The sequence below is a fragment of the Neoaquamicrobium microcysteis genome (genome assembly GCF_008180155.1).
In the GTDB taxonomy this organism is placed as follows: domain Bacteria; phylum Pseudomonadota; class Alphaproteobacteria; order Rhizobiales; family Rhizobiaceae; genus Aerobium; species Aerobium microcysteis.
The window spans coordinates 277,581-335,251 of record NZ_VSZS01000064.1; the positions used below are offsets into that span (position 1 = coordinate 277,581).

A 57,671-nucleotide genomic window follows, 5' to 3' on the forward strand; every position below is an offset into this window, starting at 1 on the left:
GTTCCTTCCAATCCGTGTCCGTTCCCCATGGCCCGCCCTCGCGGGGCGGTCGTGCGGCTTTGCCGTCACACCAGACGTGCGTATTGACATCTCAGTTGATGCTATTGGCACATCAGTAGGCGATCTTTGCACGCGTCCCGGCGACGCGCAACATCATTCCGTTCCAATTGCGTCAGGCGAAATAGAATGAGGTTTCGTGGGCAGGAAATTGCCGAACGTGGCTTGACGGACAAGGGATCACAGAGAACTATGGGCGAGATTCCGCAGTTTCGCGCGGATACGGAAAACGGTTTCGGTGCGGGCCGCGCAATGAGAATGATCGTTCTTCACGCCCGCCGGTACACAATGACAGATTGACGATCTGAGAGGTTAGAACGAATGCTCGATCAAGAGGTATACGCTTCCCCCATACCGCCGCAGGGCAAGGGCGAGGCTGCCGGGCGCGCATTGCGCAGCGCCATCGTGCATTGCGTTCTGGCACCCGGAGAGCGCCTGTCGGAGGCGGAGCTGGCGCGCGAGTTCGGGCTTGGCCGCGGCGCGGTGCGCGCGGCGCTGGCGCGGCTTCAGGCGGGCGGGTTCGTCACATCGACGGCACGCAGCGGCTGGGTGGTGACGCCCGTATCGGCCGGCGAAATCCGCGAGCTGAGCGCGGCGCGCCGGCATCTCGAGCCGCTGCTGTGCACTGTCAGCCTCGACGAGAACGACAGCGCGCATCTGCGCAATCTGGCCGAGATGCACGTTGCCCTGACGCACCGCCAGGAGCTGGGCGGCGACATGGTGCCGACCATCCGCCGCTGCGAGCGCGAGATACTGGAATGCCTGTCGGCGCGGCTCGGCATGCCGATCGTCGCCGGATGGCTGAGCGACCTGTGGGACCGCTCGATCAGGCTGGTCCACTTTTTCGAGGCGCACGCCCCGGTGAAGCTGACGCCGGCCAACCGCTCGCGCTTCGTCGAGGCGCTTGTCGATGGCCGCAAGGCAGATGCGCTGAGCCACCTCGCCGCCGCCAACACGGCGCTCGAAACCTACCTGCTCGACCGCTTCCTGGAATCGGAGGCGAAGGTGGGAACCCGCACCTCTCGCCGCGCAGCCGACAGGGAAAAGCCGCTGGAGCCGAAGTCGGGCAAGCCAATCTCGGGAACAAGGACAGCATGATGACGAAGACATTCTCTCGCACGCTTGCGTTGGCGCTGGGGCTGGCGCTGGCGCTGGGCAGTTCCGCCCTTGCCATGCAGGCCGCATCCGCCAAGGATCTGCTGGTCGTCGATCTGGTCAGCGAGCCGTCTTCGCTGGACCCGCACAAGCAGTGGAACCCGGACAGCTACTACGTCTACCGCAACATCTTCGACAACCTCGTCACGCGCGACGATGACGGGCAGATCGTGCCGCAGATCGCGACGGATTGGACCAACACGTCGGACACCGAGTTCGTGTTCACGATCCGCGACGACGTCACCTTCCACGATGGCGAGAGACTGACGGCGGAGGATGTCGCCTTCTCCATCACGCGCATCATCGATCCCGCGTTCGGCAGCCCGCAGCTGGGCCAGTTCAACAAGATCGTGTCGGCGGAGGCGACCGGCGAATACGAGGTGACGCTGAAGACCGACGGCGCGTACCCGGTGCTGCTGGCGCAGCTCGTCAAGCTGTCGATCGTGCCGAAGCATGTGGTGGAAGAAGTCGGCGACGACGCTTTCAACGCCAGCCCCGTCGGTTCGGGCCCCTACAAGTTCGCCAACTGGCAGCGCGGCGTTTCGGTGCGGCTCGACCGCAACGACGAATACTGGGGCGACAAGGGTCCGTTCGCCTCGGCCGAGTTCCGCGCCGTGCCCGATGCCGCGACCCGCGTCGCGAACCTCCAGGCCGGCGAAACCGACCTGGCGGTGACGATCGATTCCGATCTCGCAGCCCAGATCGAGGGTTCGGGCAGCGCCAAGGCGCTTTCCGTGCTGACGGAACGCATCGGCTATCTCAAGCTCAACCCGCAGCGCGGACCGCTGGACGACAAGCGCGTCCGCCAGGCCGTGGCGCAGGCGATCGACAAGGAAGGCATCGTCGAGGGCATTCTGGGCGGCTACGACGAGCCGCTCGCCCAGATGGCGACGCCCTCGCATTTCGGCTTTGTCGAGGGCATCGAGACCTATCCCTACGATCCCGAGGCGGCGAAGGCGCTCATCGAGGAGGCCGGCGTGGCCGGGCAGACGATATCGTTTGCGACCTCGCCCACCTTCGACCAGCGCATCGTGCAGGCCATCGCCCAGATGGTCAGCGATGCCGGGCTCGTCGCCGAGATCGAGCTCACCGACATGGCGACCTACCTCCAGCGCGTGCAGAGCGAGCCTGCCGAACAGCCCTACCTCGCCTTCGGCCGGTGGTCCTGCGCCTGTCAGGACGTCGACGGAGTTCTGCACTCGCTGCTGCATTCGTCCAGCTCGTGGTCATCGCTGACGGACGAGCGCATCGACGGCTTGCTGGACGAGGCCCGCAACACGCTGGACCAGGACGCGCGTCTCGACGCCTACAGGCAGGTGAGCGAGTTCGTCGCCGAGGAGGTGCCGCTGGTGCCGCTCTATCAGGCGGCCATCATCTACGGTGCGGCCAATGGCCTCGACTGGCAGCCGACCGCGAACGAGAGCATGTTCCTGAACCGGATGAGCTGGTCGGACTGACCGCAACCGACCGACTCCCGGCCCTGCTATTGGCGGGGCCGGGGCGCAACCCGAGAGGCAGCCCTTGTCGGCGTTCTTCCTGAAGAGAATCGTGCAGGCGCTGATCGCCGTGATCGGCGTGATGACGCTCATCTTCTTCCTCCAGCGGCTGACGGGCGACCCGGTGCTGCTGCTGGTGCCGCAGAACGCGACGCAGGCTGACATCGCGGCGATGCGCGAGACACTGGGCTTCAACCGCCCGCTGGCGGTGCAGTATCTCGATTACATGGGCGGCCTGCTGACATTCGATTTCGGTCGCTCCTACGTCCAGAACATTCCCGTCTGGGACCTGATCGCAAGCCGCCTGCCCTACACGCTGATGCTGGCGGGCGGCGCGCTGGTGGTGGCGTTTGGCATCGGCATTCCACTGGGCGTGCTGATGGCGGTGCGGCGCGGCAAGCCGGAAGCCAAGGTGATGATGGGCTTCGTGCTGGCCGGCCAGTCCATGCCGACCTTCTGGTCGGCGATCCTGATGATCATGGTGTTTGCGGTGTGGCTCGGCTGGCTGCCGCCGTCGGGCGCGCGCACCAATGCGAGCCTCATCATGCCGTCGATCGCGCTCGGGCTTCTGTCGATGGCGACGTTCGCGCGTGTCGCGCGCACCGCCGTGCTGGACGAGCTTGAAAAGGACTATGTGCGCACCGGCCACGCCAAGGGCCTGCCGATGCGCCGCATCGTCATGCGCCACCTGCTGCGCAACGCCGCGATCCCCGTCGTCACGGTAGCGGCTCTGGAGATCGCCAATCTTCTGGCGGGCGCGGTGATCGTGGAGACCGTGTTCGCCTGGCCGGGGCTGGGGCAGCTCACCGTGCAGGCGATCAACGCACGCGACTTCATGGTGGTGCAGGGCGTGGTGCTGCTCGGCGCGATCACTGCCATCACGCTCAACCTCATCGCCGATCTTCTTTACAGCCTCATCGACCCGCGCATCCGCATGGAGGCCGGCGCATGAGCGGCGGGGTTTCCACGCCTGCGCGCACGGCTACGCGCAAACCGATCCCATGGGCCGTCGTACCGTTCTGGCTCATTCTTCTCGGCCTCGTGCTGGTGGCGGTGTTCGCGCCGCTGATCGCGCCGATGGACCCCAACACCCAGAACCTGCTTGCACGCCTCAAGGAGCCGGGCTTCGAATCGCGCGGCGCGGTCTATCTGCTGGGCTCGGACGAGCTGGGCCGCGACGTTCTCTCCCGCGTGATCCACGGCGCGCGCATATCGCTGCTGGTGGCCTTCGCCTCGGTCATCCTGTCCGGCGTGTTCGGCTCCATCCTCGGCATGGTCGCCGCCTTCTATCGCGGCTGGGTCGAGACCATCATCATGCGGCTGGTGGACATCGTGCTGTCGGTGCCGGCGATCCTGCTGGCCATCATCACCGTCGCGGTGCTGGGGCCGAGCCTCTACAACGTCGTCATCGTGCTGGCGCTGACGCGCTGGCCGCGCTACGCCCGCGTCGCCTACGGCCAGACCCTGTCGGTCGCCAACATGCCCTATGTGCGCCTGTCGCGCTTCATGGGTGCGGGATGGTTCCGGCTTTTGTGGCGGCATGTGCTGCCCAACATCGCCGGAGCGCTCATCGTGGTGGCCACGCTGGAATTCGGTCTGATGGTGCTGTTCGAGGCGGGGCTTTCCTTCCTCGGGCTCGGCGTTCAGCCGCCCACGGCAAGCTGGGGCGCGATGCTTTCGACCGGCCGCAACTACGTCGCCACTGCGTGGTGGATCGCGACCTTTCCGGGTCTCGCGCTGTTCCTGCTGGTGCTTTCCATCAACCTCATCGGCGATCACGTGCGCGACCGCCTCGACCCCCGTTCACGTTAAGGAAATACCATGCAGTTCGCAGACGAGTTCAAGGGCAAGAAGGTCATCGTCACAGGGGCCTGCGGCATCATGGGTGGCTGGATCGCCGACGGTTTCCGCGAGGTGGGCGCGACGCTTTGCCTGACCGACCGCGAGCAGGGAAAGCTCGACGCGATGCTGGCGAAGCAAGGCTCAGATGGGCACATCGCCATCGCCGCGGATCTGCGCGACGCGGCCTCGATAAAGGCATTCGCCGACGACGTTGCCGATGCATGGGGCGCGCCGGACGTGGTGGTCAACAATGCCGGCATCTACCCGTCGGCCTTCCTGCTCGACATGGACATCGACGACTGGGACGCCGTGTTCGACGTCAATCTGCGCGCGCCATTCCTGCTGTCGCAGCTTTTCGCGAGGCAGATGATCGCTGCCGGGCAGGGCGGCTCCATCGTCAACATCTCGTCCGGCGCGTCGCGCAAGATGCGCACGACGGTCGTGCCCTACTGCACGTCGAAGACTGCGCTCGACAGGCTGACCAAGGGCTTCGCGCTGGAGCTTGCCGAATACGGCATCCGCGTCAACGCGGTGGAACCGGGCTTCATGGCGGGCAGCGATGTCAGCCCGCTGTCGGACGATCACGTCAGCGCCGCCATCGCCTCGATCCCGCTCGGCCGCCCGTCCTCGCCGAAGGATGTCGTCGGCGCCGTACTCTACCTCTCCTCGGAGGCCGGCGCCTATGTCACCGGCGCGACGCTGACGGTGGATGGCGGCAACTCGATCGGCACCAAGGCCGTCTATCAGGCCAAGAAGAAGGCGCTCTGAAAGGAAGACCATGACCGAACGCCTGAGCATCAAATCGCCATGGCCGGACTATGAGTGGCCGGAAGGCAAGCAGTCGGCAGCCCTCCTTTCGGTGGACGTGGACGCGGATTCTCCATTCCTTTGGTCTCTCGGCAAGGACGCGCCGCAGCGGCTTGCCACGCACGAGATTCGCCGCTTCGGGCCGCGTACCGGACTCTATCGCCTGCTCGACCTGTTCGCGCGCTACGGCTTCAAGGCCAGCTTCTACGTACCGGGATACGTCGCCGAGGCGAACCCGGAAATCCTTCCAGCCATCCTTGAAGGCGGGCACGAGATCGGCCTGCACGGCTATTTCCACGAGATCGTCTCGGAAGTCTCCGACGCCGAGTTCACCGGCGCGATCGAGGCGAGCTTCGAGCTGTTCGTGAAGCAGACCGGGCAGGAGCCGGTCGGCTTCCGCTCGCCCGCGTGGGAGTTGACGCCGCATATGCTGCGCGAGATCAGGCGGCTCGGTCTTGCCTACGATTCCTCGCTGTCGGGCTTGGACCATCCCTACGACATCGACGGCATTACCGAGCTGCCGGTGCAGTGGATGGTGGATGACGCCATCGTCTTCAAGTTCGAGGGCGGCGGTCGCGACAAGTGGCCCTATCAGTCCGGGCGCGGCGTGATCGACGACTGGATCAGGGAGTGGCGCGCGCTGCACCGCTATGGAGGGCTGTTCACGCTGACGGTGCACGACTGGATTTCCGGCCGCGCCCAGCGCATCGCACTGCTGGAAGAACTGCTCGATGCCATCAGCGCCGAGAAGGGCGTGTGGGTCGCAACCGCCCAGGAGATTGCGGCCTGGCATGCCGGCTCGGTCAACAAGGGGCGCTTCGCGGTCGAGGCTACGATCCCAGACGCGATCGCCGCGCGCCGGTTCGGACAGTCGAATGGGTGAGCACTGGATGGTGCGCAAGGGCGAGGTCCGCAGCGACGGAGGGCTGGTCGCCTGCCAGAACTGGCTTGCGGCCGAGGCGGGCGCTGGCGTGCTGTCGCGCGGCGGCAACGCCATGGATGCGGCCGTAACCACGGCGCTGACGCTGAGCGTGGTGGAGCCATGGCTGTCGGGCATCGGCGGTGGAGGGTTCTTGCTGCGCGCGGATGGCCAGACGGGCAGCGTCGATACGCTCGACTTCAACGTCAACGCCTCGCGCAACATCGACCCGGCCGATTATCCGCTGGTGGAAGGCCGCGACGGCGACTGGTTCAACTGGCCCGCCGTGAAGGACGACCGCAACCTGATCGGCTATCACTCGATATGCGTGCCGGGCGCGGTGGCTGGGCTGGCGCAGGCGCTGGAGCGTTTCGGCACGATCAGTTTCACTGAGGCTCTGCAGCCGGCTATCGAACATGCTACGCGCGGGCTGGTGGTGGACTGGTTCACCGTACTGTGCCTTGCCATCGACGCCGAGGGGCTTGGCCGCTTCCCGGCATCCGCCGAACTGTTCCTGCAGAACGGGCGCGCGCCGCGCGTGCCGGAAACAGGCAAGAGCCGCACCATTCCCATGCCGCGCAAGGCGGCGATGCTGGAGCGTCTGGCAAGCGCGGGCTGGCGGGACTTTTACGAAGGCGAGGTTGCCGCCGCCATCGTCGCCGACCTCAATGCGGGTGGTTCGCCGATCGATGCGGGCGAGATGCGCGACTATCGGCCCGTCTGGCGCGAAGCCATCGCCACGCCGTTCAGGGGCATGACCCTTCACGCCATGGGCGGGCTGTCGGGCGGGCCGACGCTCTCGGCGGCAATCGCCGAGCTGGCAACGGCGCTGCCGGAAGGCGAGCCCCTTTCCGGTCGCACGGCGCTTGCATTCGCCCGTGCGATCCGACGCGCCAGCGAACATCGCCTGCGCACGCTGGGCCATGCCAGTGGCGAAAGCTGCACGACGCATCTCAGCGTGGTCGACCGTGACGGCACGATGGTGTCGCTGACCAACACGCTCCTGTCGCGCTTCGGCTCCAAGGTGGTGCTGCCTTCGACCGACCTGCTGATGAACAACGGCATGATGTGGTTCGACCCGCGCCCCGGCCAGCCGAACTCGATCGCGCCCGGGGTTCGGCCGCTCGCCAATATGTGTCCGATGGTCGCGACGCAGGACGGCAGGCCGAGGCTGGCGCTGGGCGCGGCCGGCGGCCGCCAGATCATGCCGGCCGTCACGCAGATCCTTTCCTATGTCGCAGCCTATGGCATGCCGCTCGAAGAGGCGTTCCATGCGCCGAGGCTGGACGCAAGCGGCGTGCGCCTGCGCGTCAACCGCAAGGCGAAGCCGGATGTGGCCTCGCGGGTGGGCGACGAGTTTCCCGTCGATATCGTGGAGGATACGCTCTACCCGGTGAATTTCGCCATACCCTCGGCGGTGATGCGCGACGGCGGCGAGAATATCGGCATGGCCCACCCGCATCATCCATGGGCGGCCGTGGGGCTGGAGCGCGCGCCATGAGCCCGGTGCTGAAGGTCGACGACCTGAAGGTCACAATCGGCGGCAATGCCGTGGTGGACGGCGTGAGCTTCGAGGTCGACGCGGGCGAAATCCTGTCCGTCGTCGGCGAGTCGGGCTGCGGCAAGTCGATGACGGCCTTCGCAGTCATGGGGCTGCTGCCGAAGGCGGCGAGGCTTGCGGGCGGGCGCGTGCTGTTCGGCGACGCGGACCTCGCCACGGTTTCGGAAAAGCAGCGCCGCAGCCTGCGCGGCGACGACCTCGCCATGATATTCCAGGAGCCCGTGGCCTCGCTGAACCCGCTGATGCCGATCGGTAGGCAGATCGCCGAAAGTCTCGTTGTCCATGGCAAGGCGAAAGGCCGCGACCCGCTCAAGGCGGCAATCGGGATGCTGGAGGAAGTGGGCATTCCCGAGCCGGAAATCCGCAGCAGGCAGTATCCGTTCGAGCTTTCCGGCGGGATGTGCCAGCGCGCGATGATCGCGATGGCGCTGATCTGCCGGCCGAAGCTGCTGATCGCCGACGAGCCGACGACGGCGCTGGACGTGACCATCCAGGCGCAGATCCTCGAACTGATGAAGCGCCTGCGCGACGAGACCGGCACGGCGATCCTGCTGATAACGCACGACATGGGGGTGGTGGCCGACATGGCCGACCGGGTCGCGGTGATGTATGCCGGTCGCGTCATCGAGCAGGCCCCGGTGGACGCGATCTTCGCGCGGCAGGAGCACCCCTATACACGGCTGCTGCTTTCGACCATTCCGCGCCTCGACGGCCGGCCGAAGTCGCTGCTGCCTTCGATCGAAGGCGTGGTGCCCGACATCGGCAGCTGGCCGGTCGGCTGCCGCTTCAACCCGCGCTGCCCGCTGGCCGACCAGCCCTGCATCGAAAGACAGCCGCCGCTGGAGCCGCGCCGCGATACGGGGCTTGCCGCCTGCTGGCATAGCGACCGTGTGGAGGCGATGCTGTGAGCGAGCCGCTGCTTTCCGTCCGCGACCTGAAGGTCCACTTCCCGATCCGCGGTGGTCTGATGGGAAGGCCGGTCGGCTGGGTCAAGGCGGTGGACGGTGTGAGCCTCGACATCGCGCGCGGCGAGAGCGTCGCGCTGGTGGGCGAATCGGGCTGCGGCAAGTCCACGCTGGGGGCGGCTATTCTGGGCATGCAGAAGCCGACCAGCGGCACCATCCGCTTCGAGGATCGCGAGGTCGTGCACGGCGACGCCGCCATGCGGCATGCCCTGTCGCGCGAGCTGCAGATCGTGTTCCAGGACCCGGTTTCGGCGCTGAACCCGAAGCTCACCATCGGCGAGAGCATCGCCGAGCCGCTGGCGATCCACGGCGTGGGAACGCGCAGGGAGCGCCGCGAGCGCGTGGCCGAACTGCTGGGTCTGGTCGGGCTTCACCCCCAGCATGCCGAGCGCAAGCCGAACGCGTTTTCGGGCGGCCAGCGCCAGCGCATCGTGATCGCCCGCGCGCTGGCGTTGAACCCGCAGCTGCTGATCCTCGACGAGCCGGTCTCCGCGCTCGACGTTTCGATCCGGTCGCAAATCCTCAACCTGCTGCTCGACCTTCAGCAGCGGCTGGGTCTCTCCTACCTGTTCATCAGCCACGATCTGTCGGTGGTGCGCCATTTCGCCGACCGTGTAGCCGTGATGTATCTGGGCCATCTGGTGGAGACCGGGCCAACCGGCGACGTGTTTGCCAAGCCGGTGCATCCCTACACCGAGGCGTTGCTTTCGGCCGTGCCGCTGCCCGATCCCGTCGCCCAGCGCAACCGCAAGCGCATCGTGCTGACCGGCGATCTGCCGAGCCCGGCCAACCCCCCCAAGGGCTGCAAGTTCGTGACCCGCTGTCCGCTCGCGCAAGACATTTGCCGGCAGACGCACCCGCCGCTGGTGGAGGTTGGCGAAGGCTGGCGCGCCGCCTGCCACATCCGCGCGCCCGCAACAATCTCAGGAGGACCATGAGCACTTCCGTTTCCCGTCGTCTCGTCAACGCACCCGATGCACCGCAGACGCTGCATCGCCGCTACACCAACGCGCTGGAGGTGCGCGGGCAGGGACGCACGCTCTACATCAGCGGCCAGATCCCGGCCGATGACACCGGCAGCGCTCCGGACAATTTCGAGGCGCAGGCGCGGCTGGCATGGGGCAATGTCGAGCGCCAGCTCAAGGCGGCCGGCATGACGCTGGACGACCTCGTCAAGGTCACCGTGTTTCTTGCCAGCTACGAACTGCGCGATGTCAACGCGAGGGTGCGCTGGGACGTGATGGGCGACCGCATGGTGGCGCTGTCCACCGTGATTGCAGGCCCCTACGACCCGGCATGGAAGATCGAGATCGAAGCGATCGCGGTGGCCGACTGAAAAGGTTCAGATGATGGCGGCTTCGCTTAGCCGGCAAAGGTCGGCTTCGCTGTAGCCGATGCCTTTCAGCACCTCGCGCGTGTCGCTGCCGAGTTCCGGCGGTGCCTGCGTGGGCGCGACGACCTCGCGATTGACCTTGAAGCCCAGCGTGGGGAGGTGGATGTCTCGCGGCTGGCGATCCCAGCTCATCGCATGGGCGAAGCTGCGGGTGCGGGCCTGGCCCTCGGCGAGCACCTCGTCGAGCGAGCGCACCCTGGACGCCGGCACGCCCGCGCTGTCGAGCGCCTTTTCCCATTCGCTGGCCGTGCCCGACAGGAAAATCCCGACCAGCTCCGCGCGCAGTGCTGCGGCGTTGTCGCGTCGCGCCTCCGGTTCGCGCCAGCGCTCGTCCTCCAGAATGTCGGGCCTGCCCAAGCCGGCACACAGCGCGCGAAACTGTTTGTCGTTGTTGGCTGCCACCATGAGCAGCCCGTCGCTGGTTTCGAACGCGCCTGACGACGGGCTCTGGCTCCACGCCTCGTTGCCGGCCGGCCGGGGCATCCACCCGCTGGTGAGGTGGCTTGTCACGAGCGACGCCATCAGGAGCATGGACGTGTCGAGCATGGCCACGTCGAGATGCACCGCCTCTCCCGTCCTGCGCGTCTCGTGCAGCGCCGAGACGATGGCGAACGCGGCATTCATGCCGGTGGCGTAGTCGACATAAGGCGCGCCAACCTTCTGGGGCCCGGTGTCGACCGTTCCGGTCGTCTTCATGATGCCGCACATGCCCTGGATGACGTGGTCGTATGCGGGCCGGTGGCTGAACTCGCCGTCCTGGCCGTAGGCGGAGATCGAGCAATAGACGATGCGCGGATTGATCTCGCGAACCGTCTCGAACGGCAGGCCGAGCCTCGTGATCGCGCCCGGGCGGAAATTCTCGATGAAGACGTCGGCACTCTCGATCAGCCGCTTCATGACGGCAAGGCCCTCAGGCGTCTTCAGGTTGAGGGTCACCGACTTCTTGTTGGCATTCTGGGTGAGGTAGGCGATGCCCATGCCTTCGGCGTTGAGCTGGGCGATGTCGCCCTTGTCGCGAGACCAGTCGCCGCCGTCGGGCGTCTCGATCTTCAGCACCTCGGCACCCATCAGGCCAAGCTGGTAGGCCGCATAGGGGCCGGCAAGCACCTGCGTCAGATCGATGACACGAAGACCGGCGAGGGGCTGAAACATCAATGCGCTCCTGAGAAGAATGTGGGCATGGCGGCTACTTGCGTTTGAACAGGAGCCGGCAGTCGCCGACGCCGTCGTCTATCGCGCGCAGCCACTCGGCCGCCGGCGTGGATCGGCGAAGGTGGGCGTCGAGGAAGGCAAGCGCCATCTGCTTCACGGCCTGCTGCTGCGCCGGAACCGTGGCCTGCGTGTCGCGCTCGGTGAGACCGCCGAGGAAATGGTCGCCGTCATCGAGTACGGCGAGATATTTCGAGCCCGACGGGGCGAGTTCGTACGGCTCGGATTTCCAGCGCCAGTCGCCGCCCTTGGCGCCGCGATCCAGCGTGCCGGTGACGTTGAGCACGGGCCCGTCCATGGCGTCCCACGAGCCATCGCGCAGCCCCTGCTGGTCGCGCCCCTGCGCGCTGAGAAGCATGGCGGCCGAAAACCGCCGGTCGCGAAACTGCCGCGCCTCCCCGTCCGGCATGTCGATCTCCGCACCCGCCAGAAGCTGCGCCGTGTAGGCGCCGAAGGAGTGCCCGGCGATGGCTCCGCGCTCACCGTCGAGCCTGCCGCAGGTTGCGCCCACGATTGAAGGAAGCGCTGTCACGACCTCGTTGACCAGAGCTACACGCGCCAGCCAGCGGGCGGGGGAATGCAGGATTTCGTGCATCCGCGCCCTGATGTCCGGCATCGCCGTCCACCGCGAGAGGTCGCCCTGCGGGTCCAGCCCGAGCTGCGGCTCGCTGCGGGCCACCGCGTCTATGGCGTCGTCGAAGGTGGGATGGATGACCAGATAGCCGTGGCGCGCCCAGTATCGAGACAGCAGCGCATATTGCGACCCGCTGGAGCCGAGGCCGTGGCAGAACACGACGAAGCCCTGCGGTGCACCGCGCTCCGGCCAGCGGCAGGTCAGCGGGCGCTGGGCGGCGATCGTCCAATGGTCGGCCAGCACCTCATGCGCTTCGACCACGCCGTGACCGTCGAAATCCGAAGCGTAATACGAGCCTCCCATCATGCGGCCTTCCCCGTGCCGCTGGCGGGCAGGACCGCGGGGCGGTCCGCATGAAGAAAGCAGCTCGCCGTTCCGCCACCGTCCACCGCATAGGCCGGCGGCATCTCGGTCTGGCAGCGCGGCATGACATGCGGGCAGCGGTTCTGGTAGGGGCAGCCGGTCGTCGAGACGCGCGGCGCATCGATGGCCGGGGCGGCCTTTCGGGCGGCGCGGCGTGCGCGCTGCGCCTGCGGATCGAGGAGCGGTACGGCGTCGAGCAGCGCCTTGGTATAGGGATGCGCCGGCCGCCTGTAGACACGGTCGGAAGGGCCTTCCTCCACGATATGGCCGAGATACATCACCGCGATCCGGTCCGAGATGTGATGGACCAGCGCAAGGTCGTGGGCGATCAGCAGGTAGGCGATGCCGAGCGCGTCGCGGCGCTCGTAGAGCAGGTTGATGATCTGGTTCTGCGTCGACACGTCGAGTGCGCTGACCGGCTCGTCCAGCACGATAAGGCGGGGCTGCAGGGCAAGCGCCGAAGCGATGGCGATGCGCTGGCGCTGGCCGCCCGAAAACTGGTGCGGGTGCCTTTCCAGGTGCTCCCGCGAGAGCGACACGAGCTCCAGCAGTTCGACCGCGCGTTGGCGCCGTTCGCTGCGACCCATCGTGGTGTGTACCCGAAGCGGCTCGGTGACGATTTCTTCCACCGTCATGGACGGATTGAGCGAGGAATAGGGGTCCTGGAAGACGGCCTGTATCTGCTTGCGCACGTTGGACGGATAGCGCGTGCCCATCCCGGCGAGGTCTTCATCGCCGAAGCGCATCGAGCCGCCGGCGGCCGGCACCAGACCCAGAACCGTGTTGGCGATGGACGATTTGCCGGAACCCGATTCCCCCACGAGCCCGAGCGTTTCGCCGGGGCGTATGGAGAGGTTCGCACCCTTTACCGCATGAAACGGCCTGCCCGACAGGCCCAGGAGCGAGCGGCCCCAATAGGTGACCCACAAATCGTTGATCTCGAGGAGGGGTCTGTCCGTCACGATGCACGCTCCAGCTGGAGTTCATCGGCCCGAATGCATCGCACCAGCCTGTCGGTGCCGGTGAGAGGAACACGCGCCTCGCAGGCCGCGATCCGGAAATCACACCGGTTGGAGAAGCGGCAGCCTGTCGGCCACGATCCCGGCCGAGGCACGTTGCCGCGAATGGTGGGTAGGGGCGGGTTGCGGTCGGACGCGTGCGGCATCGCCGAAAGCAGGCCGCGCGTGTAGGGATGGCGGGGGCTGGCAAACAGCGCGCCGACCTCGGCAGTCTCTACCATCTCGCCGGCATACATGACGCTGATGCGGTCGCAGATGTCGGCGGCCACCGCGAGGTCGTGGGTGACGAACAGGATCGCCATGCCGAACTCGTCCTGAAGGTCGCGGAAGAGATCGAGGATCTCCTGCTGCACCGTCACGTCGAGCGCGGTGGTCGGCTCGTCTGCGATCAGCAGCGAGGGGTTGCAGCTGAGCGCGCGCGCGATTGCGATTCGCTGCGCCATGCCGCCCGAAAGCTCGTGCGGATAGGCGCGCGCCCGCTCCTCCGGGCGCGGGATGCCGACGCGGTCGATCAGTTCGACCACGCGCGCCCAGGCCTGTTTCTGAGACAGGCCCTGCCGGGTGCGAAGCACCTCGGCGATCTGGCTGCCGACCGTGAAGGCGGGATTGAGGCTGGTGGTGGGATCCTGAAACACCATCGCCACCTCGTTGCCGCGCACCTGCTCGATCTGCCTGCGCGAAAGCGTGCGCAGATCCTTGCCGTTGAGCACGATGGAGCCTTGCGTCGTGCGCAGCCCGGCGCTCATCAGGCCGAGTATGGCAAGGCCGGTCATCGTCTTGCCGCTGCCCGATTCGCCCACAAGCCCCATCGTCTCACCGCGCGAGATGCCGAACGACAGGTCGGTGATGACCGGCACGCCGGCTCCCTCGCCGACAACGACCCGCAGGCCTTCCACGCGCAACACCTCGTCCTCGCGCGGCGGGAGGGGGTTCGCGGCAGCGCCGGCGGCCGGCACGTCGGTATCGGTGGATGCGGTTGCCGTTTCCGATCTAGGGCCGACGGCGATGCCGCGCCCGATCGAATCACGAATGACGTCGCCGAGCAGATTGACGGACAGAACCGTGACGATGATCGCCAGGCCGGGAGGGATCGCTAGGAACCAGTTCAGATCCATATAGGCGGCAGCGGTGTTGAGCATCGTGCCCCAGCTGGCGTTCGGCGGCTGGACACCGAGCCCGATGAAGCTGAGTCCGGCTTCGGCGAGCAGCACCGCGCCAACCGTCAGCGTCACCTGCACGATCAGCGGAGGCGCGATGTTGGGGAGGATGTGGCGCAGCAGGATGCGGCTGTCGGGCGCGCCCACGACGCGGGCGGAGCGGACGTAGACCTCCTCGCGCTCGGCAAGCACGACGCCGCGCGCCAGCCGCAGGAAGGACGTGGAGAACAGAATGCCGAGCGCGATCATCGCACGGTGAAGGCCCGGACCGAGCAGCGCGATGATGACGATGGCGACCATGATGCCCGGGATCGAGACGATCGCCTCGACCATGCGCATCACCACCCAGTCCCACCAGCCGCCCTTGTAGCCGATGAAGAGGCCCAGCGGCACGCCGAGGATGATCGCGATGGCCGTGGCCTCGGCGGCTGCGATGATGGCGATGCGGCAGCCGTAGATGAGGCGGCTGAGCACGTCTCGGCCGAGATCGTCGGTGCCGAGCCAATGCTGGGCCGAAGGGCCTTGCAGGGCCTTGATGAGGTTCTGCTGCAGCGGGTTGTAGGGCGCCAGCCAGTCCGCGAAGATCGCGAGCAGCGCAAGCAGGACGAGCACCGACACTGTCGTGACGGTGATGACCGACGTCGCGTTGAGCCGCCAGCGAAAGCGGCGCGGCACGGGCCGGATATGTGATGCGGAGCTGGGGTTCACGAGGGACGCGCTTTGGGGTTGAGAAGTCCGTAGATCACGTCGGTGGCGAGCTGCACGACGACGACGAGAGCGACCATGACCAGCACGAGCCCCTGAAGCATGGGAATGTCCTGCTGGCGCACGGCGGTGATGGCGAGGGTGCCGAGCCCGTTGATCGCGAAGACCTGCTCGACGATCAGCGCGCCGCCGAGCAGCACGGTGATCTGGAAGGACAGCACGGCGACCACCGGTATCATCGCGTTGGTGAGCGCGTGTCGGAAGATAACGCGGCGCGTGGAGAGCCCCTGCGCGCGGGCGGCACGGATATAATCCTGCTGCAGCACGCCGACCATGGCAGAGCGGACCTGCCTTGCGATGGCAGCGCTGGAGGAAAGGCCGAGCGCGATCGACGGCAGGGTTACGCTGCGCAGCCACTCCCACGGCGAGGTCGAGATCGGGGTGAAGCCCGTGGCCGGAAACCAGCGCAGGCTGACGGCGAAGACGGCGACGAGGATGAGGCCGAACCAGAAATTGGGGATCGCCTGCCCGATCGTCGCGCCCAGCGTGGCGAAGCGGTCGACCCACGAACGCGGGCGTAGCGCAGCTGCGATGCCGGCCGCCACGCCCACGATGATCGCTATCAGTGCCGAGACGAACGTCAGCGACAGCGTGACGGGAAGCCGCTGCATCACGGCGCTCGTGACGCTGACGCTGTTGAAGAATGAGGTGCCGAGGTCGCCCTGCGCGGCTCGCCCGAGCCACTGGAAGTAGCGTACGACCACGGGTTCGTTCAGGCCCAGCCGCTCACGCAGCATTTCGTGCTGTTCCTGCGTGCCGGTGTCGCCGAGGATCAGATCGACCGGGTCGCTCGGGAGCAGCGACGTAAACGAGAACGTCAGCACCGAGACGATGAGCAGCAGGGGTACCAGCGCGAGAAGCCGGTGAGCGATGAGCCTGAACATGGGTATCCGCCGTCAGTCGTTCGCAACGAGCCCGCGAAGATTGATCGAGTCCTCACCGTAGCGATAGACGACGGAAGGATTGTTCGCGGTCTTCTCGCTGACGCCGAACAGGATCGGCGCATTGGTGACGAAGATCAGGAACGCCTCGTCGGCGAGCTGTGCGGCCATCTTCTTGTAGGCGGGTGCGCGCTCCTCGCTCTCGACGGAGTTGAGCCCCTCCTCGGCCAGCGCCAGAAGCTCGTCGCTCGGCTTCGCCTTGAACGGGTTGTAGGCCGCATCCTCGTAGATGTAGCGCAGCGCCACGAACTTCGGATCGGTGATGGTGTTCCAGACGAGGTTGGTGGCGGGGAAGTCGGTCGTGCGGCTGCGGCGCGCCAGCGTGCCCGGCTCCAGCGGCACGATGTTCATCGTGATGCCGATCTCCTGGAAGAACCCGGCCAGCGCCTCCAGACGCGACTGGTAGATGGGGATCGACGGCATGTCGAAGGTGAAGCCTTCCGGGAACCCGGACTGCGCCATCAGTTCGCGGGCCTTGTCGAGATCGTATTCGTACACGCCCTCGAGCGACGGATCGTAGGCCCAGTCGCCCTGGCCGTAGGGCTGGAACGACTTGACCGCAAGACCGAACTGGATCGCCTGGTTGAAGGCGTCGCGATCGATGGCGAGCGCCATCGCCTTGCGCACCAGCGGATCGGCGAAGGCGGGTACGACTGTGCCTTCGCGGTCGGAGATGATGACGTGATAGTTGAGGCCGCCATTGTGGCGGATGAGCTCGAGGTCTGGCGCGCGGTCGATGATCGCGGCCTGAGCGTTGGACAGCCAGTTGCCGGCGTCGATCTGCCCGGTGCGCAGCGAGTTCAGGCGGGCGGTGTCGTCGGGGATTTCCCAGACCTCGTAGCGGGCGAGACCGATCTTGTCCTTGTCCCAGTAGGTCGGGTTCGGCGTGTAGACGCGCACCTCGCCCTCGCGCGATTCCGACGCATTGTAGACATAGGGGCCGGTGCCGACCGGGTTGCGGTCCACTGCGGGATCGTCGAGCGCGGCCGGCGCGATCATCATGCCGCCGGTGTAGCACAGGCTGTTGATGATCGCCGGGTCGGGTTCCTTGAGCTTGATGCGCAGCGTGTACTCGTTGGCGGCCTCGGCGCTCTCCACCGTCCTCAGGCCCTCGATCACGTCGAGCTTGATGCCGCGGTTGATGTTCGCGGCCGCAGCCTCGGCGTTGAAGGCTTCGCCGTTGCTGAAGCTGACGCCCTCGCGAAGCGTGATTGTGACGTCGAGCCCGTCTACCTCGTAGCCGGTTGCGAGCAGGGGCACGTTCTCGCCGTCGGGACCTTTCTCGAACAGCGATTCATAGACCGGCCGCAAGAAAGGGACGCCACTGCCGCTCTGCTGCTGCGGGTCCATGGTGATGAGCTTTACCTGTTCGGCATACCTGAACGTGCCCGCCTCCTGCGCCCACGCCTGCCCTGCGGCAAGCGCCAGCGCGCACGACATCAATGATCCTGCAATCCACCGTCTCATATCGGCCCTCCCAGCCTGAGTGTGTGGCCGCGGCATCCTAGCCGGGGCCGGTTTCCTCCCACAACCGGAACAGGTTCGATTGTGATATAGTTCTAGCACTTTATCATTATCGTGCTATAGCCACAAACGGTTTTTTCATGCATGCGGGCAAATCGGCGAGGATTGCCTCGGGCGAGCGGCATGCAGTAACGAGAGTGCACGGGCCCGTGCTGAAAGGATGTCACGCTGTTGTCGAACGCTGCCGAACACAAGCAGATGCTGCGGGAGGACGGTACGCCCTATTACGTCCAGCTGGCCGCCATCATCCGCAGGCAGATCGCCGACGACACCTGGCTGGTAGGCGACAGGCTGCCCACACTCAAGCAGATGGTCGCAAGCTTCGGCGTCTCGCCGATGACCGTGCGCCACGCACTGGCCGGGCTGGAGAAGGAAGGCCTCATCAGCGCCGAGCGGGGACGGGGAACCTTCGTGACGGCTAAACCCGATATGCCGCCATCCGTGCCTTACGGCCTGACGCGATCGCCGTCGCATCCGGGCAGCGAGCTGAGCTTCCGCGTCATTGCCTCGCGGCCGGCCGAGGGCGAACTGAGGATCGCGCCAGAGGACGGCGAGCCGCTCGAACACTACCGCTACATGAAGCGCATCTTCGCGCGCCACGGTGCGCCCTTCATCGTCGGCGAATATCTCGTGGCCGACAGCGCCTACCGCGCTATCCCCGAGAACCTCTGGGCCACGCAACTCATCAGCACGCTGCTCTACGATACCAAGGCGGTGGGGCTGACCAAGGTGCGCCAGACGTTTCGCGTCGTATCGTCCATGCCGCAGGAAGCGGCCGAACTCGACATAAGGGTGCACGACCCCGTGGTGCGGGTGCGCCGCATCTTCCAGAACGCGCGCAAGGAGGTGATCTGCCTCGCGCAGCTCGTCTACCGCACCGACGGGGTCGTCTTCGACATCAACATCGACATCGACGACCGCAACCGCCTGCTGGAACTGGGCGGCTTCCCGGAGTCGTGAGGTTCAATCCTTGCGGTCGCCATAGACAGGCGGTCTCTTTTCCCGGAACGCTGTCAGGCCTTCCTCAAGGTCGGGGCCGTCGAGATGAAGCGCGAAGCGTTCGATCTCCGCATACATACGTCCCTGCCTCTCGACGTCTCGAGAGCCTGGCCGCGTGAGCCACCGCACATGAGCAAGCGCTTGCGGGCTGCAGCGGCAAATCTCCTGCGCGATCTCCACCGCCCTCGCCATGAGCCGGTCCTTCGGTACCGTCTCGTTGACGAGACCCCAGTCGCGCAGCGTTGCCGCATCGAGCAGGCTGGCCGTATTGAACAGCAGGGCCGCCCGCGACGTTCCGATCCGTTCCGGCAAGCGCACAGTCGCGCCGCCGGCCGGCACGATGCCGTATTTCGCATGGCCGTCGCCGAGCCTTGCCCCCTCGGCCGCGACGATGATGTCGCAGGCGAGCAGCAGTTCCAGCCCGCCGGCGACGGCGACGCCGTTGACAGCGGCGATGACGGGAACCGGAAAATCCTCGATCATCTGGATGACGCCGAGATTGTAGGCGAGCATGTCGATGAGGCGGCTTCCGCCTGCCTGCTGTGCCTGCTCGAACTCGACGAGGTCGCCGCCCGCGCAGAAGGCCTCGCCCGTGGCCGCAAGGATCAGCACCCGCAATGCCGGCAGGGCGGCTGCTTCCCTCAGCCGGCTTTCCAGCGCCTGCACCATGGCCTGCGAAAGCGCGTTGCGGCTTGCCGGCCGGTTCAGCGTGATCGTGGCAACGCCGCCTTCAACTGCCAGCAGAACACCTTCGTCGGCGTTTTCGCTGGCGGCCGCGCTCACGCGGTAGGTTTGCGGCAGCGGCTGCAAGGCTGCCTCCAGCGCCGCGATCTGTTGCGCGGTGGCGCCCGTTACCTCGACATCGACCAGCGTATGCTTCTGGGCGTCGAGCGAAACCGTCACCCGGGCCTTCGCAGCGCTGCCGGCAGCAATGCCAAGTTCGAGGCGAACCTTTTCCTCGATCGCCATGTCGCGAAGCGCCGGCTTGTAGATCTTGCCCACCGCCGTGACGGGCAGCGCGTCGATGACCAGGATGCTGCGAGGCCGGGCCGGCGGCTCGTGCACATGCGCCTCCAGATGCGCCTTCAGCGCCGCGAGGTCGATCTGCATCCCCGGCGCCGGCACGACGAACAGGGCGGGCACCTCGCCGGCATACTGGTCGGGCATGCCGACCGCCGCACTGATATGCACGCCGGCAAACTGGTTGGCCACGTCTTCGATTGCGGCCGGGTCGATATTGTGCCCGCTGCGCACGATCAGATCCTTTTCGCGCCCGGTCAGCACCAGCCGGCCGTCGCTGCGCAGGTAGCCCACGTCGCCCGTTGTAAGCCAGCCATCCGCATCAAGCGTGCCGATGTTGTGCGCCTGATCGACATAGCCCGGAAAGACCTGTGGTCCTTTCACCTGAACCAACCCGCTTTCGCCCGGCTCGCAAAGCGTGTCGTCGTCGGTATCGAGGCGCACGATACGCGTCTGCGAAAACGGCGCGCGGAAGCCGACGCTGCCGGCCAGCGGCTCGCCCCGGCCGGGGTTGAAGGCGATGGCGGCAGCCGTCTCCGTCATGCCGTAGGTCTCGTAAAGCCTGATGCCGGTCGTCGCCTCGAAACGGCTGCCGACGGCTTTCGGCAGCACCGCGCCCCCCGTCAGGGCCATGCGGACTGATGATGCGTCGATGCCTTGATGCCATGTGTTGGTAAGCGCGGCGATCGAGGTCGGCACGCCGTTGATGACCGTGACGCCGAAATCCTCCACAAGTCTCCAGTAGTTTTCCACCACTGCGGGCGGGCGAAGCGCGTAGGGCGACGGCACGATCATGTGAGCGCCGGCCGCCAGCACCGACAGCCCCACCGTCATCGTCCCCCCGACATGGAAGAACGGGAAGCCGTTGATGACGACATCGTTCTCGTCATAGCCGAAGACCTGGGCGAAGGAGAACGCGGCGTGGATCTGGTTTCCGGCGGTCAGCCGTACGAGCTTGGGCCGGCCAGTCGTTCCGCCGGTGTGAAACAGGGCACAGACCGCGTTCCGATCCTGCGACGGTTCGAAATCGAGCGCATCGGCAGGGGAGGGCGAAAGCGCATCGACCAGTCGCGTGAAACCGTCGGCATCTTCCATTGGATCGTCGCCGATCACCAGCACGCGTTGCAGGCTCGGCACATGGTCGAACACGCCCTGCGTCTTGTCCCAGCACATCTCGTCAAGCGACCGGGCCGGCACGATCAGGATCGTCGCCCCTTCGGCATCGAGCAGGTCGAAGATCGCCTCGCGGCTGAGCAGATAGTTGAGCGAGCTGGCGACGCCGGCAACCTGCGCGCCGAGCAGCAGAGCCGGCAGTTCCGGCAGCGTGGGCGACAGGAACGCCGCGACGCCCCTGCCCGGTGCGAGGCCAAGCCTGCGGAACATGTTGGCGGTGCGCGTGATCTCGCCCAGCAGTTCGCGATGGGTCAGTGAGATGCCGACATCTTCCGCGTCGGGTGAACGCAGGACGGTGAGCGCGGGGCGGTCGCCGCAGTGCTGCGCGGTGGCGGCAAACAGATCATGGAGGTTGCGCGCCGTGATCAGCTCGTCATAGGGCGTCGCCTCGATCGCGGCGATGTCATCGATGGTCTCGACGCGCCTGACCGGCTTCGTCGTCTTCAGGAGCCGCTTCATCAGTGGACAGCCGCATACATTATGGTTTCCTCGTCCGCGCGGTGGCCCTCGAACTCCTCCACGATGCGTCCCTGCCGGCAGACGAGGATGCGGTCCGAAAGCTGGAGGATTTCCGGCAGGTAGGACGAGATCACCATCACCGCGATGCCCTCGTCGGCGAGCCGGTTGATGAGGTGGTGGATTTCGGCGATGGCGCCGACATCGACCCCGCGCGTCGGTTCGTCGAATATGACCAGCTTCGGCTTCTGCACGAGCGCCTTGGCCACCACGACCTTCTGCTGGTTGCCGCCGGAAAGCTCGATCACCCGCGCATCCGCGTTGATCGCCTTGACGTTCAGGGCGTCGATCCATTCCTTCGCGATGGCGCGCATCTCCTTCATGGAAACCGTGGTCGATTTCGTCCGGCCCGCCGCCATCGCACCCAGATGAATGTTCTCGGCGATCGACATCGTTTCGAAGAAGCCCTCGATCTTGCGGTCCTCGGTGACGTAGATGATGCCATCGCGCACCGCGGGCCGCGGCACCCGGTAGCGCACCGGCCGCCCGTTGAGCCGCACCTGTCCGCCGTGGAAGAAGTCTCGCTTGAGAACGCCGGCCACCACCTTCGCCGCCTCCGTGCGGCCCGAGCCGATGAGGCCGAACACGCCGGTGATCTGGCCGGCGAAGACGGAGAACGATGTGTTGCGCACCATGTTGCCCATGGAAAGGTTCTGGACGCTGAGAACCTTCTCGCCGGCGCCGCGAACCTGCCGGTCCGTGTGGGAGCCGTAGAGTTCGCCGCTGAGCGTGCGGCCGACCATCGCGCGCACGATCTTCTCGCGGTCGAAGGCCGAGGTCGCGTCGGTGACGACGTGCTGGCCGTCGCGCATCACGGTGATGCGGTCGGCGATCTGCAATGCTTCCTCGAGCGCGTGGCTGATGAAGATGATCGACACGCCGCGCTGCTTCAGCCGGCTAACCAGCGAGAAGAACTGGTGCTTCTCCTCCGGCGTCAGCGTCGCGGTGGGCTCGTCGAAGATGATGACCTGCGCGTTGTGATGCACCGCGCGCGCGATCTCGACCATCTGCTTCTGGCCCGCACCGAGGGTCGCGACCATCGCCGTCGGGTCGACGTGGAAATTGAGGGACTGGAGGAACTGCTGGCCGGCGATGTAGATGCCGCGCAGGCGGTGAAAGAGCTTGTCGTCTGTGAGATAGATGTTCTGCGCGACGGTGAGCGAGGGGACAAGGCTCGTCTCCTGATAGACCATGGCGATGCCGCGCCCGAGCGCATCGGAGGGCGAGCCCAGTTCTACCTTCTGCCCGTCTACCCAGAGCTCGCCGGAGGTCGGATGGACGACGCCGGCGATCATCTTGGTCAGCGTGGACTTGCCTGCGCCGTTCTCGCCCAGAAGGGCGTGCACCTCGCCGCGATGCAGCGCGAAGCTGACATCCTGCACCGCTGGAACGCCGCGATATTCCTTGGTAGCGTTCCTGAGTTCGACGATGGCGTTCATGCGGCTTCTCCCATCGCGTGGAGGGCCACGACGACGCCGTCACCACGCGATGCCGCGAAAACATGCCCGTCGTGCTCGATGACGCTGGTGATGCCGTGCGTGGCTCCGTCGGCCCGGCTGTGGAGGCTCGATTGCGGGCGCAAGCCCTCGTCGAACCGCACGCACAGCCCGGCCGACATGGTCGGGGCCCAAGGTTTCAACAAGCCCAGATGCTTCACGCCGCCGCCTTGCAGCGGTTCGTAGAAGCTGCGGCCGGAACGCAGGGTAGGGGCGACCCAGAACGGCTGGGGAACCTCGGCCAGCATGCGCCGGCGATAGGCGGGCTCGCGCAGCACGAACTCGACAAGCTGGCTGCGCGGCGCAAAGCCCGCGAGCCAGTATCCGCCGGCTGTAGCCGATATCCTGCCGGGATAGGCCGGAAGGTCGGCGGCCAGCACTTCGGCCGGCCCGCCGTCGACCGGAAGTCCCAGCAGGCGATGCCGCCAGGCTTCCGACGCGATGAGACGGTCGCCCGCGAGCGCGAGGCCGGCCGGCCAGGCAAGCCCGTCGGCAAGCGTGCTGCCTTCCCCGCTCTCCAGATCGATGTGCCGGACGCTGCCGGATGCGTTGCGTTCCATCAGGTCGCGCTGCCAGTCATCGGCACCGTTGGTCGCCGACCCGCTGGCGACGTAGAGCCGCCCGCCGCCGGCAACCATCGCCGTGATGCAGGCCAAGCCCGGATCGTAGCGCCTTCCGTCGAACGCACCGCCGAATATGACGATCTCGCCGGTCGCGAGCGCGGCAGCGAGGCCGCCTTCAACGGCGGCCATGGCGGTGATGGGCGCGCCGCATCCATATGTCGCCTCCCATTGCTTAGCCGGCGAAAGGCGATGAATATGATCGCCCGCCGAAGCGTGAACCAGGCCGGCTGAAACGGCGATGCAGTCGACATTTTCGAGCGGCAGTTTCGTGCCGGCTTCGTCCAGCCTGCGGTTGGGCCGCATGGCACCGTCCAGCGCCGGCACGGTCACGGCCGCCTCGCCGCGCCCCAGCAGATTGTCCAGCGTACGCGCGAGCGCTGCGATCATGTCCGCCCCCAATAGGATGTCTGGCCGGTCCAGCTCTCGTCCATGCCGTCCAGCTTCAGTTTTCCGATGCGGTTGTTGAAGATGCCGCCGATGTAGAGGTGGCCCTTGTGCTCTCGCATCGAGGTTATCATCGGGTGGTTCTCGCCACCGAAATCCCACAGCGTCTCTATGATGCGGCCGTTCTCGTCGAAGCGGATGACGCAGCCGGTATTGATGTTGGGATAGAGCCATTCGTCGGGCGCGATGCGGCGCGCCATGCGCTTGCGGAAGCCCGGCATCTTCATCGCCAGATCGACCGAGGGCGTGCGCATGCCAACCAGTGCGACCCAGTACGTACCGTCGGATGCGCGGTTGATGTTGTCCGGGTAGCCGGGCAGATCGGAGATGACCGGCTCCACCGTTCCCTTCTTCGGCCCGTCGAACCAGTAGCGGCTGATGCGGCAGCCCCAAGTCTCGGCGAACAGGAACGACTGCCCGTCATGGGTCATGCAGATGCCATTCGGGAAGACGAGGTTCTTCAGCACCGTGCGGGTAGAACCCGTGTTCGGATCGAAGCACACGATACGTCCGTTGCCGCGCGATTCCAGGCAGTCCACCGGCCAATCGTGCATCTCGTAGCGGATCGTCGCTTCGCTGAAGAAGACGCGGCCGTCGAGCGCGATGTCGAGATCGTCCGCCAGCCGCAGGCGCGAATCGTCGATGATGGAGAGCCACGAGCGGTTGGTCTCGTCGGTCAGCCGCTCGATCCGGCGGTCCATCGTCACGCGATAGAGGCCCATGCCGCCGATGCACACCAGCAGCGAACCATCCTTGGCGAACGCCATGCCGAGCGGACGTCCGCCGGTATGGGCGAAAACTTCCTGCCTTTTGTAGTCGGGCGCGAAGAACCGGACGATGTCGCCGGTGCGGTCGCCGACATAGATATTGTCGTCGTCGTCGAGGATGACGTCCTCCGGGCCGTCGATCCGGCCAAGGCCGATCAGCTCGACCGGGCGCAGCCGGTCATTCAGGGCATAGGGCGAGGCGCCGCTCGTCGGCGGTGCCGGAGGCAGGTCGGCATAGGTGGGCGAGACGTATACCTTTGACAGGACCTTGTGGCGGTTCTTGAGCCACCGCACGTCGATGGCCACGGCCGCCAGAAGCACGATGCCGAGAAGCAGCGAGTTCGCACCGCTGGTGACCCCGAGCCGGACGAGGCTGTTGACGATAATCATCACCGTGATGGAGCCGATCACCGCCTTCGCCGCCGAGCCGCGTCCGCCACCGAGGCTGTTGCCGCCCAGCACGGCTGCCGTCAGCGCGGCGATCTCCAGACCGATGCCGGTATCGGCCCCGGCGCCGCCGAGGCGCGAGGCGAACAGGACGCCCGCGAGCGACGCGAGGATGCCGGACACGACATAGGTCGAGCAGATGACGCGGCGGACGGGGATGCCGACATTGTGCGCCGAGCGGCGCGAGCCGCCGACGGCCAGTATGTGCCAGCCCGCGCGGCTGCGGCTGAGGACCAGATGGATGATGACGGCGATCGTCACGATCACGACGACGCTGAACGGCGCGCCCAGCAGGAAGCCCTCGCCGAAGAAATACCAGAGATCGGAATCGGGAAAGGCGGCCGCAATGGAAACCGAATATTTCAGCAGCAGCATGTCGACGATGGCGCGCACGATGATGAGGGTGACGAGCGTCGTCAGGAAGGCGCGCAGCCGCAGATACCCCACGAGAAGGCCGTTGACGAGGCCTACGGCCGCGCCACACATGACGGTCGTGGCGACCACGGCCGGCACCGACCATTCCGCGACGCTGATGAGCGCCAACGCAACGATGTTGCCGAGCGCGAAGGTGGATCCGACGGACAGGTCGATGCCGCCCGCGACCATGACGATCATCAGCGCGATGACGATCAGCCCGAACTCGCCCCATTGCCGCGCCAGGTTGGTCACGCTGGCGGAACCGAAGAAGTCGGGTATCAGCGATCCGAAGACGGCCAGCACCGCCAGCAGGATGAGCATCGGGATGGCGTTGTCGACCCAGCGCTTGGTGAGGATTTCACCGACGAGGTGGTCGGGCACGGCGCGGTAGCGCCACCGTGTCATCGTGTCTGACAGGCTCATGAGGATTCGCTCTATTCAATGGAACGGGAGGCATGGGCGGACCGGCCGCCCATGCCCCGCACGACAGGTCAGTTGAGACCGGGCAAGGACCAGCACGAGGCTGGCGTCATGTTGTCCTTCGTCACGAAGTCGAGCGGCGTGAACAGCGTGGTCTTGGTCGTGCCGGCCGGCTGCCCCTGCTGGATGAGGTGCTTGATCATCGTCGCCATATCACGCGCCTGGCCCGGCACGTGGTAGACGACGACCTCCGAATAGGTGCCGTTGGCCAGCCCGTCACAGGCCATCTGGTTGCCGCCGCCCTGCGTGAGCAGGTAGACGTCCTTGCCCGATTCCTTGATGGCCGCGGCGGTGCCCACGTCCATCACGTCCCAGAAGCCGGTGATCGCGCACAGGTCCGGATGCTGCTGGATCACGGTCGCGGCGATGTTCTTCGCCTTGGTGCCGTCCCAGTCGGCGGCCTGGTTCGATACGATCTGGATGTCGTCGTGCTGCGACAGCACGTTCTGGATGCCCTGCATTTGGTAGACGCTGGCGGCGGCCGTCAGCACGCCCTGGGTGATGGCCACCTTGCCGCTGCCGCCATTGGCCGGCGAGCAGACCTCGACCAGCCGTTCGCCAATCCGCTGCCCCATGCCGACATAGTCGGCCCCGATGAAGGCGTCGGTCGAATAGCTCGACCGCATGTTCACCTGCACGACGTAGATGCCGGCTTCCTCGGCCCGGCGCAGGAGGCGGGCATAGGACTGGACGTCGGGATTATGGACGACGATGACGTCGGGCTTTTCCGAGATCAGCGAGGTGATCGCCTGAGCGCCCGCATCCGTGCTCCAGTTGGGATCGCGGATGTCGATCGTCATGCCCAGTGGTTCGAGCGCTTCCTTGAGGCCTGCGGCCCAGCCTTCGGTGAGGTCGAAGCCCATGGCCACGGGTATGTAGGCCACGCGCTTTCCCTCGAACGCGCTGTAGTAAGGTTCGCGCGTGGGGTCGTCGATGCCCTGAGCGAAGGCCGCTCCGGCGCAAAGGGTGACTGCCGTTGCCAGCAGGGTGGTCGTTATCAGTCGCATGTTGCTCCTCCCATTGAGAACAAGGCTAGATGTCCCCTTGCTGAGCGGTCTGCTCGTCACGGGGGTTGACGATCGTGTCGATCACGATTGCGGTGAGAAGGATGATGCCCTTGATGACGTTCTGGACGGTGTACTGGATGTCCATGATCGTCATGCCGTTCAGCAGCACGCCGATGAGCAGCGTACCGACGATGACGTTGCGTATGCCGCCCTTGCCGCCCGACAGGCCGATGCCGCCCAGCACCACGACGAGGATCACGTCGTAGACGTAGGTCGAGATCGCGACGCGCGTGTTCATGCTGGCGACCGAGGCGGCCGTGACCATGCCGGCCATGAAGCCGATGAGCGACGACAGAACGTACTGCATCACGATGACCGGACGCGCGGGTATGCCGGTGATGCGCGCGGCCAGAAGGTTGTCGCCCACCGCACGCAGATAGTGACCAGCCCTCGTGTAGCGGAGGAACAGGTAGCCCATCAGGCACACGCCGGCGAAGACGAAGATGGGCACCGGCACGCCGTAGATGGTGCCCTGTCCGAGCCACAGCAGGTGGCGGGCCGCCTCCGGCATGTAGACGACATCGAGCCGCAGCAGGAAGTAGCGCCCGAACCCGTAGATCAGCGTCCCCATCGCCAGCGTGGCGAAGATGGCGGGGATTTCGACATAAGCGACAAGGCAGCCGGTGATCGTGCCCGTCACGAGGCTGAAGGCGAGCCCCATAGCCACCGCCTGGTGCAGCGGCACGCCGTTGGCGACCAGTTGCAGGGTCCATGCGACCGAGACGGCCATCAGCGCCACCAGCGAGAGGTCGATGCCCCGGCCGATGACCACCAGCCCCATCGCTACGCCCAGCATGCCAAGGATCGATACGCTGCGAACGAGATTGAGCAAATTGTTGGTCGTCAGGAAGCCCGGCAGCGCTATCGCGAAACCGATGCACAAAAGGACGGCCAGACCGAAGACGATCTGCTCCTGACTGAGATGCCCAAGAGCCCGCATGCAATTCCTCCCTTGCGTCGGTCCAGATGGGTGGGCCGACGATCGGGCCGGAGGTTAGGAGCGCCGGCTATGCGATTCTTCTCCACGGGCGCATGATTTTTGCGTGAGAGCGCAGTGGCACGATTGTCCGCTGGACGCCTGCAACGATGCAGAATACGCTGCGTCAATGCCGTGTCCGGGCTGAGGAGGATCGCTTCGACGCGAAGCCGGCCAAGGGTTCTGTAGAGGGTGGAGGACCCCATGGACCTTGTATTTTCGACCGACAATTATGAGCCCGCGAAGCGGTATGCTGCGTGGCGCGACGCCATCTGCGACGTCTATGTGCATGTCGACGTAAAGGCCGCCGATCCCGAGCGTTATCGCGGCTTCATTCGCGAGGCGAAATTCGGCGGCGTGGTGCTGACGGACATCCTGCTTTCGGAACAGAACATCAGGCGCAACCGCCAGCACATCTCGCGGCTGGATAAGGAATGCTACTATCTCCAGCTCCTGCACAAGGGCAGCATCAGCGTCGTGCAGGGCGGCGAGGTGCACAAGTCCAACGCGGCGCGCGGCGCGATCTTCTGCGCGACCGAACAGTATGAGCTGCACGGCCATGGCGAGGTCCGCTCGTTCTACCTCGAAATACCGCGCGACGAGTTCGCGCTGCGCTTTCCGCGCGAGCGGATACCCGTGTCGGCCGCACTCAACACCACGCAGGGGCTGGGCCGCATCGCCACCGAGTTCTGTGCGACGCTGGCCACCGAGGGCTCGCGCCTGGAGGACGGGGTTCGAGCCGGACTGGGCAGCCAGCTCATGGATTTGCTGGCCTTCTCGCTCATGACCAGCGAGGGCGACATGCCGGCCGCCGAAGGGGCGGTGCAGAAGGCGAGGTTGCGCTCGGTCCAGCAGTGGATCGAGACGCACATCGCCGAGCCCGACCTTTCGCTGGAGCGGGTGGCGACCGCCAACGGCATGTCGCTGCGCTATCTGCACCTGCTGTTCAGGAACTGCGACATGTCCGCGTCGGAGTGGATCTGGAACCGCAGGCTGCAACTGGCCTACGACCGGATTTCGCGGGGCGACGGCGTGTCGATCACCGCGATCGCCTACGATCACGGCTTCAACAGCTCGTCGCACTTCTCCACGATGTTCCGCAGGAAATACGGCCTGTCGCCGCGCGACATTGCGCGCAGCAGACAGTAGTCAGTCGGCCCTAAACTTCCAGCCACTCGCGCCGGATCGCCTCGTTGGCCAGAAGCTCGGCCGGCGTGCCCTCGAACACGATCTGGCCGTGCCCCATGACGTAGACGCGGTGCGAGATGCGCATCGCGATGACAAGCCTCTGCTCGACCAGCAGGATGGAAATGCCCCGCTGCGCGATCTCTTGCAGGAGCTCGCCGATGCGTTCCACCATCTGCGGCGCGAGGCCCTCGGTCGGCTCGTCGATCATGATGAGATCGGGATTGCCCATGAGCGTGCGGCAGATGGTGAGCATCTGCTGCTCGCCGCCCGACAGCGCGCCACCCGGGGCGTTGGCGCGGTCCTTGAGCTGCGGGAAGAGCTTCCACGTTTCTTCGAGGCTCCAGCGCGGGTTTTCGACCCCGCGCTTGATGCCCAGAAGCAGGTTTTGCTCGACCGTCAGCGAGGGGAAGATGGCGCGTTCTTCCGGCACGAAGCCGATGCCCAGATGCGCGATCTCGTGCGGGCTGCGCCCGGCCACCGGCTTGCCGCGGAACGTGATCCGGCCCTGCGGTGCGGGGTCGCCCATGATCGCCTTGAGCGTGGTGGAACGGCCCACACCGTTGCGCCCGAGGATGCTGACGATCTCGTTGTCGCCCACTTCGAGGCTTACGCCCTGCAGGATGTGGCTCTTGCCGTAATAGGCGTGAAGGTCGCTTACCTGAAGCATCATGCGGCCTCCGTGCCGAGATAGGCCTGCTGGACCGCGGCATTGGCCTTGATCCGCTCAGGCGTGTCCGATGCGATCACCTGTCCGTAGACGAGCACCGAAATGCGGTCTGCCAGATCGAAGACGACATGCATGTCGTGCTCGATCATCAGTAGCGTGCGGTTCTCGCTGACCTTGCGGATCAGCGCGACGACGCGTTCCACCTCGGCATGGCTCATGCCGGCCGTGGGCTCGTCGAGCAGGATGACGTCGGCGCTGCCGGCGATGGTGAGGCCGATCTCGAGCGCGCGCTGCTCGCCATAGGTCAGCACGCCCGCAGGCACGTCCGCGCGGTCCATCAGGTCGATTTCGGTCAGGATTTCCTCGGTGCGGCGTCTCACCTCGTCCAGCCGCTCCACCCCTTTCCAGAACGCATATTTGTGGCCCATAGCCCACAGCGTCGCGCAGCGGACGTTTTCCCACACGCTCAGGCGCGGGAAGATGTTGGTGACCTGGAAGCTGCGCGACAGGCCGCGCCGGTTGATGAGCTGCGGCGGCATGCCGGCAATGTCTTCGCCGCGCAGCTCTATCGTCCCCCCGTCTGGGCGATAGTGCCCGCTGATGAGATGGAACAGCGTCGACTTGCCGGCGCCGTTCGGGCCGATGACGGCATGGCGCTCGCCCGGCGCCACGACGAGGTCGACGCCGCGGATGATCTCCATAGGGCCGAAGCTCTTGCGGACGCCGGCGAGCTCGATGGCCGGAACAGGGCGGGCTTCGTTCATCGGTTCCCCCTTTGCGGCAGGGCCGCGTCATAGGCGTTGCGGGCAAGGCGCGCGGCGCGCAGGAACAGCCAGAGCCCGACCGCGAACACGACGGCTCCGATCGCCCAAGGCGTCAGCGTCGTCACGTCGAACGGGATCGAGTAGAGCGTCATGCGCGGCCCATAGGCGGCCCTGATGCTGAACTGGTGGCTGGTCTCGATAAGCATGGCGAGCCCCGCCACCGCAACCGCACCCGGCACGAACATCAGGAAGTAGTAGGGCAGCACGCGATGCAGCGTGCGCGCGGCCAGCAGCGGCTGCTGCATGGAGAGCAGGCCCGCGATGCCGCCCGGCGCGAACATCACCACCCCGATGAACAGCAGGCCGACATAGAGCGGCCACACAGTCGTGGCGTCGCTGAGTATCAGCTGGAGCCAGGTGACGAGGATCGCGCCGATGATCGGGCCGGCAAAGTTTCCGACACCGCCGATATAGGTCATCAGCACGACCGAGCCGGATTCCACGGCGCCCATCTGCGCGGCGTTGACGATCTCGAAATTGATCGCTGACAGGCCGCCCGCGACACCGGCGAAGAGGCCCGACAGGCTGAAGGCGATGAAGCGCACCGTGCTGGGATCGTAGCCGATGAAGCTGACACGCTGGGGGTTGTCGCGAACGGCGTTGCAGATGCGCCCGAACGGGGTGCGCGTGATGGCGTACATCAGCACGATCGACAGGAAGCACCACGCCGCGATCAGGTAGTAGACCTGTATCTGCGGACCGAAAGAGTAGCCGAAGACGCGCAGCATGTCTGTTCTGTCGGTGGTGATGCCTTCCTCGCCGCCAAAGAAGCGGCGCAGGATGAGCGCGCTGGACGCGACGAGCTCGCCGATGCCCAGCGTAATCATGGCGAAGGCCGTTCCCGCGCGTTTCGTCGCCACCGCGCCGAAAAGCACGCCGAAAAACAGCCCGCCCAGCGCGCCGACGACAGGAAACAGAGGCAGCGGTATCGGATAGCTGTTGCCGCCGACCAGGTTGAGCATGTGAACCGTGGCGAAACCGCCCAGCCCGAAGAATACCGCATGGCCGAAGGACAGCAGTCCCGTCTGGCCCAGCAGCATGTTGTAGGACAGGGCGAAGACGATCATCGTCCCCATCAGACTCATGGTGGAAAGCGCAAGCCGCGAGCTGAAGACGTAGGGAAGCAGCAGCAGGGTGAGCGCCAGCGCGATCCAGATGCCGTACCGGACGAGAAGTCCGGCACGGGTCGAGGCGGGCGCGGCGGAAGAGATCGTGGCAGACTGGTTCATGTGTCACGGGTTCCCATGAGTCCGCGCGGCCGGAAGATCAGGACCAGCACCAGCAGGATGTACGGCATGATCGGCGCGATCTGCGCGATGGTGACGCGCCAGATGTCGGCCAGCCAGACTTCCAGAACGGCGGAGAGCTGCGAAGTGCCGAACAGGTCGGCAAGCGAGACGTTGAAGGCGACCGCGAAGGTCTGGACGAGACCGATCAGCAGGGACGCGACGAGCGCACCGCCGAGCGAGCCCAGCCCGCCGACGACCACGACGACGAACAGGATCGGCCCCAGCAGGGCTGCCATGTTGGACTGCGTGATCAGGATCGGCCCGGCGATCACGCCGGCGATTGCCGCCAGGCCCACGCCCACGCCGAAGACCAGCATGAAGATGCGGTCGACATTGTGGCCCAGCATGCCGACCATGCCCGGATGGGTGAGCGCCGCCTGCACGATAAGGCCGATGCGCGTGCGCTTGATCGTGAGAAGCAGGGCGATGAAGATCGCGACCGATATCAGCAGCACGAAGAGCCTGAACGCCGGATAGTTGACCGAGAACACCGTGAAGGCCGCGAAATCGAGAGATGGCGGCACGCGGTAATCGACCGGCAGCTTACCCCAGAACATCTCGACCATCTCGGTGATGACGAAGGTGAGGCCGAAGGTGAAGAGCAGCTCGGCGACGTGGCCGTGCTTGTGCACGCGGCGCAGCCCGTAGCGCTCTACGGCCATGCCGATCAGCCCGACGAGTACCGGGGCGATGATGAGCGCTGGCCAGAAACCCAGCCTGCGGCTGATCTCGAAGCCGAAGAACGCGCCGAGCATGTAGAAGCTCGCATGGGCAAGGTTGAGCACGCCCATCATGCTGAAAATGACGGTCAGCCCGCTGGCCATCAGGAACAGCAGCATGCCGTAAAGGACGCCGTTGAGCGTCGAAACAAGGATGATCTCAAGCACGGTTGAACCTTCCGCGGCCGTTGCCGGCGCTTTCAGGAGGATTTTGCGGATGGGCCGGGCGGCGCGCGGAGCGCCACCCGGCCGGTTCGTCCCTTACGGACGTTCCATCTCGCAGGTCGTGGGAAGCAGCGTGTCCTCGGTGGGCACGGTGGCGGCGAGCTTCCAGCCCCAGCCGGTGTGCTCCTCGTCGAACTTCTCGCCCTCGCCAAGCTCGCCCAGCGCCGCGATGTAGAGCGGCTGGAAGAACTGGTGGTCGTCCGCGCGCATGAAGCCCTCCTCGCCCTTGGCGAAGCTGTCGTGCTTCATCTCGACGAGCTTGGGTATGAAATCGCCCGGATCCTCCGACCCGGCCTCTTCCATGGCCTTGAACACCATGTCCATCATGTTGAACACGCGCGGGAAGTAGACCGGAGCGGACGAGAACCGCTCCATATAAGCGCCGGCGCGTTCTTCCGCCGGGCCGTAGCCGAGATTGTTGATGCCCTCGTTGATCTGGAAGACCTTGTTTTCGAGGTTCGCCTGCTTGATGGCGGTGGGTGCGCCGGCGCCGCCGGCATAGAACGTGTACCAGTCGACATCGAGGCCGGTTTCGCCGGCCGCCTTTATCAGCAGTGCCAGATCCTGGCCCCAGTTGCCGGTGATGACGGTGTCTGCGCCGGAAGCGCGGATCTTGGCGACATAGGGCGCGAAGTCGGTGATGCGCACCAGCGGATGATACTCGTCGCCGACGATCTCGATGTCAGGACGCTTTTCATTGAGCATGCGCTTGGCGGCACCCGCTACCGCATGGCCGAACGAATAGTCCTGCGAGATAAGGTAGACCTTCTTGATGTCTTCCTTGTCCTTCATGAAATTCGTCAGCGCTTCCATCTTAATGTCGGCGCTGGCATCCCAGGTGAAGTGCCAGTAGCTGCACTTCTCGTTGGTCAGCACCGGATCGATGGCGGCGTAGTTCAGGTGGACGATGTTCTCGCCCGGATTGCGCTCATTGTACTTGGTGATGAAGTCGGAAACCGCGACCGCGACAGACGAACCGTTGCCCTGCACGATGACCTGAATGCCCTCGTCGATGGCCTTCTGCACCTGCACGAGGCTGATCTGGGGGTTGGTCTGGTTGTCGTAGCCGACGATCTGAACCTGCTTGCCGTTGATGCCGCCGCGCGCGTTGACCTCGTCGGCGATGAAGTTGAGCTGGTTGAGCCCGATCTGGCCGATGCTGGCGCCGCCGCCCGAGAGCGGATCGACATAGCCGATCTTGATCGTTTCCTGGGCCATTGCCGACAGCGCGGTCGAGCCCAGCATGGCGAGCGCAAGCGCCGCCGATCCGATGAATGTTCTCATTGTTCTCCTCCACAAAACGGGAACGGACTATCCATCCCCCTCCATTTCCGGCAGCGTCGATGGCGTTGTCGTAGCGCCCCGCGGTTCCTTCCAGACCGCGGGACTTCCGCCCCTCGATGCTGCCCTGCAGCGCGCCGCGATCCTCAGATCCGTTCTGCGCGCTCCAATCCGTCGTTTCGTCGCGCTGTTCTCCCGTCAGCCGTTGGCTACCTTTGCCGGCTCATTGGCGGCGGCGCTTGCGACCTCACGCTCGCTCTGCACGAAGCCGTAGCCGGGCACGATGTCGCCGGTCCGGTCCGAGATGCGGTCCCAGTTGGTCCGCACCCGCTCGGCCGCCCCATTGTCCGCGCCGACGAAAGCGCCACTGGTGAGCGTGATGTTGGCTTGCGCGAAATGCCCGGCTCCGGCGCACAGGATCGCCCGTGTCGGCGCATCCTCGGCAACGAGCGCCAGAAGCCCGGGGCTTACGAGTTCGGGAGAAAGCCGGTCGAGCGTATCCTGCGACATGAGCCCGCCGGTCATGGCCGTGGCGGCCGTGGGCGCGAGGCAGTTGACGCGGATGTCGTATTTCTCGCCCTCGAGCGCGAGGGTCTGCATGAGACCGACGAGCGCCATCTTGGCTGCTCCGTAGTTCGACTGGCCGAAATTGCCGAAGAGACCCGACGAGGAGGTGGTCATCACCACGCGTCCGTATTTCTGCTCGCGCATGATCTCCCACACGGCCTTGGTGCAGACGACCGAGCCGATGAGGTGCACGTCGATGACTTCGCGGAACTCGGCCAGCGTCATCTTCGCGAACGTCCTGTCGCGCAGGATGCCGGCATTGTTGACGAGGATATCGACGCGGCCCCAGGCGGACATCGCCTGAGCGACCATTTCCCCAATGCGGGCTTCGTCCGTGACGGATGCCGCGAAGGCGAGCGCTTGCGCACCCTTCGCCCGAAGCCCGGCGGCGACGCGCTCGGCGGCCTCGTCGTTCATGTCGTTGACGAGGAGTTTGGCGCCAAGACCGGCAAGCAGTTCGGCATGGGCCTTGCCCAGCCCGCCGCCGGCACCCGTAACGATCGCCACCCGGTCCTGAAGCTGCATTTCCACTCCTCACCACATGGAACAACTAATTCACTCACTAGATAATTAATAATCTGCGCGCAAGGGCTTCTTTGTGCGGAGAGGTGCTTTTCGAAAGTCGTCATGGAGTTTGCGCGAACGCTATCGGCCACGCCGATGCAGGGGCACGAAGGTGGACGACGGGTGCTGGGGAACGGATTGGCGAGGCTAGTGAGCTGCCGGCATGCGCTGTTTGCAGATCGCCATGAAGCCCGCAGCCATGAAGCTCGACATGCGCTCCTTGACCGCGACGAAATCGTCGGATCGGCACAGGCCGCCCGAAAGCTCGTCGATGCGACCGGTGCGCGCCAGCGTCAGCACCAGCGCGCCTGTCACGAAATGATAGCCCCAGAAGATGTCCTCGGCCGCGGCATCGGGAAGCGCCTTTTTCAAGATGCCGACGAGCCGCAGCACCACGGGGTCGAAATGCTCGTCCATCATCTGCGCGCCCCAGCCGGGCGTGTTGGCCACCTGAGAGGCGAGTGCCGCATAATTGCGCCAGCCCTCGCCGCCCTCGATGTAGAGATCGAGGTCCGTGTCGAGAAACGCGCGCAGCGCGCCTTCCACCGTCGGCTTGCCCTTCGAGGCCTTCTCGTACTCCTCAAGCATTCTCATCCGCCGCTCGCTTGTCACGACGGCGCGGCGGGCGAACACCTGGTCGAAGAGCGCCTTCTTGTCATCGAAGTAGTAGTTGATGAGCGTGTGGTGAACGCCGACATGCTTGGCGACGTCCTTGAGGGTGACGCCGTAGAGACCATGTTGGGAGAAAAGCAGTTCCGCGGCGTCGAGGATCTGCTCGATCATCTCCTCGCGCTGTCTGGCCTTTATCGAACCTTTGCGGCGCGGTGTCTTTTGCTCAGTCAAGATTCCGGTCTCTCCGAACGGGGTAGCAAGGGCCCGGCGGCAAGGCCGGACCCCCAGTAACTACCCCGAAAGACGCCGTTGGCCTAGATCGCCGTGACAGCAGCGCAAACGCGTCAGGTGTTCACCTCGAACAGGCCGGCAGCACCCATGCCGCCGCCCACGCACATGGTGACGACGACGTATCGCGCGCCGCGCCGCTTGCCCTCGATCAGCGCGTGTCCGACCAGACGCGCGCCGGTCATGCCGTATGGATGACCGATGGAAATGCCGCCGCCATTGACGTTGTAAAGGGAGGGGTCGATGCCGAGATGATCGCGGCAATAGAGCGCCTGCACCGCGAAGGCCTCGTTCAGCTCCCATAGACCGATGTCGCTGACCTTGAGGCCATGGCGCTCCAGCAGCCGTGGCACCGCGTAGATGGGGCCGATGCCCATCTCCTCGGGCGCGCAGCCGGCCACCGCCATGCCGCGATAGGTGCCCAGCGGCGAGAGGCCGCGCTTTTCTGCGAGCTGCCGGTCCATCACGATGCAGGCCGACGCGCCGTCTGAAAGCTGGCTGGCATTCCCTGCGGTAATCACGCCGCCTTCGAGCACCGGCTTCAGGCCGTTGAGGCTTTCCAGCGTCGTCTCGGGCCGGTTGCCCTCGTCGCCCGACAGCGTGATGGCGCGCTGAGAAATCTCGCCGGTCGCCTTGTCCTTGACCAGCATCGTCGTGTCGAACGGCACGATCTCGTCGTCGAAGCGCCCCGCCTGCTGGGCCGCCGCGGTACGCTGCTGCGAAGACAGGGCATACTCGTCCTGCGCGTCGCGGCTGACGCCGTATTTCTTGGCGACGAACTCGGCCGTCTTGAGCATCGGCATGTAGGCGTGCTGGGCGTTGGCGACCACGGCGGGGTCCAGCTCCTCCTGCACCCACGCGAAATAGCGATCCTGGACGGCCGAGATGTTCTCATGGCCGCCGGCGGCAACCACGTCCATCCCGTCCACAATGACCTGCTTGGCCGCAGTCGCGATCGCCATCAGGCCCGACGCGCACTGGCGGTCCATCGTTTGTCCCGACACGGTGACGGGCAGGCCTGCTGCAAGGGCCGCGTTGCGTGCGAGGTTCATGCCGGCCGTCCCGGCGCCCAGGACGGTGCCGAGCACGACATCCTCGATCTCGCCGGGCTCGATGCCGGCGCGCTCGACGGCGTGGCTAAGCGCATGCGCCACCATCGTGGGCGATTTGGTCGCGTTGAGGCTGCCGCGATAGGCCTTGCCGATGCCCGTGCGGGCTGTGCTGACGATGACGGCTTCTCTCATTGCGACCTCCGGTTCATTGGTGGGGTGTACTGCTCATTGTCCGTATTGAGCCCTCAGGCGAAGCTTGTCCACCTTTCCGGTGGAAGCGGTCGGCAGTCTGGGGAGCCGGACGATTTCGTCCGGAATCCACCACGAGGCCACGCGCGCGCGCAACGGGTTCAGGAGTTCCTCGTCCGACAACTCCTCGTTCTGCCTGAGCTCGACAAGGAGGATCGGCCGCTCGCCCCATTTCGGGTCTGCGCGGCCCACGACAGCGGCAAGCGATACCTGCGGCAGGCCAGTCACGATGGCCTCGATCTCTGCCGGATTGATCCATTCGCCACCCGACTTGATGAGGTCCTTGGCGCGCCCGGTGATCATCAGGTTGCCGCGCGCGTCGATGCGCGCGAGGTCGCCCGTGTCGAACCAGCCGTCCGCATCGGTGGCGGGCTCGTCGTGGCCGAGATAGCGCTCGACCACGGCTGCGCCGCGTACCCGAAGATGTCCTTCAACGTCGCGCTGCTGTGGCAGGGCGCGGCCCTCCGCATCGGTCAAAAGCAGGTCCACCCCGACCGCAGGCCTGCCCGACAGGAAGGGCTGGCGATGCGGGTCGTCGGGCGGAGACATCGTGCCCAACGGCGACAGCTCGGTCATGCCCCAGCTCGTCTGAACGCTTGCACCCAGCCGTTCCTCGATCCGACGCATCAGCGCCTGCGGCATCGGTGCGCCGCCGACAAGAATTCGGTTGAGGCTCGGTACCTCGCCGCCATGCGCCTCCAGATGCTCGACCAGTCCGAGCCACACCGTCGGCACGCCGGCCGCCACCGTCACGCCCTCGTCCCTTATCAGTCGTGCAAGGCTCGCACCGTTGGCCGCCCGCCCCGGCAGGACGAGCTTCGCGCCCACTGCGGGCGCCGCGAACGGCAATCCCCATGCATTGGCGTGGAACATCGGCACGACCGCCAGCACGGCATCGGCGGCGGTGAGGCCGACGACGTCGGCCTGTAGCAGGCGCGTCGTATGGAGATAGGTGGAGCGATGGGTGTAGGTGACGCCCTTCGGCGCGCCCGTGGTGCCGGACGTAAAGCAGAGGCCGGACGCCGACATCTCGTCGAACCCGCCCCATGCCGCCTCCTGCTCGACGGCGCCGAGAAGCGTCTCCAGCGACCCGACAAGATCGGACGCGCCATCGGGGACCCCGTCGATCGTCAGGATATGCTCGACGGCCGTGCCGCCGGCGATCCCGAGCGCCATGGGCAGAAGGTCCGCCGCCACGATCAGCACGCGCGCGCCGGACTGCGCCAGCATCGCGCCTGACTGCTCGGCCGTGACGCGGGGGTTCAGCGTGTGGCACGCCGCACCCATGCCCATGATCGCGTACCACGCCTCGACATGGGCCTGCGTGTTCCAGGCAAGCGTAGCGACGCGGTCGCCGGCTGATATGCCCAGCCCGGCCAGAACGGAGGATATCCGTCGAGCGCGGCTTCTCAATCCGGCATAGCCGATGCGTGCATTCGCGCCGTCGCCACCGGCGGTCACCACCTGCGCGTCGGGATGCCACTTGGCGGCGTGATCGAGAAACTTGTCGAGCGTCAGCGAATAAGGCTGCATGGCACCGTCGTTCATTCTGCTATCGAACCTTCGCGGGCAGGGGCGGCGCGGCGATCCCCACATTCCAGTTCCATGGGATGTCTCCTGCCGCCATGCGCCGCCGCACCACGTCGTCGTGGAAGGTGAACGCTGCTTCCAGCGCGCCGGACGCGACGTGGGGCTGTTCGGCGAACGTCACGTGCTTGCCGTCGGGCAGATAAGCCGGCCAGCCGGCATAGCCGGAAGCCTGAGGCACGCCCGTGCGGGCGAAGGAGGACCAGTATTCGCCCATCGCATTCGACAATGCCGCTTCGCCGGCGGTCGCCGGAATCGCTGGCCAGCGTGGTGGCGTCCGGTCCATCGTGCCGAAGATGTAGGGCATCTCCGAACCGTGAAAGGCATGCAGGTCGGCAGCCTGCGCGGCCGGATAGGCGTGGTCGAAGCAGTAGATATAGGTGGCTGCACCGAGGTGCTGCTGCGCCTTCGCCATCTTGACCGACGTCCACGTATAGAGCGCATCGCGCAAGGTGGCGAGTGCTGCCTCCTCCATGTCGCCGGCCGGGTAGAGCGCGAGGCACTGCCCGGCAAGGTCGCCGTAGCGCGCATGGATCTCGGCTTCGTACGCTCCCGCCGAAGCGGGGAGAGCAGGCATCAGGAAACGCAGGGACCGGACCTCGCCACTCGTGAAGCCCGTGAGCAGCGGCACCGGTGCCTGCGTGCCGTGGTCGAAAGCCTCAACAAGCTGTTCCGGCAGTACATGGCCATCGACAATCGGGATCGGCAGGAAGCCCGCCTGCAAGGCGTGGTTGGCGATGTCCTGCGCCTCCATCGACCGCAGTGACGCGATGTCGAGCGCGCCGAGCGCCCGGCCGAGTTGCGATCCCTTTTCCTCGGCGGGCTCCTCGCCGTAGCGGTGCTCTTTCAGCGACGGCATGGAAACCATGTAGGCGCTCTGCGCGATCGCCCTGGCGAAAAGCCCCCGCGCCGATGGCGCGGCCATCAGGCACATGACGCTGAACGCTCCTGCGGATTCGCCCGCGATAGTGACGTTGTCCGGATCGCCGCCGACTGCCGCGATGTTGCGCCTGACCCACCGTAGCGCCTCGATCTGGTCGAGCAGGCCGTAATTGCCGGAGACGCCGTCTGGCGATTCCGCACTGAGTTCGGGATGGGCGAGGTAGCCGAAAATACCGAGGCGGTAGTTGATCGAGACGACCACCATGCCGCGCTGCGCCAGCGCCGCGCCGTCGTAGACAGGTTCGCTGCCTGCGCCCCATATGAAGGAGCCGCCGTGTATCCATACGAAGACCGGCAGGCCGGAGGCGTCCTCGGGCGCCCATATGTCGAGCGACAGGCAATCTTCGCCCGTCGGGGGCATGTCGCCGTCATAGATGCTTCCAGCCCGTCGCGGCGGCTGGATGCAGGCGAAACCGGGAGCGGCAGCGTCACGTACGTCGTGCCAGTCGGCTCTGGGTACGGGCGGCTTCCAGCGCCGCTCGCCGGTGGGCGGCTCGGCATATGGCAGGCCACGAAACACGCATAGCCCGTCATTCGTCCGCACACCGCGCGCCGGCCCCGCGGGAAAGCGCACGAGGGGACGTGTTTCCCCCGCTTCGACAGTCGACAAGAAGAACTCCTCTCCGGCCGGTCCGCCAAGCATGCCGACCGACTATTCCTCCATCCCCTCGCACCGGATATGTGCGACGAGATCAATGGGCAGGCGCAAGCGATCTGTCAATACTCACTAACGCGTGTGTTAATATTAACTGCCGCTCCGCGCGCTGTAATTGGCGTGTCGCCACTCATGGAACCAAATGCCGGGCGTCGCATTGCTCGGACAACGACTGAGGGCAGCAATGGGCTTTCGCGAATTCCGCCGGGACTATGTCACCAAGCCGATCTTCCGCTGGGCGGGAACGGTCATGCCGCCCATTTCGGACACGGAGCGCGACGCCATCGATGCCGGTACGGTGTGGTGGGACGGGGAGCTGTTCTCCGGCAACCCCGACTGGAACCGGCTGCTGGCCACGCCGCCGGCCCGGCTGAGCGAGCGCGAACGGGCCTTCATGGATGGGCCGGTCCAGCAATTATGCGCCATGATCGACGAGTGGAAGATTGCGTTCGAGGATCGCGACCTGCCCGAAGACGTCTGGCGCTTCATGCGCGAGCAGAAGTTCTTCGGCATGACTATCCCCGAGAAGTATGGCGGGCTCGGCTTCTCCAACACCATGCATTCCGAGGTGGTGCGCAAGGTCTCCACCGCGAGTGTGGTCGCCGGCGTCACAGTCATGGTGCCCAACTCGCTCGGGCCGGGCGAGCTGCTGCTTCATTTCGGTACCGAGGATCAGAAGGACCATTGGTTGCCGCGCCTGGCCGACGGACGCGAGATCCCATGTTTCGGCCTGACGTCGGAGGATGCGGGATCGGACGCCGCCGCTATGAGCGATATCGGCGTCGTGGAAGAAGGCGAGCACGAGGGAAGGCGCGTCCTCGGCATCCGCCTCAACTTCCACAAGCGCTACATCACCCTTGGCCCCGTAGCCACCGTCATGGGCATCGCCTTCAAGCTGCGCGATCCGGAAAATCACCTTGGCGGGGGGGTGGAGCGGGGCATCACCGTTGCCCTCATCCCGTCATCGACGCCGGGAGTCAGCCAGGGCGAGCGCCACGTGCCGCAATTCACCCATTTCCAGAACGGACCGCTTTACGGCAAGGACGTGTTCATCCCGCTCGACTGGATCCTTGGCGGTGAGAAGCAGATCGGCCAGGGCTGGAAGATGCTGATGACGGCGCTCGCCGCCGGCCGCGGCATCTCGCTGCCCTCGCAGTCGGCGGGTTCGGCGGCCATGTGCGCACGTGCAACGGGCGCCTATGCGCGCGTGAGACGTCAGTTCAACGTCGCCATCGGTGATTTCGAAGGGGTGCGCGAGCATCTGGCCGACCTCGCCGCGAACGCCTACCTCATAGATGCCGCGCGCCGGTTGACTGTCGCAGCACTCGATGAAGGGCATAAGCCCTCTGTCGTCTCCGCGATCATGAAGTACCATGCGACCGAGCGTATGCGCCGCTCGGTCGAGAAGGCCATGGACATCCATGGCGGCAAGGGCATCATCGAAGGCCCGCGCAACTATCTGGGCGGTCAGCACCGGTCGGTGCCCATCGGCATCACCGTCGAGGGCGCAAACATCCTTACCCGCAACCTGATGATCTTCGGGCAGGGCGCCATCCGCTCGCATCCTTATATGCTCGACGAGCTGATGGCCCTGTCGGATGACGACCGGGAGGCCGGGCTCGATGCTTTCGACCGCAGTTTCTGGGCGCATGCCGGACATGCCGTTGCCAATGCGGTCAGAAGCTGGGTACGGGGCTGGAGCGGCGGGCGTATCGCCCCAGCGCCCGACGGTGCCGAACTTGCACATCACTGGAGACAGCTTTCGCGCCTTTCCGCAGCCTTCGCGATGCTTTCGGACCTGGCGCTTCTCACGCTCGGCGGCGCGCTGAAACGCAAGGAGATGCTGTCGGCCCGCATGGGCGACATCCTTGCCGAACTCTATCTGCTTGGGGCTGTGCTCAAGCGCTATGAAGACGAGGGCAGGCAGAAGGAAGACCTCCCCATCGTCGACTACATCATGATGCAGGGCCTCGATCGCATTGCGGTCGCCTTTGATGGTGTGCTTGCCAATCTGCCCGCGCGCTGGGGAAGCTGGCTGGTCCGCTTGGTGGCGTTTCCGCTGGGCGTTCCCTACGCCAGCCCGCCCGACCGGTTGACCGATACCGTCGCGGCAACCTTGCTCGATGCTTCCGCACAGCGCGACAGGCTGACCCCGGACCTCTATCTGGGCGAAGGGCGCGACGATCATCCGATGCGCGACCTGGAAGAGGCGTTCCGGCTGGTGGTCGCGATCGCGCCTGTAGAGAAGAAGATGCGCGACGCGAAAATCCGCGATGCCGACGAAGCTCGAAAAGCGGGCGTGATCGACGCTGCCGAGCTGGTCCGGATCACCGAGGCGAACGCAGCCGTGGCCCGGGTGGTCGCGGTGGACGCGTTTCCCATGGACATGATCTCGCCGCTGGCCAGCCAGCATCGGCAGACGCCCCGGGCCCGCCCGCAAGCCGCCGAATGACTTTCTGAATACCGGCCTTTAACCGGAAACGGTCCGGCCGCTGCTACTGCGCCGTTAAGCGAGCTCGTATTGCGGCACCAGCCTGTCACGCTTCAGCGGCAGTTCGAGACGCAGTATGAAACCGCTCTCGTCGTAGACGGTTTCGACGTCAGCCTCGCACTGGATCGTCAGCACCTTGTGCAGGAGAACCGTGCCGAATCCTTTTCGTTCAGGCGGATGCACGGACGGGCCGCCTTTCTCCACCCATTCAAGCTTGAGGCACCGGCCGTCATCCTCGTCGGAAATGTCCCATGAGACGCTGAGGCTGCCCGCACCATTGGTCAGTGAGCCGTATTTGGCCGAATTGCTCGCAAGTTCGTGGAAGGCCATGCCGAGCGGTACTGCGATGTCGGCGACGAGCTCCACCTTGGGTCCGGCGAGCATGATCTGCTTCGGGTGGGAAGCAAAGTGGCTCAACTCCGATTCCAGCATCTGCTGCAGCGACGCAACCTGCCAGTAATCGTCCGTCAGGAAGGTGTGGGTTCGCGCCAAAGACGTGATGCGTTCAGAAAAGGCGGCGTAGAATTCATCTATGCTGCCCGCCGACCGCGCGGTTGCGCCGAGCACCGCCTGCACGTTCGACAGCGTGTTCTTGACGCGATGGTGCAACTCGCGGATCAACAGCCGTTGGCGGTCCTCGATGCGGGCCTGATTTTCGATGAACGAGCGCACCTCGAGCTGACGCTTGCGCGCGCGTCCGGCCGAGCGCACGGCCGACACCAGAGCCTGGGGGCTGAACGGCCGTTCGAGATTTATGGCGTGGACGTCGAGAAACTCCAGCCGTGTATCCTGCGGCACCCCCCGAGTGGACAACAGCACGACAGGATAGTCCGACCAGGTCGGCTGGTTCTCCATCCAAGCGGCCAGCTCCGCCCGATCCTCGGACAGAAGCGCCTCCTCGGTCACCACAAGGCACAAGGATTGCTCGAAAACCGCCAACGCGTCGGCGAGGCTCTCGGCAACCAGTGCCTTGAAGCCCCCGCCTGCAATAATATCCCTCGCCACGCGCGCATCGCGCCCTGATGGAGCGAGGACCACGGCATCATGCATCATGAAGCTCCGGGAGTAGGAGGCTTCATCAATTTCGCTTCCGGTCCACGGTAGGTCGGAACGCCCGTCAGGACGCCCGTGAAGTCGGACAGGGCATTGCCGACCACTATGCCCTCGTTAGAAAGCGTGAATTCCCGGATCGTGTCCTCATGCGCGCCGGTGCGCTTCTTCACCACCGACACGGCTCGGCGTATACGCCCCTCGGCCTCGAAGTAACGCAGCAACAGGACGTTGTCACTGACATAGGTCAGGTCGACGGCGTTCGTCATCTGGCCGACGAGCCCATGGCTGGCCAGCAGCAGCAGCGTCACCACGCCCTTCTGATTGAGGTAGCTGAGGATTTCGTGCATCTGCAGCACGAGGTAGTTTTCCTCGGGCATGGCGTTGAGATAACCAGAGAGGCTGTCGATTACCACTATGCGTGCGTCGAAATCCTCCACCGCATCCCGGATACGGGCCGAAAGTTCACCCGGCGATACTTCGGCGGGATCGACCTGAACAAGTCTCAATTTCCCCGACTGGATATGAGGTTCCAAGGCGAAACCCATGCCGGACGCGCGCTCGAGAACCACATTCATCGTCTCGTCGAATACGATGAAGAAGGCGCTTTCGCCGCGTTCCAGCGCGGCGCGCACGAAGGCGAGCGCGATCGACGACTTGCCCGTGCCCGACGGGCCCATGAGGAGGGTGCTGGTGCCTCTTGCAAGCCCTCCCCCCAGCAGCGTGTCGAGCCTGGTATTGCTGACCACGACGTCCCGCTCCAGGGCAACCGGATGGTCCGAGGCTACGAGACGCGGGAATACGGTCAGCCCGCCGGGGCGAATGACGAAATCGTGGTAGCCGCCCCTGATCTGCACGCCGCGCATCTTGATGACGCGCAGGCGACGACGCTCGCCGCCATAGATCGGAGCTAGCTGGTCCAGCCTGACAACGCCGTGACAGACGCTGTGAAGATTGAGATCGTCCTGCTCGGAGGTCAGGTCGTCGAGAAGCAGGACCGTACAGTCGTTGAGCAGGAAATAGCTTTTCAACGCCAGCACCTGACGCCGATAGCGCAGCGTGCCCTGCGAAAGGAGCCTGATTTCCGAAAGCGAATCGAACACCACCCGTTGCGGCTTCAGACGGTCGATCTCATTCAGTGCGATCTGCACCGTTTCGCCCAGTTCCAGGTCAGAAGAGTGCACCAGCGTCTGGTGCTGCGACTGGTCGAGGCTGAGTTCGGGCGGCACCAGTTCGAAGATTTCGATGCCGTTCAGGTCGAAGCCGTGCCGATGGGCCACAGCCATCAGCTCACGCCGGCTTTCAGAAAGCGTAATATACAGGCACCGCTCGCCACGGTCCCGCCCATCCATCAGGAATTGAAGCCCAAGCGTCGTCTTTCCGCTGCCCGGCCGCCCCTCGATCAGGTGCGAGCGCGAAGCGGGAAACCCGCCGCGAAGAACGTAATCCAGCCCCGGAACGCCGGAGCTTATCGCTTCAGCATCGATCTCAACCGGTTTGGTCACGGCTTTCCTTTCCGATGTGATGTCAGCAGACGAATACGCCGGGAAGCCCATATCCCGGCGACGGTAGTGTAATTTGCAGATCAAGAACGGTTTTCGACGAGCCTTGTTCCCACGCACACAGGCTGCGCGGGCATGAGCACCATGAAGAGCAGTGCCTTGCTGGCGGGTCAGGAGCCTGCCGTGGAGACTTTCAGAAGCAGGCTGGTCTTGAGGATGGGCTCCTCTTCCTGCCGAACGTCGATCGCGAGTTCCATGCCGTCGAAACCCGCGGCGTTCTCGCGCGCCATGTCGAGAAGCGTGATGGTGGCGAGTTGCTTCGCTTCCTCAACACTTCCAAACTCATGGCCCGCATCATCGACGGTCAGGTGGTCACCTGCCCAGGTGTCAAAATAGAAGTGCGGCATCGCGTCGTCATAGCCCCATCAATCTCTGGGTCTTCGCCCAGCTATTGTCCTATCGCCGAACCGCACGGAAGAGACCTTCCACCCCTCAGCGATCTGGTCGCGAATAGAACCAAATGGAACGGCGCGACGCAAGTGAATTTGAGCGTGACAGATCACCCCGCAGGCACCGCGGCCGCATCGTTCACAGGCGCGGACGAGAGGGGTTCTTCCCATGACCATGGCAGGTGCGCGACGATGCATCCGGTCGATGCCAGTACCGACCATACCGGCTCTTCCACATCGTCGAAACCGACATAGCGCTTCAGTCTCGTAACCAGCAGCGCGGTAGCTGTCGCCAGCACCGGCTGGTGAACGCTCGCACGCTCCCTGAAGACGAAAAAGTGGACCTGGTTCTCCCCCCGGCGCAGCGGCTCGAAGAGGTGGCGGTGCCAGCCCAGGGGCGAAACCTGCGCTATGAGCAGGTCGCACGTACCGCCGCTCGCCCGATGGATGGCAGGCTCCGTCTGGGCCAGCTTTTCGCCCGGTGTGAGGCCAGTTCCCGCCAGAAATCGTTCGATCGGCTCAGGCTGGTCGCCTGCTGCGCCGCGAAGCCCGGAAAGGCTCACCCAGCCCTTTGCGCCAAGCGTGAAGGTCAGTGCGACGACGAGGACCGCGACCTTATGCAGGGGACGCTCCCATGCGTGAACGGTTGCTTCTGGCCGCGCCCGCGCGGCAGCCGATGAAGATGATCGCGGCGATCGTCGCCAGAAACAGCCAGCCGAAGACAAGGTTTCCCGTCGGTCCGTGGATGATCGAGTGGTTGTCGCGTGAAAGCCCGGTCACAACCATGCGCCCTACATTCAGAGCTATGACGCTGCCGATCAGGACGAGGAAGAAGACTGGCGGAGGACGCTGCCTGTCTTCCACCGATTGCGCCACTGCCACCCAGGCCAGGATGGCAAGTGAGACGTTGCCCAGCGAGGAACATTCCGGGGCTATCCAGAAATAGCCCCAGCCGTCGGCAAAGGCGATGGCATTGCCGTTTCGCTCCGTCGTCAGCAGCAGCGAAACCGCCAACGCATCGAGCCTGAGTATGAAATCGCCGACCACCGACATCAGGACACGGCTCCAGAGCATGGGCACGGTCAGGGCGGCGACGATCCATCCGCCCCGGCGCTGCCGGCTGCCCGGTTCGCCGGTGACCCCCAGATAGAGGCCCATGAAGGTCAGCCCGAGCCAGCTTGCCGGCGAGGACGGGAAGACGATGAGAGCCAGCGTCGTGCCCGCGACCGCCAGATCGCGCCGGCCGGGCGCGGTCGCTGGCATCCGGTAGAGCTGGTGGATAGCGGCGAGTGTCGCCAGAAACACGACGGCATTCAGCTCGAGCAGCAGCCAGATCGTCGGCCAGCTCTCGTTGGTCAGCCGGTAGATCACACGGCCGGCCGCCCCGTTGAGGGTGCCGATCACGAGAAGCGCGGCAAACAATTCGTTCCGCGGAACGCGGGCGGCGATTGCCGTCGCCGACAGTCGTTCCACGGGGCCCGGTTTCGTCGCGAGGGGAGAACCCCCTGGCAGCGCGAGCGGCGCCAGTTGGCTAGGACGATCCATCAGGATTGGCCGATGGTTCTAGGGACGCTTGCGCCTGCGCAGCATCAGATAGACGCCCGCACCCGCCACCACGCCCAGACCCAGTATGCCGCCGCCGGCAAGCGGGGCGGGCGTGGGAACGGTGCGATAGTCGCCGGGCTTCTTCGGGATGACGCCCATGGCGTCCGCGTCGTTGACGGATCCGGGCGCAAACGCCCAGGCCATTCCCGCCAGGAGTATTGCCGACAAAGCGTGTCTCATCGAACTACCCTTCCCCAAGAACGAAACTGATCCGCCAAGGCTATCCGGTGGCCATCGCGCGGCAAGCTGGGGAAATGGTGATCCGCGACATACAATTGCGGGTAAGCCCCTAACCCAAAGGAGGGTCCTTCTTAGCCCCGCGGTCGAAACGTCACGATCGCCCGCTTCGGGAGCGATCACGCTGACGGGCAACGCCAAAGGCTGTGGCGGTGAGATGGCCAGTGCCTTTGAGTCGGAAGCGGAGAAGGAAGCTGGAGCGGCAGCAAAAAGAATGCGCCTGGCGGCCGCTACAATCGGGGATCAAGAAATTTCCGGAGTATCACTTCAGGTTGAAAGTTCATCCGAATGGTGGAATTGTACACCATCAGTTTATGGGCACAGTCTTTCGCCATCCTCTTTCGAGAGGGAAAATACAGGGCGGAACTTTGGTGGCGGCATTTTAGGATCATAGATCACTGAATCCGCCTAAAAGGGGGGTGAGGGCGGCGCAGCTTGCGGTGGAGTTGACATACCTCAACGCGAAAATGAAACAATGTGACAACTTTTATGATAATACTTCCTATCCAGCATCTCTCCACAGCGGAAAAGGCCTGTACCGCATGTCGACTGCCGAGGTTCATCGGGCCCTGCTCGCGAACCCAGCCTTTTCCGGGCAGGTAGTCGACGACGGCGATATTCAGGCACTCTCCGTTTTTCAGCCGCGACATTACCCGGCGCACTTTCCTATCGTTCCGCTCGGCGATCCGCTTGAAGGCATCCGCATCATCCAGTCCGGCTGGTGCCGGCTCGAAAAGTATATGAGCGACGGCGAGCGGCAGATTATCGACTTCCCGCTCAAGGGAGACATCATCGGGCTGGCGGGGGAGGATCGGGTAGCGGGCCTTGCTGTCACGGCGATCACGGATCTGCTGGTCTTCGAGACCAGGCCCGGTGCCGGGCTCGATTCGATTAAGTCGCCGAAGCTCAACCGCCTGTTTCGGTCCGCAGCGGTCAGGCGCGATGCGATCGCGATCGAACACATGGTCAATCTTGGCCGGCGAAGCGTGCTGGGCCGTACCTCGCACCTCTTCCTGGAGCTCGGTATGCGGCTTTGCGGCAAGCTGCCGCGCGAGATCGTTCAGTTCAGCTGCCCGCTGACGCAGCACGATCTGGCTGACGCACTCGGGCTGACGCCCATCCACCTCAACCGGAAGCTTCGCGAACTGCGCGAGGATGGCATCCTCTCTTTCAGGCACGGCCTCGTCGAGTTTCACGATGTCGGCCGGTTGATTTACCTGGCCGATTTCGACGACCGGTATCTTTCGCCTTAGGCGGTGTCGCGGCCGTGTCCGCAGCCCTTCAGCCTATCCTCCTCGCATCCCTCAAACGGATCGTTAGCCTCGTCCCCGCGAGGATGCGGTTAAGTGCGAAAATATTCGAAATGTTCCAAATCGTTACATCTAGCGAAAATTAATCGAATATTAATCCTGATTAATGAGCGGTACCTTAAACGGCGATATCTATATTTGGCGGCGGCGATGTTTTTGGGGTGCCCAGTGTAGATGATAGTAATCTGCGCTTGGGGGTGGTCTTTCTTCAATATTTGTTTCTGTGTTTGGGAAGAGGGTTGCATCCATGCGTACTTCGCAAGTCGAAAGCTCGGACCGGCAGATTTTTCTCGTCGGAGATGATGTCGGGGCGGGTGAAAGAGATAGTTCAAATTTGCGTACAGAGGAGCCGAAGGGCTCACTTGTAATCGTCGATCCGCGTGTATTGGGGCGTCATTGCCTGGCCCACGGGTTGCGCGAACGCCAGCTTCCTTTCGAGATCGTCGCCTGCGGCACGATCAACGAGTGGCGGCAGGTCAAGCATCAGCATGCACCGATTTCGGCAATCCTGCTTTGCATCGGCGGCCTCAAGCCGAGCGAAGCGTCGGTCAGCGCAATGATTACGAAGCTCGTCGCCGAATACGGACGGCCCGTGATCGTGCTCGCCGACAATGACGAGCTCCTTCATGTGCTGAAGGCGCTCGAACTGGGCGCCAAGGCGTATATCCCGACCTCGGTCGAGATCGACGTCTGCATCCAGGCGATCAACCTCACGCTTGCCGGCGGCGTCTTCTTGCCTGCAAGCAGCGTCATGGCGATGCGACGGGCGATCGAGACGCGGGCAGACACATACAGGCCGATGTCGGGCATGTTCACGCACCGGCAGGAGGAAGTCGTCAGCGCGCTGAGGCGCGGCAAGGCGAACAAGATCATCGCCTACGAACTCAATCTGCGCGAAAGCACAGTGAAGGTTCACATCCGGAATATCATGAGGAAACTGAAGGCGACCAACAGAACAGAAGTTGCCTACAAGATCAACGAGATGTTCCCCGAGGAAATCAGCCACTAGGTCGCGACGCCCTCTCGGCCGCCGGAAGTCAGCCGGCTCCGAAAGGGCGTCCGTCCCGCTAGGCATTGGTTCCGCGTTGTCGCATAGCGGTCGGGGATTGCATATGATCGTTGAAGAAGTACGTCATGCCGGCGGCGACGGTGTATCGCGCCGCCTCTGGGGCCCGTTGGCCATCATTCGCCGAAGGCGCCGCACGCTGGCGCTGGGTTTCGCTTTGGGGCTTTGCCTTGCGGGGCTCGGCTATCTCAATGCGCCCAGAAGCTACATGTCCGAGGCGGTCATGGTGCTCGATCTGCGGCGCATCGAACCCATTCCCAACGAATCCGTCATCGCACCGATGGCGCAGGACAGCCCGGTGCTGCGCACCCAGCTCGACATCATCGCATCGCGCATGATGGCGGCAGATGTCGTGCGCCGGCTCGAGGGCGAGGGTCTGGACATATCGACCCATGAAGTGCCCGGCTGGACGCTTCCCGCCCCGGTGGCGGGCGTGCTCGACTTCGTCGGCCTAGGCACGCAGGCAGACGAGGACGCAGATCTTGCCGACGAGGCGAGGGAACTGGACGAGGCCGACAAGATCGACATTCTCCTGTCCAACCTCAGCGTTCGCAACGACGGTCGTTCCTACACGATCTTCATCGCCTACACCTCGCCCAGCCCAGAGCTGTCGGCGCATGTCGCCAACGCTTTCGCGCAGGCCTATCTCGATCACCAGATAAACGTCCAGCGCAACGCGAGCCGCACCGTCAGCGACTGGCTCGGGCAGACGCTCATACGCCTGCGGGCGCAGCTCGAGCAATCCGAGGTAGCCCTCCAGCGATACAGGCAGGAGAAGGGGCTGGTTGAGACCAACGGCGCCACGCTGCAAAGCCAGGCGCTGACGAAAGCCAATGCCGAGCTAGCCGATGCGCGCGCCGCGCTCATCAGCAACCAGGCCCGGCTCGACGCGGTGCGCGATCTGGTCAAGAGCGGCGATATTCCGGCAATGGCCGAATTTCTCGGCTCCACGTCGATCCAGTCGCTGCGCACGCTGGAAGCCGGCGTCGAGCGTGAGCTCGATTCGCTGCGCCGAAGCGGCGCCACCCGCAGCGCACAGATCGAACGCCTGACCGCGGAACGCGAAGCGCTGCGCGAACAGATCGGAGCTGAGGTCAACCGGCTGGTGGAAAGCCTCGGCAACGAGGTGGCGATCGCGGTGCAGAGTCTCGCGGCGCGCGAGGATGCGCTGAAATCGGCCCACGCCGATTTCGCCGCCGCAGACAGTGCGGAACTTACCGCGGCCCAGCTGCAGCGCGAAGCGACCGCCAATCGCATGGTCTATGAAAGCTACCTCGTCCGCTACAAGCAGACCATCGAGCAGGACAATTTCAAGATGCCGGAGGCTCATCTCGTGTCTCCCGCGGAACCGCCGGCAGCGCGCGCCAATCCACGCCGGTCCAACTGGCTGTTGCTCGGCCTCGGCCTTGGCGGGTGCCTTGCGGCATTGGGCATTGCTGCGCGCGAGTTGACGGATCGCCGGCTGAGGATGCTGCGGCGGCTGGAAAGCGCGGATATCCCGGTCATGGGTGTCGTACCGGCTATCAATCGCCGCAAGATCGCCGACATACGGTTCTTCGGCGACCCCTCGTCACGTCTTGGTCTGGCTCTTTCTGGCATCAGGCTCAGCCTGCAGGCCCGCGGAAAGTCAGTCGTGGCCGTTTCTTCTTCGGCCTCCGGTCGGGGCCGTACGTCCCTTGCCCTGGCTCTGACGCGCTCTGCCGCCGCAGCCGGCATCGATGCCGTCCTTGTCGAGGCGGATCTGCGCAATCCCAAGCTCTGCGAACTGGTCAATCTGTGGCCGGCGACCGGGCTCGACGGGCTTCTCGATCCCAACGTCGATGACCGATCACTCGTCACAAAGGATCCGGCTTCGGAGGCCGGGCTGGTGTTCGGCAGGGCAGGCAAGGTTGCGCCAGAGCGCCTGTTTCTCAGGCCGGAGTTCCAGAACTTCATAGCCCGGCTTCGGGAGAATTACGATCTAGTGGTGCTCGACACGCCGGCGCTCGATATCAGCAATGATGCGATGGTGCTTAGCCGGCTGGCAGACACCACGCTTTATCTGGTGGACTACAGACAGGATCGACCCGAGCAGGTCACGGAGGGCTTTCGCCGCATGACTGCGATGGGCTCGGCACTGGAAGCCATCATGGTCCATTACGACGCGCCGGCGTCCGAACTTGAGCTCGAGCCGATGACCAATCCCGGCACGGCCTTTGCGCCCGCCGCGGTGCGCACGTCCGACACCCCTTTCCCTGCTCGCGGCGTAGTGAGGCTGGCAAGATGAAACGCATGAAAATGATCGCTCCGCGGCGCACCCTTGTCCGCGTGATGCTGGCGACGTCGCTCCTCGTCTCTCCCATAGGTCCGGCGTTCGCCCAATCCGCGCCGTCGTCATATCAGCTGGGCAGCGGCGACGTGGTCGGCATCACCGTCTTCGGCGAAGAAGGGCTGTCGGGCCAGTACGAGATATCCGGCACCGGCACGATCTCTTATCCTCTGGTCGGCGAGGTCGAGGTTGCTGGCAAGACTGCTGCCCAGGTCGCCGAGCGTCTTTCGCATGATCTGGCCGAGTTCGTGCCGGGCCTGTCGGTAACCGTAGGCGTCGCGCGTTACGCGCCCGTCTTCGTGCTCGGCGACGTGCAGACACCCGGGCGGTACGATTTCCGCCCCGGCATGATCGCGCTCGAGCTGTTCGCGCTGGGCGGCGGGCTGGCTCGCTCGACGGCAGTCAACGAGGCAGGAGAGGGCGCGGCGCTACAGCTCATCGGCATGCGTCAGGAGTTCAACGACAACGTGCTCCAGATGCTGGGGCTGGAGGCGAGCCGCGCCCGTCTGCAGGCAGAGCTCGACGGTAGTGAGACCATGACGGAGGACATCCCGCAAAGCGACCCGGCTTTGCGCGCCGTGCAGCAGCGGGTCCGCGAGCGCGAGCTGGGATTGTTCGCCCTGCGCAAATCCGGCCTCGCCGCAGAGGCGCAGGCGCTGTCGGCGCAGGAGCGCAGCTACTCCGACGAGATCGAAAGCATCAGCAAGAGCATGGTGCTGCACGAGGACGAGATCAGGCTGATCGGCGAGGACGTCGAGGCGTCGGCCGAGCTGGTAAAGCGCGGCCTCACCTCTCGCTCCAACCTGCGCGAGACGGAACGGCAGCTTTCCGCCACGCGGCGCGATGCGCTGGAACTCGGTTCCTATTTGGCCCGCGCCAAGCAAAACCTGCTCGTAGTTCAGCAGCGCAAGGCCTCGCTCGTCACCGACCGGCGCAACGAGGCGGCAGCCCAGCTCCAGACGGTCGAGCTGGAACTGGCCCGCAAGCGCGCCCGCAACGAGGCTCTCGCCGCATCGATGACTGAAGTGGCGATGTCGCTCGGCTCCGGCATAAGCCGTCAGCAGGGCATGACGATCTCCTACTCCATCGTCCGCCGCGCGGCCGATGGATTCGAGGAGGTCGCAGCAAACGAGCGCGAGGAGATTCGCCCCGGCGACATTCTCAGGGCGGAAGCGAGCTACCCTGTGCGGGCGACCGCCGAGGTCAACTGACCGCCACGGCGGGTTCCCGGCGAGTGCCTTCGTTCGCGCCGGTGGCAGCCAGCCATTCGGCATAGAGTGCGCGCAGCCCCTCTTCCAGCGAGATACGCGGCCTCCAGCCGAGCGCCCTGAGGCGACTCGAGTCGAGCACCTTCCGATAGGTGCCGTCGGGCATCGACGTGTCGAATGAAAGTTTGCCTTCGTAGCCGACGACACGGCCCACGAGCTCGGCAAGTTGCGCGATGGTAACCTCTTCACCGGACCCGGCATTGACCAACTGCTCGTCGTCGTAGCACGAGGCCAGCAGTACGACCGCGTTCGCCAAATCGTCGACGTGGAGGAATTCGCGCAGCGGCCTGCCGCTGCCCCACAAGGTGACACGGGGCGCCCCAGCCACCTTGGCCTCGTGAAACTTGCGGATCAGCGCGGGAATGACGTGCGAGTTCTGCGGGTGAAAATTGTCGTTTGGGCCATAAAGGTTGCATGGCATCACGCTGAAGAAGCTGCGCGACATCTGCCGCGAATAGGCCTGCGCCAGCTTCAACCCCGCGATCTTCGCCACCGCGTAGGCTTCGTTGGTCGGCTCCAGCGGCCCGGTCAGAAGCGCGTCTTCGCTTATGGGCTGGGCTGCATCGCGCGGGTATATACAGCTGGAGCCCAGCCATATGAGGCGGTTGACCCCGTTTTCGTGGGCGGCCTTCATGACGTTCGCGGCGATCATCAGGTTGTCGTAGAGGAAGTCGGCCGGGTATTTCGAATTGGCAAGAATTCCGCCCACGCGTGCGGCCGCAACGATCACCACGTCGGGCCGCATGTCGCGGATCCATGCTGCGGTCTCAGCCTGGCGCGTAAGGTCCAGCTCGTCATGTGTGGCGACGAGCAACTTACACGGCTGACCGGATAGTCTTCGCAGGAGCGCCGAGCCGACCAACCCGCTATGCCCGGCAATCCAGATTCGCTTGCCGGCAAGAGGAAACCGCGAGAATGCACCCATCTTGCTACTCCTGTGTCGTTGTCCCGTTTGCATGGCTTCGGAGTCGCAAGCCCGCTGTCAGACTGTGCGCCGAGGGAACCTTGCTGCGCGAGCCTAGGCTGGCGCTTCTTTTCCAGGGAACCTGCAAAATGGGAGAAGCACCACCTCCGGCGCGCTGGACGAAAGGAGTATCCGGCGCCGGCCACATCCCGCATGCGGCCAATGGGCCGTCGGCAGCCACCCTATGGGGTAGGCGGAAATATTTGCACCCCAGGACTATCCTTTAGCGTCAGTTGCCCAGTCGTGCCCGTTGCAGCAGGCTTTCGCGATGTTTCACGAGCGGCCGGGTCCAGCATGCGTATCGTCATAGCCAACAGATATTTCTATCCCGATCAGTCTGCGACCAGCCGCATGGTGTCCGGCCTGGCTTTCCAGCTTGCAAGACGCGGCCACACGGTGCATGCCGTCGCGAGCCGCCGCCATCACAACCGCACCGACATCGTCCTTCCCGCCAGCGAGACCGTCAACGGGGTGCATATCCATCGCGTCGCCGGTTCGGCCTTCGGCCGGGGCAAGCTCATCGGCCGCGCGATTGACTATCTGTCGTTCCATGCATCGGCGGCCTGGTGGATGCTGACCGCAACGAGGTCGGGTGACGTATGCGTGCTGTGCACCGATCCGCCGATGCTTTCGGCGACGGCCCGGCTGCCCATCGCGCTGCGTGGCGGCATTCCCGTCAACTGGGTGATGGATCTCTTTCCCGAAACCGCGATTGAACTTGGCATGTTCTCCCGCTTCCCGAGGCTTGCTGCCTTCGCCCAGCGGCTCAGGAACCGCGCGCATCGCAAGAGCGGGCTCACCATCTGCCCCACAGGTTCGATGGCCCGCTACCTGGTCGCATGCGGCGAAGACAAGACCGCAATCGTCCACCACTGGTCGGACGGCAACGAAATCCGCCCCGTCGACCGTGCGGAAAACCCGCTGCGCCGAAGCTGGGGGCTCGGGGAGCGTTTCGTCGTCGGCTATTCCGGTAATTTCGGAAGGGCGCACGAATTCGCGACCTTGCTCGATGCCGCTGAGCGTCTGCGCGACGAACCGAATATTCGTTTCCTGCTGATCGGCGAGGGCCAGCAGCGGCGGCACGTGGAAGACGAGGTCGCCCGCCGCAACCTCACCAACGTCGAATTGCAGCCTTTCCAGCCAAGCGAAGCCTTGCCCTTCAGCCTTTCATTGCCAGACGTGCATATCGTGTCTCTCCTGCCCGCGCTGGAGCACTGCGTCATCCCCAGCAAGTTTTACGGCGTGCTCGCTGCCGGCCGCCCGACGATCTTCGTCGGCGCCCAGGACGGTGAAGTGGCCACCGTGGTCGGCAGACATGGTTGCGGCGAATCGGTCGAGCCGGGTGATGTCGACGGGCTCGTCGCCTCGATAACCGGTATGGCGAACGATCCGGCGCGCTGCGCCGCCATGGGGCACGCGGCGAGGCGGCTGTTCGAGAGCGAATACACCATGCCCATCGGCGTCGATGCGTGGCTTGCGGCGGTCTCCGGCCTCGCATCCGAAGCGACGCCCGTGCTTGCTCCCGGCAGGCGGGCGACCGCCACATGACTGACGGGGTCATGGTCAGCCAGCTCGGCGCACGCATGCACTATGCCGTGCCGCGCATATTCGAGCGTTGGGGGCATCTGGAAACGCTCAACACCGACATCTGCGCGGCCAGGGGCTGGCCCCGCACGCTGAACGCGCTTCCACGCTCCGTGCTGCCGGCCTCGCTCAGGCGGTTGGCGGGGCGTGTTCCGGCGGGGATTCCGGCACACAAGATACGCTGCTTCGAAGGCATCGGTCTTCGTGCCGCACTCAGGCGGATGATGACATCGTCGGCGGCCGTGGACACGGAAGTCGCGCTCCGGGCCGGCGAAGATTTCTCGCGCGCGGTAATTGCTGCCGGTTTCGGCAATGCGGGGGGCGTCTATGGCATGAGCGGCGAGTGCCTTGAGCAACTGGCCGCGGCGCGCCGCGCGGGACTGTGGACGGCGGTGGAGCAGGTGATCGCTCCGCGATCCGTAGCCGACAGGTTGGTGGCGCTTGAGCACGAGCGGCATCCCGGTTGGGAGCCACCGCCGCAGGCAAACCGGCTGGCGGCTGACTACGCAAGGCGAGAGGAGGCAGAATGGGCCCAGGCGGATGTAGTGATCTGTCCCTCCGATTTCGTGCGTGACGGCATCGCCCAGGCCGGCGGGCCAGTCGAGAAGTGCGTGGTCGTGCCCTATGGCGTCGATGCTCCGCTGCTTGCCGCGGAAAACCGACCGGCGTTGCCGGGCCGGATTCGTGTGCTTACCGTCGGAAGCGTCGGACTTCGCAAAGGCACGCCCTACGTACTGGCCGCCGCAGGCCGCATGGCCAGCATGGCGAGCTTCCGTCTGGTAGGTCCGGCCGCTCACCTTCCCGAAGCAAGGCGAAGCGAGCTTTCCGGGGCACTGGATCTCGTCGGTCAGGTGCCGCGTGCCGAACTCGCCACCCACTACCGCTGGGCGCATATG

Annotated in this window: 48 protein-coding genes (1 of these 48 only partly in view); 19 read left to right on the forward strand and 29 right to left on the reverse strand. The window is 65.1% G+C overall.

Features of this window, described 5'->3' with window-relative positions; genetic code table 11:
• Positions 1 to 378: 378 nt before the first annotated feature.
• The 10 genes from FY036_RS15015 to FY036_RS15060 all read left to right on the forward strand — a co-directional run bounded on the left by FY036_RS15015 (position 379) and on the right by FY036_RS15060 (position 10,138).
• Entirely contained in the window at positions 379 to 1,155 is a 777-nt protein-coding gene (locus FY036_RS15015; protein WP_148915546.1) for a GntR family transcriptional regulator, read from the forward strand.
• Positions 1,155 to 2,669: an ABC transporter substrate-binding protein gene (locus tag FY036_RS15020; protein ID WP_148915547.1), complete on the forward strand. Its 1,515-nt coding sequence runs from the start codon at positions 1,155 to 1,157 to the stop codon at positions 2,667 to 2,669. Before FY036_RS15015 ends, FY036_RS15020 begins: the two co-directional genes overlap by 1 nt.
• 64 nt (positions 2,670 to 2,733) lie before the next feature.
• On the forward strand, positions 2,734 to 3,660 hold the full coding sequence (locus tag FY036_RS15025; RefSeq protein WP_148915548.1) for an ABC transporter permease: 927 nt from the start codon (positions 2,734 to 2,736) through the stop codon (positions 3,658 to 3,660).
• Entirely contained in the window at positions 3,657 to 4,520 is an 864-nt protein-coding gene (locus FY036_RS15030; protein ID WP_148915549.1) for an ABC transporter permease, read from the forward strand. The genes FY036_RS15025 and FY036_RS15030 overlap by 4 nt, the downstream gene beginning before the upstream one ends.
• A 9-nt stretch (positions 4,521 to 4,529) precedes the next feature.
• Positions 4,530 to 5,318: an SDR family NAD(P)-dependent oxidoreductase gene (locus FY036_RS15035; protein WP_148915550.1), complete on the forward strand. Its 789-nt coding sequence runs from the start codon at positions 4,530 to 4,532 to the stop codon at positions 5,316 to 5,318.
• A 10-nt stretch (positions 5,319 to 5,328) separates the two neighbouring features.
• Positions 5,329 to 6,240: a polysaccharide deacetylase family protein gene (locus FY036_RS15040; protein WP_148915551.1), complete on the forward strand. Its 912-nt coding sequence runs from the start codon at positions 5,329 to 5,331 to the stop codon at positions 6,238 to 6,240.
• Positions 6,233 to 7,777 (forward strand): gamma-glutamyltransferase family protein, encoded by a 1,545-nt coding sequence (locus FY036_RS15045; protein ID WP_148915552.1) that lies wholly within the window; start codon positions 6,233 to 6,235, stop codon positions 7,775 to 7,777. Before FY036_RS15040 ends, FY036_RS15045 begins: the two co-directional genes overlap by 8 nt.
• The gene (locus tag FY036_RS15050; protein WP_148915553.1) at positions 7,774 to 8,745 is read left to right on the forward strand and encodes an ABC transporter ATP-binding protein; all 972 of its coding nucleotides are present in this window, start codon (positions 7,774 to 7,776) and stop codon (positions 8,743 to 8,745) included. Before FY036_RS15045 ends, FY036_RS15050 begins: the two co-directional genes overlap by 4 nt.
• The gene (locus FY036_RS15055) at positions 8,742 to 9,740 is read left to right on the forward strand and encodes an ABC transporter ATP-binding protein (RefSeq protein WP_148915554.1); all 999 of its coding nucleotides are present in this window, start codon (positions 8,742 to 8,744) and stop codon (positions 9,738 to 9,740) included. Before FY036_RS15050 ends, FY036_RS15055 begins: the two co-directional genes overlap by 4 nt.
• On the forward strand, positions 9,737 to 10,138 hold the full coding sequence (locus FY036_RS15060) for a RidA family protein (RefSeq protein ID WP_148915555.1): 402 nt from the start codon (positions 9,737 to 9,739) through the stop codon (positions 10,136 to 10,138). Before FY036_RS15055 ends, FY036_RS15060 begins: the two co-directional genes overlap by 4 nt.
• 6 nt (positions 10,139 to 10,144) lie before the next feature.
• Here FY036_RS15060 and FY036_RS15065 read toward each other — a convergent pair whose 3' ends face one another.
• From FY036_RS15065 to FY036_RS15090, 6 genes are read right to left on the reverse strand one after another with little or no spacing between them, the layout of a single operon-like run.
• Positions 10,145 to 11,347 (reverse strand): CaiB/BaiF CoA transferase family protein, encoded by a 1,203-nt coding sequence (locus FY036_RS15065; RefSeq protein ID WP_148915556.1) that lies wholly within the window; start codon positions 11,345 to 11,347, stop codon positions 10,145 to 10,147.
• Positions 11,348 to 11,381: 34 nt separating this feature from the next.
• Entirely contained in the window at positions 11,382 to 12,344 is a 963-nt protein-coding gene (locus FY036_RS15070) for an alpha/beta hydrolase family protein (protein ID WP_148915557.1), read from the reverse strand.
• Complete coding sequence (locus FY036_RS15075) at positions 12,341 to 13,363, reverse strand: oligopeptide/dipeptide ABC transporter ATP-binding protein (protein ID WP_201744773.1); 1,023 nt, start codon at positions 13,361 to 13,363, stop codon at positions 12,341 to 12,343. The genes FY036_RS15070 and FY036_RS15075 overlap by 4 nt, the downstream gene beginning before the upstream one ends.
• Complete coding sequence (locus FY036_RS24155) at positions 13,360 to 15,285, reverse strand: dipeptide/oligopeptide/nickel ABC transporter permease/ATP-binding protein (protein ID WP_148915559.1); 1,926 nt, start codon at positions 15,283 to 15,285, stop codon at positions 13,360 to 13,362. The genes FY036_RS15075 and FY036_RS24155 overlap by 4 nt, the downstream gene beginning before the upstream one ends.
• A complete protein-coding gene (locus FY036_RS15085; protein WP_148915560.1) occupies positions 15,282 to 16,226 on the reverse strand; it encodes an ABC transporter permease in 945 nt (314 codons plus the stop codon). Before FY036_RS15085 ends, FY036_RS24155 begins: the two co-directional genes overlap by 4 nt.
• 12 nt (positions 16,227 to 16,238) lie before the next feature.
• Complete coding sequence (locus FY036_RS15090; protein WP_161601139.1) at positions 16,239 to 17,750, reverse strand: ABC transporter substrate-binding protein; 1,512 nt, start codon at positions 17,748 to 17,750, stop codon at positions 16,239 to 16,241.
• A 228-nt stretch (positions 17,751 to 17,978) separates the two neighbouring features.
• Here FY036_RS15090 and FY036_RS15095 point away from each other — a divergent pair, with 228 nt between their 5' ends.
• Positions 17,979 to 18,767 (forward strand): GntR family transcriptional regulator, encoded by a 789-nt coding sequence (locus tag FY036_RS15095; protein ID WP_148915562.1) that lies wholly within the window; start codon positions 17,979 to 17,981, stop codon positions 18,765 to 18,767.
• Between the two features lie 3 nt (positions 18,768 to 18,770).
• Here the strand turns inward: FY036_RS15095 and FY036_RS15100 are convergent, their stop codons facing one another.
• From FY036_RS15100 to FY036_RS15125, 6 genes are all read right to left on the reverse strand, one after another.
• Entirely contained in the window at positions 18,771 to 21,458 is a 2,688-nt protein-coding gene (locus FY036_RS15100; RefSeq protein WP_148915563.1) for an AMP-binding protein, read from the reverse strand.
• The gene (locus FY036_RS15105) at positions 21,458 to 22,954 is read right to left on the reverse strand and encodes a sugar ABC transporter ATP-binding protein (protein WP_148915564.1); all 1,497 of its coding nucleotides are present in this window, start codon (positions 22,952 to 22,954) and stop codon (positions 21,458 to 21,460) included. Before FY036_RS15105 ends, FY036_RS15100 begins: the two co-directional genes overlap by 1 nt.
• Complete coding sequence (locus FY036_RS15110; protein ID WP_148915565.1) at positions 22,951 to 24,021, reverse strand: strictosidine synthase; 1,071 nt, start codon at positions 24,019 to 24,021, stop codon at positions 22,951 to 22,953. Before FY036_RS15110 ends, FY036_RS15105 begins: the two co-directional genes overlap by 4 nt.
• Complete coding sequence (locus FY036_RS15115; RefSeq protein WP_148915566.1) at positions 24,018 to 26,132, reverse strand: ABC transporter permease; 2,115 nt, start codon at positions 26,130 to 26,132, stop codon at positions 24,018 to 24,020. Before FY036_RS15115 ends, FY036_RS15110 begins: the two co-directional genes overlap by 4 nt.
• Positions 26,133 to 26,200: 68 nt before the next feature.
• Positions 26,201 to 27,196, reverse strand: a complete 996-nt coding sequence (locus FY036_RS15120; protein WP_148915567.1) for a sugar ABC transporter substrate-binding protein — start codon at positions 27,194 to 27,196, stop codon at positions 26,201 to 26,203.
• 25 nt (positions 27,197 to 27,221) lie between these two features.
• Positions 27,222 to 28,196 (reverse strand): ABC transporter permease, encoded by a 975-nt coding sequence (locus tag FY036_RS15125; protein ID WP_148915568.1) that lies wholly within the window; start codon positions 28,194 to 28,196, stop codon positions 27,222 to 27,224.
• 240 nt (positions 28,197 to 28,436) lie between these two features.
• Between FY036_RS15125 and FY036_RS15130 the strand changes: the two genes are divergently transcribed.
• Entirely contained in the window at positions 28,437 to 29,381 is a 945-nt protein-coding gene (locus FY036_RS15130; RefSeq protein ID WP_148915569.1) for a helix-turn-helix domain-containing protein, read from the forward strand.
• A gap of 10 nt (positions 29,382 to 29,391) precedes the next feature.
• Here FY036_RS15130 and FY036_RS15135 read toward each other — a convergent pair whose 3' ends face one another.
• From FY036_RS15135 to FY036_RS15180, 10 genes are all read right to left on the reverse strand, one after another.
• Positions 29,392 to 30,087 carry an ABC transporter ATP-binding protein gene (locus FY036_RS15135; protein WP_148915630.1) on the reverse strand — a complete coding sequence of 232 codons (696 nt, stop codon included), beginning with the start codon at positions 30,085 to 30,087 and terminating at the stop codon, positions 29,392 to 29,394.
• The gene (locus tag FY036_RS15140; protein ID WP_148915570.1) at positions 30,087 to 30,851 is read right to left on the reverse strand and encodes an ABC transporter ATP-binding protein; all 765 of its coding nucleotides are present in this window, start codon (positions 30,849 to 30,851) and stop codon (positions 30,087 to 30,089) included. The genes FY036_RS15135 and FY036_RS15140 overlap by 1 nt, the downstream gene beginning before the upstream one ends.
• Complete coding sequence (locus FY036_RS15145) at positions 30,848 to 32,140, reverse strand: branched-chain amino acid ABC transporter permease (protein WP_148915571.1); 1,293 nt, start codon at positions 32,138 to 32,140, stop codon at positions 30,848 to 30,850. The genes FY036_RS15140 and FY036_RS15145 overlap by 4 nt, the downstream gene beginning before the upstream one ends.
• Positions 32,137 to 33,087, reverse strand: a complete 951-nt coding sequence (locus FY036_RS15150) for a branched-chain amino acid ABC transporter permease (RefSeq protein ID WP_148915572.1) — start codon at positions 33,085 to 33,087, stop codon at positions 32,137 to 32,139. Before FY036_RS15150 ends, FY036_RS15145 begins: the two co-directional genes overlap by 4 nt.
• 93 nt (positions 33,088 to 33,180) lie before the next feature.
• Positions 33,181 to 34,428, reverse strand: a complete 1,248-nt coding sequence (locus FY036_RS15155; RefSeq protein ID WP_148915573.1) for a branched-chain amino acid ABC transporter substrate-binding protein — start codon at positions 34,426 to 34,428, stop codon at positions 33,181 to 33,183.
• 195 nt (positions 34,429 to 34,623) lie between these two features.
• Positions 34,624 to 35,517, reverse strand: coding sequence for an SDR family NAD(P)-dependent oxidoreductase (locus FY036_RS15160; protein ID WP_148915574.1), 894 nt, complete (start codon positions 35,515 to 35,517; stop codon positions 34,624 to 34,626).
• 186 nt (positions 35,518 to 35,703) lie between these two features.
• Positions 35,704 to 36,399 (reverse strand): TetR/AcrR family transcriptional regulator, encoded by a 696-nt coding sequence (locus FY036_RS15165; RefSeq protein WP_235897683.1) that lies wholly within the window; start codon positions 36,397 to 36,399, stop codon positions 35,704 to 35,706.
• Positions 36,400 to 36,512: 113 nt separating this feature from the next.
• Positions 36,513 to 37,700: an acetyl-CoA C-acyltransferase gene (locus FY036_RS15170; RefSeq protein ID WP_148915575.1), complete on the reverse strand. Its 1,188-nt coding sequence runs from the start codon at positions 37,698 to 37,700 to the stop codon at positions 36,513 to 36,515.
• A gap of 33 nt (positions 37,701 to 37,733) precedes the next feature.
• Positions 37,734 to 39,305, reverse strand: coding sequence for an AMP-binding protein (locus FY036_RS15175; RefSeq protein ID WP_148915576.1), 1,572 nt, complete (start codon positions 39,303 to 39,305; stop codon positions 37,734 to 37,736).
• Positions 39,306 to 39,309: 4 nt separating this feature from the next.
• Positions 39,310 to 40,896, reverse strand: a complete 1,587-nt coding sequence (locus FY036_RS15180) for a carboxylesterase/lipase family protein (protein ID WP_201744774.1) — start codon at positions 40,894 to 40,896, stop codon at positions 39,310 to 39,312.
• Positions 40,897 to 41,125: 229 nt separating this feature from the next.
• Here FY036_RS15180 and FY036_RS15185 point away from each other — a divergent pair, with 229 nt between their 5' ends.
• Positions 41,126 to 43,393 carry an acyl-CoA dehydrogenase gene (locus FY036_RS15185; RefSeq protein WP_148915578.1) on the forward strand — a complete coding sequence of 756 codons (2,268 nt, stop codon included), beginning with the start codon at positions 41,126 to 41,128 and terminating at the stop codon, positions 43,391 to 43,393.
• A 54-nt stretch (positions 43,394 to 43,447) separates the two neighbouring features.
• On the opposite strand, the gene FY036_RS15190 is transcribed toward FY036_RS15185, so the two are convergent.
• The 6 genes from FY036_RS15190 to FY036_RS15215 all read right to left on the reverse strand — a co-directional run bounded on the left by FY036_RS15190 (position 43,448) and on the right by FY036_RS15215 (position 48,218).
• On the reverse strand, positions 43,448 to 44,485 hold the full coding sequence (locus FY036_RS15190; RefSeq protein ID WP_148915579.1) for a sensor histidine kinase: 1,038 nt from the start codon (positions 44,483 to 44,485) through the stop codon (positions 43,448 to 43,450).
• Positions 44,482 to 45,987 (reverse strand): ATPase domain-containing protein, encoded by a 1,506-nt coding sequence (locus FY036_RS15195; RefSeq protein ID WP_148915580.1) that lies wholly within the window; start codon positions 45,985 to 45,987, stop codon positions 44,482 to 44,484. The genes FY036_RS15190 and FY036_RS15195 overlap by 4 nt, the downstream gene beginning before the upstream one ends.
• 167 nt (positions 45,988 to 46,154) lie before the next feature.
• Positions 46,155 to 46,391, reverse strand: coding sequence for a DUF6894 family protein (locus FY036_RS15200; protein WP_148915581.1), 237 nt, complete (start codon positions 46,389 to 46,391; stop codon positions 46,155 to 46,157).
• A 152-nt stretch (positions 46,392 to 46,543) separates the two neighbouring features.
• Positions 46,544 to 46,996 carry a hypothetical protein gene (locus FY036_RS15205; RefSeq protein WP_148915582.1) on the reverse strand — a complete coding sequence of 151 codons (453 nt, stop codon included), beginning with the start codon at positions 46,994 to 46,996 and terminating at the stop codon, positions 46,544 to 46,546.
• 52 nt (positions 46,997 to 47,048) lie between these two features.
• The gene (locus FY036_RS15210; protein WP_148915583.1) at positions 47,049 to 47,906 is read right to left on the reverse strand and encodes a hypothetical protein; all 858 of its coding nucleotides are present in this window, start codon (positions 47,904 to 47,906) and stop codon (positions 47,049 to 47,051) included.
• Positions 47,907 to 47,996: 90 nt separating this feature from the next.
• Positions 47,997 to 48,218, reverse strand: coding sequence for a hypothetical protein (locus FY036_RS15215; protein WP_148915584.1), 222 nt, complete (start codon positions 48,216 to 48,218; stop codon positions 47,997 to 47,999).
• Positions 48,219 to 48,715: 497 nt separating this feature from the next.
• On the opposite strand from FY036_RS15215, the gene FY036_RS15220 reads away from it, so the two are divergent.
• The 4 genes from FY036_RS15220 to FY036_RS15235 all read left to right on the forward strand — a co-directional run bounded on the left by FY036_RS15220 (position 48,716) and on the right by FY036_RS15235 (position 54,170).
• A complete protein-coding gene (locus FY036_RS15220; protein ID WP_148915585.1) occupies positions 48,716 to 49,528 on the forward strand; it encodes a Crp/Fnr family transcriptional regulator in 813 nt (270 codons plus the stop codon).
• A gap of 304 nt (positions 49,529 to 49,832) precedes the next feature.
• Entirely contained in the window at positions 49,833 to 50,594 is a 762-nt protein-coding gene (locus FY036_RS15225; protein WP_148915586.1) for a response regulator transcription factor, read from the forward strand.
• Positions 50,595 to 50,697: 103 nt separating this feature from the next.
• Positions 50,698 to 52,917, forward strand: coding sequence for a GumC family protein (locus FY036_RS15230; protein ID WP_148915587.1), 2,220 nt, complete (start codon positions 50,698 to 50,700; stop codon positions 52,915 to 52,917).
• Positions 52,914 to 54,170, forward strand: a complete 1,257-nt coding sequence (locus FY036_RS15235) for a polysaccharide biosynthesis/export family protein (protein WP_148915588.1) — start codon at positions 52,914 to 52,916, stop codon at positions 54,168 to 54,170. Before FY036_RS15230 ends, FY036_RS15235 begins: the two co-directional genes overlap by 4 nt.
• Here the strand turns inward: FY036_RS15235 and FY036_RS15240 are convergent.
• The gene (locus tag FY036_RS15240; RefSeq protein ID WP_148915589.1) at positions 54,163 to 55,152 is read right to left on the reverse strand and encodes a GDP-L-fucose synthase family protein; all 990 of its coding nucleotides are present in this window, start codon (positions 55,150 to 55,152) and stop codon (positions 54,163 to 54,165) included. The genes FY036_RS15235 and FY036_RS15240 overlap by 8 nt on opposite strands.
• A gap of 333 nt (positions 55,153 to 55,485) precedes the next feature.
• Between FY036_RS15240 and FY036_RS15245 the strand changes: the two genes are divergently transcribed.
• Both FY036_RS15245 and FY036_RS15250 read left to right on the forward strand, forming a co-directional pair.
• Entirely contained in the window at positions 55,486 to 56,739 is a 1,254-nt protein-coding gene (locus FY036_RS15245) for a glycosyltransferase family 4 protein (RefSeq protein WP_161601140.1), read from the forward strand.
• A protein-coding gene (locus FY036_RS15250) for a glycosyltransferase family 4 protein (protein ID WP_148915591.1) crosses the window boundary here: on the forward strand, positions 56,736 to 57,671 show its 5' portion. Its footprint extends 321 nt past the window's final position; the window shows 936 of its 1,257 coding nt (coding positions 1-936); the start codon lies at positions 56,736 to 56,738; the stop codon falls past the right edge of the window. Before FY036_RS15245 ends, FY036_RS15250 begins: the two co-directional genes overlap by 4 nt.

What these genes read in the sequence shown, in the direction of transcription:
- FY036_RS15015 (WP_148915546.1), top strand. Translation starts at nt 379, where the DNA reads ATGCTCGATCAAGAGGTATACGCTTCCCCCATACCGCCGCAGGGCAAG.
- FY036_RS15020 (WP_148915547.1), top strand. Translation starts at nt 1,155, where the DNA reads ATGACGAAGACATTCTCTCGCACGCTTGCGTTGGCGCTGGGGCTGGCG.
- FY036_RS15030 (WP_148915549.1), top strand. Translation starts at nt 3,657, where the DNA reads ATGAGCGGCGGGGTTTCCACGCCTGCGCGCACGGCTACGCGCAAACCG.
- FY036_RS15035 (WP_148915550.1), top strand. Translation starts at nt 4,530, where the DNA reads ATGCAGTTCGCAGACGAGTTCAAGGGCAAGAAGGTCATCGTCACAGGG.
- FY036_RS15040 (WP_148915551.1), top strand. Translation starts at nt 5,329, where the DNA reads ATGACCGAACGCCTGAGCATCAAATCGCCATGGCCGGACTATGAGTGG.
- FY036_RS15045 (WP_148915552.1), top strand. Translation starts at nt 6,233, where the DNA reads ATGGGTGAGCACTGGATGGTGCGCAAGGGCGAGGTCCGCAGCGACGGA.
- FY036_RS15050 (WP_148915553.1), top strand. Translation starts at nt 7,774, where the DNA reads ATGAGCCCGGTGCTGAAGGTCGACGACCTGAAGGTCACAATCGGCGGC.
- FY036_RS15060 (WP_148915555.1), top strand. Translation starts at nt 9,737, where the DNA reads ATGAGCACTTCCGTTTCCCGTCGTCTCGTCAACGCACCCGATGCACCG.
- FY036_RS15065 (WP_148915556.1), bottom strand. Translation starts at nt 11,347, where the DNA reads ATGTTTCAGCCCCTCGCCGGTCTTCGTGTCATCGATCTGACGCAGGTG.
- FY036_RS15070 (WP_148915557.1), bottom strand. Translation starts at nt 12,344, where the DNA reads ATGATGGGAGGCTCGTATTACGCTTCGGATTTCGACGGTCACGGCGTG.
- FY036_RS15085 (WP_148915560.1), bottom strand. Translation starts at nt 16,226, where the DNA reads ATGTTCAGGCTCATCGCTCACCGGCTTCTCGCGCTGGTACCCCTGCTG.
- FY036_RS15090 (WP_161601139.1), bottom strand. Translation starts at nt 17,750, where the DNA reads ATGAGACGGTGGATTGCAGGATCATTGATGTCGTGCGCGCTGGCGCTT.
- FY036_RS15100 (WP_148915563.1), bottom strand. Translation starts at nt 21,458, where the DNA reads ATGAAGCGGCTCCTGAAGACGACGAAGCCGGTCAGGCGCGTCGAGACC.
- FY036_RS15105 (WP_148915564.1), bottom strand. Translation starts at nt 22,954, where the DNA reads ATGAACGCCATCGTCGAACTCAGGAACGCTACCAAGGAATATCGCGGC.
- FY036_RS15110 (WP_148915565.1), bottom strand. Translation starts at nt 24,021, where the DNA reads ATGATCGCAGCGCTCGCGCGTACGCTGGACAATCTGCTGGGGCGCGGC.
- FY036_RS15115 (WP_148915566.1), bottom strand. Translation starts at nt 26,132, where the DNA reads ATGAGCCTGTCAGACACGATGACACGGTGGCGCTACCGCGCCGTGCCC.
- FY036_RS15120 (WP_148915567.1), bottom strand. Translation starts at nt 27,196, where the DNA reads ATGCGACTGATAACGACCACCCTGCTGGCAACGGCAGTCACCCTTTGC.
- FY036_RS15125 (WP_148915568.1), bottom strand. Translation starts at nt 28,196, where the DNA reads ATGCGGGCTCTTGGGCATCTCAGTCAGGAGCAGATCGTCTTCGGTCTG.
- FY036_RS15130 (WP_148915569.1), top strand. Translation starts at nt 28,437, where the DNA reads ATGGACCTTGTATTTTCGACCGACAATTATGAGCCCGCGAAGCGGTAT.
- FY036_RS15135 (WP_148915630.1), bottom strand. Translation starts at nt 30,087, where the DNA reads ATGCTTCAGGTAAGCGACCTTCACGCCTATTACGGCAAGAGCCACATC.
- FY036_RS15140 (WP_148915570.1), bottom strand. Translation starts at nt 30,851, where the DNA reads ATGAACGAAGCCCGCCCTGTTCCGGCCATCGAGCTCGCCGGCGTCCGC.
- FY036_RS15145 (WP_148915571.1), bottom strand. Translation starts at nt 32,140, where the DNA reads ATGAACCAGTCTGCCACGATCTCTTCCGCCGCGCCCGCCTCGACCCGT.
- FY036_RS15155 (WP_148915573.1), bottom strand. Translation starts at nt 34,428, where the DNA reads ATGAGAACATTCATCGGATCGGCGGCGCTTGCGCTCGCCATGCTGGGC.
- FY036_RS15160 (WP_148915574.1), bottom strand. Translation starts at nt 35,517, where the DNA reads ATGCAGCTTCAGGACCGGGTGGCGATCGTTACGGGTGCCGGCGGCGGG.
- FY036_RS15170 (WP_148915575.1), bottom strand. Translation starts at nt 37,700, where the DNA reads ATGAGAGAAGCCGTCATCGTCAGCACAGCCCGCACGGGCATCGGCAAG.
- FY036_RS15175 (WP_148915576.1), bottom strand. Translation starts at nt 39,305, where the DNA reads ATGAACGACGGTGCCATGCAGCCTTATTCGCTGACGCTCGACAAGTTT.
- FY036_RS15185 (WP_148915578.1), top strand. Translation starts at nt 41,126, where the DNA reads ATGGGCTTTCGCGAATTCCGCCGGGACTATGTCACCAAGCCGATCTTC.
- FY036_RS15190 (WP_148915579.1), bottom strand. Translation starts at nt 44,485, where the DNA reads ATGATGCATGATGCCGTGGTCCTCGCTCCATCAGGGCGCGATGCGCGC.
- FY036_RS15200 (WP_148915581.1), bottom strand. Translation starts at nt 46,391, where the DNA reads ATGCCGCACTTCTATTTTGACACCTGGGCAGGTGACCACCTGACCGTC.
- FY036_RS15215 (WP_148915584.1), bottom strand. Translation starts at nt 48,218, where the DNA reads ATGAGACACGCTTTGTCGGCAATACTCCTGGCGGGAATGGCCTGGGCG.
- FY036_RS15225 (WP_148915586.1), top strand. Translation starts at nt 49,833, where the DNA reads ATGCGTACTTCGCAAGTCGAAAGCTCGGACCGGCAGATTTTTCTCGTC.
- FY036_RS15230 (WP_148915587.1), top strand. Translation starts at nt 50,698, where the DNA reads ATGATCGTTGAAGAAGTACGTCATGCCGGCGGCGACGGTGTATCGCGC.
- FY036_RS15235 (WP_148915588.1), top strand. Translation starts at nt 52,914, where the DNA reads ATGAAACGCATGAAAATGATCGCTCCGCGGCGCACCCTTGTCCGCGTG.
- FY036_RS15240 (WP_148915589.1), bottom strand. Translation starts at nt 55,152, where the DNA reads ATGGGTGCATTCTCGCGGTTTCCTCTTGCCGGCAAGCGAATCTGGATT.
- FY036_RS15245 (WP_161601140.1), top strand. Translation starts at nt 55,486, where the DNA reads ATGCGTATCGTCATAGCCAACAGATATTTCTATCCCGATCAGTCTGCG.